At 64.0% G+C, this 55,209-nt stretch carries 56 protein-coding genes and 1 pseudogene (1 of these 57 cut by a window edge); 34 read left to right on the top strand and 23 right to left on the bottom strand.

Annotated features, from left to right (window positions below; translation table 11 throughout):
* Window positions 1-169: 169 nt before the first annotated feature.
* Together NCR37_RS04400 and NCR37_RS04395 are read left to right on the top strand one after the other, a co-directional pair.
* Complete coding sequence (locus NCR37_RS04400) at window positions 170-2,038, top strand: glycoside hydrolase family 15 protein (RefSeq protein WP_250471937.1); 1,869 nt, start codon at window positions 170-172, stop codon at window positions 2,036-2,038.
* Between the two features lie 360 nt (window positions 2,039-2,398).
* Window positions 2,399-3,670 (top strand): polyhydroxyalkanoate depolymerase, encoded by a 1,272-nt coding sequence (locus NCR37_RS04395; protein ID WP_250471936.1) that lies wholly within the window; start codon window positions 2,399-2,401, stop codon window positions 3,668-3,670.
* A 128-nt stretch (window positions 3,671-3,798) separates the two neighbouring features.
* On the opposite strand, the gene NCR37_RS04390 is transcribed toward NCR37_RS04395, so the two are convergent.
* Window positions 3,799-4,431 (bottom strand): TetR/AcrR family transcriptional regulator, encoded by a 633-nt coding sequence (locus NCR37_RS04390; RefSeq protein ID WP_250471935.1) that lies wholly within the window; start codon window positions 4,429-4,431, stop codon window positions 3,799-3,801.
* Between the two features lie 391 nt (window positions 4,432-4,822).
* On the opposite strand from NCR37_RS04390, the gene rsxB reads away from it, so the two are divergent.
* The 3 genes from rsxB (at window position 4,823) to NCR37_RS04375 (ending at window position 6,826) form a co-directional block, all read left to right on the top strand.
* On the top strand, window positions 4,823-5,677 hold the full coding sequence (gene rsxB, locus NCR37_RS04385) for an electron transport complex subunit RsxB (protein ID WP_250471934.1): 855 nt from the start codon (window positions 4,823-4,825) through the stop codon (window positions 5,675-5,677).
* Window positions 5,674-6,318, top strand: coding sequence for an endonuclease III (gene nth, locus NCR37_RS04380; protein ID WP_250471933.1), 645 nt, complete (start codon window positions 5,674-5,676; stop codon window positions 6,316-6,318). The genes rsxB and nth overlap by 4 nt, the downstream gene beginning before the upstream one ends.
* Before the next feature lie 76 nt (window positions 6,319-6,394).
* Window positions 6,395-6,826 carry a DUF1841 family protein gene (locus NCR37_RS04375; protein WP_250471932.1) on the top strand — a complete coding sequence of 144 codons (432 nt, stop codon included), beginning with the start codon at window positions 6,395-6,397 and terminating at the stop codon, window positions 6,824-6,826.
* A gap of 91 nt (window positions 6,827-6,917) precedes the next feature.
* On the opposite strand, the gene NCR37_RS04370 is transcribed toward NCR37_RS04375, so the two are convergent.
* Window positions 6,918-7,310, bottom strand: coding sequence for a c-type cytochrome (locus NCR37_RS04370; protein WP_250471931.1), 393 nt, complete (start codon window positions 7,308-7,310; stop codon window positions 6,918-6,920).
* 134 nt (window positions 7,311-7,444) lie between these two features.
* Window positions 7,445-7,810, bottom strand: a complete 366-nt coding sequence (locus NCR37_RS04365; RefSeq protein WP_175939883.1) for a c-type cytochrome — start codon at window positions 7,808-7,810, stop codon at window positions 7,445-7,447.
* 457 nt (window positions 7,811-8,267) lie between these two features.
* On the opposite strand from NCR37_RS04365, the gene NCR37_RS04360 reads away from it, so the two are divergent.
* From NCR37_RS04360 to NCR37_RS04330, 7 genes are all read left to right on the top strand, one after another.
* A complete protein-coding gene (locus NCR37_RS04360) occupies window positions 8,268-9,110 on the top strand; it encodes an AAA family ATPase (RefSeq protein WP_244848275.1) in 843 nt (280 codons plus the stop codon).
* 35 nt (window positions 9,111-9,145) lie between these two features.
* Window positions 9,146-9,736: a GNAT family N-acetyltransferase gene (locus NCR37_RS04355; protein WP_250471930.1), complete on the top strand. Its 591-nt coding sequence runs from the start codon at window positions 9,146-9,148 to the stop codon at window positions 9,734-9,736.
* Between the two features lie 25 nt (window positions 9,737-9,761).
* Window positions 9,762-10,937, top strand: a complete 1,176-nt coding sequence (locus tag NCR37_RS04350) for a vWA domain-containing protein (protein WP_250471929.1) — start codon at window positions 9,762-9,764, stop codon at window positions 10,935-10,937.
* A 25-nt stretch (window positions 10,938-10,962) separates the two neighbouring features.
* Window positions 10,963-12,162, top strand: coding sequence for a benzoate/H(+) symporter BenE family transporter (locus NCR37_RS04345; protein WP_250471928.1), 1,200 nt, complete (start codon window positions 10,963-10,965; stop codon window positions 12,160-12,162).
* 75 nt (window positions 12,163-12,237) lie between these two features.
* Complete coding sequence (locus tag NCR37_RS04340) at window positions 12,238-12,483, top strand: energy transducer TonB family protein (RefSeq protein WP_250471927.1); 246 nt, start codon at window positions 12,238-12,240, stop codon at window positions 12,481-12,483.
* 217 nt (window positions 12,484-12,700) lie between these two features.
* Window positions 12,701-13,654, top strand: coding sequence for a transaldolase (gene tal / locus NCR37_RS04335; protein ID WP_250471926.1), 954 nt, complete (start codon window positions 12,701-12,703; stop codon window positions 13,652-13,654).
* Between the two features lie 178 nt (window positions 13,655-13,832).
* Entirely contained in the window at window positions 13,833-14,294 is a 462-nt protein-coding gene (locus NCR37_RS04330; protein WP_250471925.1) for a VOC family protein, read from the top strand.
* A 12-nt stretch (window positions 14,295-14,306) separates the two neighbouring features.
* Here the strand turns inward: NCR37_RS04330 and NCR37_RS04325 are convergent, their stop codons facing one another.
* From NCR37_RS04325 to NCR37_RS04300, 6 genes are all read right to left on the bottom strand, one after another.
* Window positions 14,307-15,407: an FUSC family protein gene (locus NCR37_RS04325; protein WP_250471924.1), complete on the bottom strand. Its 1,101-nt coding sequence runs from the start codon at window positions 15,405-15,407 to the stop codon at window positions 14,307-14,309.
* 130 nt (window positions 15,408-15,537) lie between these two features.
* A complete protein-coding gene (mctP, locus tag NCR37_RS04320; protein WP_248322268.1) occupies window positions 15,538-17,088 on the bottom strand; it encodes a monocarboxylate uptake permease MctP in 1,551 nt (516 codons plus the stop codon).
* Window positions 17,088-17,342: a DUF3311 domain-containing protein gene (locus NCR37_RS04315; protein WP_175939874.1), complete on the bottom strand. Its 255-nt coding sequence runs from the start codon at window positions 17,340-17,342 to the stop codon at window positions 17,088-17,090. Before NCR37_RS04315 ends, mctP begins: the two co-directional genes overlap by 1 nt.
* Before the next feature lie 218 nt (window positions 17,343-17,560).
* Window positions 17,561-18,445, bottom strand: a complete 885-nt coding sequence (locus NCR37_RS04310; RefSeq protein ID WP_250471923.1) for a class I SAM-dependent methyltransferase — start codon at window positions 18,443-18,445, stop codon at window positions 17,561-17,563.
* Window positions 18,442-18,924: a DNA-deoxyinosine glycosylase gene (locus NCR37_RS04305; RefSeq protein ID WP_250471922.1), complete on the bottom strand. Its 483-nt coding sequence runs from the start codon at window positions 18,922-18,924 to the stop codon at window positions 18,442-18,444. Before NCR37_RS04305 ends, NCR37_RS04310 begins: the two co-directional genes overlap by 4 nt.
* Window positions 18,921-19,565: a chorismate--pyruvate lyase family protein gene (locus NCR37_RS04300; RefSeq protein ID WP_250471943.1), complete on the bottom strand. Its 645-nt coding sequence runs from the start codon at window positions 19,563-19,565 to the stop codon at window positions 18,921-18,923. Before NCR37_RS04300 ends, NCR37_RS04305 begins: the two co-directional genes overlap by 4 nt.
* A 126-nt stretch (window positions 19,566-19,691) precedes the next feature.
* Between NCR37_RS04300 and NCR37_RS04295 the strand changes: the two genes are divergently transcribed.
* On the top strand, window positions 19,692-19,949 hold the full coding sequence (locus NCR37_RS04295; protein WP_250471921.1) for a hypothetical protein: 258 nt from the start codon (window positions 19,692-19,694) through the stop codon (window positions 19,947-19,949).
* A gap of 59 nt (window positions 19,950-20,008) precedes the next feature.
* On the opposite strand, the gene htpG is transcribed toward NCR37_RS04295, so the two are convergent.
* Window positions 20,009-21,913: a molecular chaperone HtpG gene (htpG, locus tag NCR37_RS04290; RefSeq protein ID WP_250471920.1), complete on the bottom strand. Its 1,905-nt coding sequence runs from the start codon at window positions 21,911-21,913 to the stop codon at window positions 20,009-20,011.
* A gap of 177 nt (window positions 21,914-22,090) precedes the next feature.
* Between htpG and NCR37_RS04285 the strand changes: the two genes are divergently transcribed.
* Entirely contained in the window at window positions 22,091-22,642 is a 552-nt protein-coding gene (locus NCR37_RS04285) for a Rhs element Vgr protein (RefSeq protein ID WP_250471919.1), read from the top strand.
* Here NCR37_RS04285 and NCR37_RS04280 read toward each other — a convergent pair.
* Window positions 22,639-24,087 carry an aminotransferase-like domain-containing protein gene (locus NCR37_RS04280; protein ID WP_250471918.1) on the bottom strand — a complete coding sequence of 483 codons (1,449 nt, stop codon included), beginning with the start codon at window positions 24,085-24,087 and terminating at the stop codon, window positions 22,639-22,641. The two genes, NCR37_RS04285 and NCR37_RS04280, sit on opposite strands and share 4 nt — an antisense overlap.
* Window positions 24,088-24,272: 185 nt before the next feature.
* Here NCR37_RS04280 and NCR37_RS04275 point away from each other — a divergent pair.
* The 6 genes and pseudogenes from NCR37_RS04275 to NCR37_RS04250 form a co-directional block, all read left to right on the top strand.
* Window positions 24,273-24,935: pseudogene (locus tag NCR37_RS04275) on the top strand (VOC family protein); the annotation flags it as partial.
* 199 nt (window positions 24,936-25,134) lie between these two features.
* Window positions 25,135-26,100, top strand: a complete 966-nt coding sequence (locus NCR37_RS04270; RefSeq protein ID WP_250471917.1) for a DMT family transporter — start codon at window positions 25,135-25,137, stop codon at window positions 26,098-26,100.
* A 104-nt stretch (window positions 26,101-26,204) separates the two neighbouring features.
* Window positions 26,205-27,401: an aminotransferase-like domain-containing protein gene (locus NCR37_RS04265; RefSeq protein ID WP_250471916.1), complete on the top strand. Its 1,197-nt coding sequence runs from the start codon at window positions 26,205-26,207 to the stop codon at window positions 27,399-27,401.
* 48 nt (window positions 27,402-27,449) lie between these two features.
* Entirely contained in the window at window positions 27,450-27,911 is a 462-nt protein-coding gene (locus tag NCR37_RS04260; RefSeq protein ID WP_250471915.1) for a RidA family protein, read from the top strand.
* 78 nt (window positions 27,912-27,989) lie between these two features.
* Complete coding sequence (locus NCR37_RS04255) at window positions 27,990-28,880, top strand: PhzF family phenazine biosynthesis protein (RefSeq protein WP_250471914.1); 891 nt, start codon at window positions 27,990-27,992, stop codon at window positions 28,878-28,880.
* A 331-nt stretch (window positions 28,881-29,211) separates the two neighbouring features.
* Window positions 29,212-31,650, top strand: a complete 2,439-nt coding sequence (locus NCR37_RS04250; RefSeq protein WP_250471913.1) for a bifunctional diguanylate cyclase/phosphodiesterase — start codon at window positions 29,212-29,214, stop codon at window positions 31,648-31,650.
* A gap of 39 nt (window positions 31,651-31,689) precedes the next feature.
* Here NCR37_RS04250 and NCR37_RS04245 read toward each other — a convergent pair whose 3' ends face one another.
* From NCR37_RS04245 to NCR37_RS04225, 5 genes are all read right to left on the bottom strand, one after another.
* Entirely contained in the window at window positions 31,690-32,148 is a 459-nt protein-coding gene (locus NCR37_RS04245) for a CopD family protein (RefSeq protein ID WP_250471912.1), read from the bottom strand.
* A gap of 155 nt (window positions 32,149-32,303) precedes the next feature.
* Window positions 32,304-34,625, bottom strand: coding sequence for a DNA topoisomerase IV subunit A (gene parC, locus NCR37_RS04240; RefSeq protein ID WP_250471911.1), 2,322 nt, complete (start codon window positions 34,623-34,625; stop codon window positions 32,304-32,306).
* Window positions 34,626-34,658: 33 nt separating this feature from the next.
* Complete coding sequence (locus tag NCR37_RS04235) at window positions 34,659-36,638, bottom strand: DNA topoisomerase IV subunit B (protein WP_250471910.1); 1,980 nt, start codon at window positions 36,636-36,638, stop codon at window positions 34,659-34,661.
* A gap of 276 nt (window positions 36,639-36,914) precedes the next feature.
* On the bottom strand, window positions 36,915-38,849 hold the full coding sequence (locus NCR37_RS04230) for an ATP-binding cassette domain-containing protein (protein WP_250471941.1): 1,935 nt from the start codon (window positions 38,847-38,849) through the stop codon (window positions 36,915-36,917).
* A gap of 130 nt (window positions 38,850-38,979) precedes the next feature.
* Window positions 38,980-39,381, bottom strand: coding sequence for a DUF4399 domain-containing protein (locus NCR37_RS04225; protein ID WP_250471909.1), 402 nt, complete (start codon window positions 39,379-39,381; stop codon window positions 38,980-38,982).
* A 191-nt stretch (window positions 39,382-39,572) separates the two neighbouring features.
* On the opposite strand from NCR37_RS04225, the gene NCR37_RS04220 reads away from it, so the two are divergent.
* The gene (locus NCR37_RS04220) at window positions 39,573-39,755 is read left to right on the top strand and encodes a rubredoxin (protein ID WP_159835653.1); all 183 of its coding nucleotides are present in this window, start codon (window positions 39,573-39,575) and stop codon (window positions 39,753-39,755) included.
* A gap of 31 nt (window positions 39,756-39,786) precedes the next feature.
* Here NCR37_RS04220 and NCR37_RS04215 read toward each other — a convergent pair whose 3' ends face one another.
* The 3 genes from NCR37_RS04215 to NCR37_RS04205 all read right to left on the bottom strand — a co-directional run bounded on the left by NCR37_RS04215 (window position 39,787) and on the right by NCR37_RS04205 (window position 42,355).
* Window positions 39,787-40,530 carry a class I SAM-dependent methyltransferase gene (locus NCR37_RS04215; RefSeq protein WP_250471908.1) on the bottom strand — a complete coding sequence of 248 codons (744 nt, stop codon included), beginning with the start codon at window positions 40,528-40,530 and terminating at the stop codon, window positions 39,787-39,789.
* Window positions 40,530-41,333 carry a bestrophin-like domain gene (locus tag NCR37_RS04210; protein ID WP_250471907.1) on the bottom strand — a complete coding sequence of 268 codons (804 nt, stop codon included), beginning with the start codon at window positions 41,331-41,333 and terminating at the stop codon, window positions 40,530-40,532. Before NCR37_RS04210 ends, NCR37_RS04215 begins: the two co-directional genes overlap by 1 nt.
* Window positions 41,334-41,413: 80 nt before the next feature.
* Window positions 41,414-42,355: a LysR family transcriptional regulator gene (locus tag NCR37_RS04205; protein WP_250471906.1), complete on the bottom strand. Its 942-nt coding sequence runs from the start codon at window positions 42,353-42,355 to the stop codon at window positions 41,414-41,416.
* Window positions 42,356-42,466: 111 nt separating this feature from the next.
* Here NCR37_RS04205 and NCR37_RS04200 point away from each other — a divergent pair, with 111 nt between their 5' ends.
* From NCR37_RS04200 to NCR37_RS04190, 3 genes are all read left to right on the top strand, one after another.
* Complete coding sequence (locus tag NCR37_RS04200; RefSeq protein ID WP_250471905.1) at window positions 42,467-43,630, top strand: alpha/beta fold hydrolase; 1,164 nt, start codon at window positions 42,467-42,469, stop codon at window positions 43,628-43,630.
* Between the two features lie 103 nt (window positions 43,631-43,733).
* Window positions 43,734-44,570 carry a helix-turn-helix domain-containing protein gene (locus tag NCR37_RS04195; protein WP_250471904.1) on the top strand — a complete coding sequence of 279 codons (837 nt, stop codon included), beginning with the start codon at window positions 43,734-43,736 and terminating at the stop codon, window positions 44,568-44,570.
* 107 nt (window positions 44,571-44,677) lie between these two features.
* Complete coding sequence (locus NCR37_RS04190) at window positions 44,678-45,226, top strand: carboxymuconolactone decarboxylase family protein (protein ID WP_250471903.1); 549 nt, start codon at window positions 44,678-44,680, stop codon at window positions 45,224-45,226.
* Window positions 45,227-45,270: 44 nt separating this feature from the next.
* Here NCR37_RS04190 and NCR37_RS04185 read toward each other — a convergent pair whose 3' ends face one another.
* A complete protein-coding gene (locus NCR37_RS04185) occupies window positions 45,271-46,773 on the bottom strand; it encodes a histidine kinase famiy protein (protein ID WP_284506783.1) in 1,503 nt (500 codons plus the stop codon).
* Between NCR37_RS04185 and NCR37_RS28360 the strand changes: the two genes are divergently transcribed.
* Entirely contained in the window at window positions 46,772-46,951 is a 180-nt protein-coding gene (locus tag NCR37_RS28360) for a hypothetical protein (RefSeq protein WP_284506782.1), read from the top strand. The genes NCR37_RS04185 and NCR37_RS28360 overlap by 2 nt on opposite strands.
* 40 nt (window positions 46,952-46,991) lie before the next feature.
* On the opposite strand, the gene NCR37_RS04180 is transcribed toward NCR37_RS28360, so the two are convergent.
* Window positions 46,992-47,396, bottom strand: coding sequence for a cupin domain-containing protein (locus NCR37_RS04180; protein ID WP_250471901.1), 405 nt, complete (start codon window positions 47,394-47,396; stop codon window positions 46,992-46,994).
* A 76-nt stretch (window positions 47,397-47,472) separates the two neighbouring features.
* Window positions 47,473-48,363 carry a LysR family transcriptional regulator gene (locus NCR37_RS04175; protein WP_250471900.1) on the bottom strand — a complete coding sequence of 297 codons (891 nt, stop codon included), beginning with the start codon at window positions 48,361-48,363 and terminating at the stop codon, window positions 47,473-47,475.
* A gap of 115 nt (window positions 48,364-48,478) precedes the next feature.
* Here NCR37_RS04175 and NCR37_RS04170 point away from each other — a divergent pair, with 115 nt between their 5' ends.
* The 3 genes from NCR37_RS04170 to NCR37_RS04160 all read left to right on the top strand — a co-directional run bounded on the left by NCR37_RS04170 (window position 48,479) and on the right by NCR37_RS04160 (window position 51,388).
* Window positions 48,479-49,342: an SDR family oxidoreductase gene (locus tag NCR37_RS04170; RefSeq protein WP_250471899.1), complete on the top strand. Its 864-nt coding sequence runs from the start codon at window positions 48,479-48,481 to the stop codon at window positions 49,340-49,342.
* Window positions 49,343-49,739: 397 nt separating this feature from the next.
* Window positions 49,740-50,660: an abortive infection family protein gene (locus NCR37_RS04165; protein ID WP_250471898.1), complete on the top strand. Its 921-nt coding sequence runs from the start codon at window positions 49,740-49,742 to the stop codon at window positions 50,658-50,660.
* Window positions 50,661-50,974: 314 nt separating this feature from the next.
* Complete coding sequence (locus tag NCR37_RS04160) at window positions 50,975-51,388, top strand: hypothetical protein (RefSeq protein WP_250471897.1); 414 nt, start codon at window positions 50,975-50,977, stop codon at window positions 51,386-51,388.
* Here NCR37_RS04160 and NCR37_RS04155 read toward each other — a convergent pair.
* Window positions 51,385-51,969 (bottom strand): hypothetical protein, encoded by a 585-nt coding sequence (locus tag NCR37_RS04155; protein WP_250471896.1) that lies wholly within the window; start codon window positions 51,967-51,969, stop codon window positions 51,385-51,387. The genes NCR37_RS04160 and NCR37_RS04155 overlap by 4 nt on opposite strands.
* A gap of 186 nt (window positions 51,970-52,155) precedes the next feature.
* Between NCR37_RS04155 and NCR37_RS04150 the strand changes: the two genes are divergently transcribed.
* The 6 genes from NCR37_RS04150 to NCR37_RS04130 form a co-directional block, all read left to right on the top strand.
* Complete coding sequence (locus tag NCR37_RS04150) at window positions 52,156-52,743, top strand: recombinase family protein (RefSeq protein ID WP_250471895.1); 588 nt, start codon at window positions 52,156-52,158, stop codon at window positions 52,741-52,743.
* A gap of 116 nt (window positions 52,744-52,859) precedes the next feature.
* Window positions 52,860-53,261, top strand: a complete 402-nt coding sequence (locus NCR37_RS04145; protein ID WP_250471894.1) for a hypothetical protein — start codon at window positions 52,860-52,862, stop codon at window positions 53,259-53,261.
* A 665-nt stretch (window positions 53,262-53,926) separates the two neighbouring features.
* Window positions 53,927-54,178 carry a hypothetical protein gene (locus NCR37_RS04140; protein WP_250471893.1) on the top strand — a complete coding sequence of 84 codons (252 nt, stop codon included), beginning with the start codon at window positions 53,927-53,929 and terminating at the stop codon, window positions 54,176-54,178.
* Window positions 54,178-54,885 carry a hypothetical protein gene (locus tag NCR37_RS04135; RefSeq protein ID WP_250471892.1) on the top strand — a complete coding sequence of 236 codons (708 nt, stop codon included), beginning with the start codon at window positions 54,178-54,180 and terminating at the stop codon, window positions 54,883-54,885. Before NCR37_RS04140 ends, NCR37_RS04135 begins: the two co-directional genes overlap by 1 nt.
* Window positions 54,886-54,907: 22 nt before the next feature.
* On the top strand, window positions 54,908-55,039 hold the full coding sequence (locus tag NCR37_RS28355; RefSeq protein ID WP_284506781.1) for a hypothetical protein: 132 nt from the start codon (window positions 54,908-54,910) through the stop codon (window positions 55,037-55,039).
* Window positions 55,040-55,154: 115 nt separating this feature from the next.
* Window positions 55,155-55,209 carry the 5' end (the start) of a ParB N-terminal domain-containing protein gene (locus NCR37_RS04130; RefSeq protein WP_250471891.1) on the top strand. 893 nt of this gene lie beyond the right edge of the window, so the window shows 55 of its 948 coding nt (coding positions 1-55); its start codon is at window positions 55,155-55,157; its stop codon lies beyond the right edge, outside the window.

The raw sequence follows: 55,209 nt of genomic DNA, 5'->3' as shown, positions 1-55,209 counted from the left end.
GGCGTGCGGTCGCAGGATGGCTCGCGAGCCACGCATACGCCCGGTTTTCTGCTTGCGCCAGGCGAATGCGGCAGAATGCGACCACATGAACGGCCGATCGCTCTGCGTCGCCGCAGGAGCCTGGCCACGTCGACCGCGGCGCGTCGCCGCCAGCACAACCACGCTCACTATGCCCGCTCTGATTGAAGACTACGCCATGATCGGCGATGGCCATACCGCCGCCCTGGTCTCCCGCGACGGCTCCGTCGACTGGCTCTGCTGGCCGCGCTTCGATTCGGGCGCGTGCTTCGCCGCGCTGCTCGGCACGCCCGAGCATGGCCGATGGCTGCTCGCGCCCTCGATGCCCGACGGCGAGGCGCCGGTCGTGCGCCGCCGGTATCGCGACGACACGCTCATTCTCGAAACAGACTTCGAAACGCCGCAGGGCGCCGTGACGGTGGTCGATTTCATGCCGTCGCGCAACGGCCATTCGGAACTCGTGCGCATCGTGATCGGACGGCGCGGCGTCGTGCGCATGAAGATGGAACTCGTCCTGCGCTTCGATTATGGGTCGGTGGTGCCGTGGGTCAGCCGCCTGCCGAACGACAGCGGCATCCGCGCGATCGCCGGCCCCGACCTCGCGGTGCTGCGCACGCCGGTGGAACTCGTCGGCGAGAACATGCGCACGACAGCCTGCTTCGACGTGACCGAAGGCGAGCGCGTGCCCTTTTCGCTCTGCTATTCGCAGTCGCATCTGCGCTTGCCGCCCGCGCACGATCCGCACACGCAACTCGCGCGCACCGAGAATCACTGGCGCGAGTGGTCCGGCAAGAGCCAGGTTTCGGGCCGCTGGGCGGGCGCCATCCGGCGCTCGCTCATCACGCTGAAGGCGCTGGCTTACGAGCCGACAGGCGGCATCGTGGCCGCGCCGACGACGTCGCTGCCCGAACAGCTCGGCGGCGCGCGAAATTGGGACTACCGCTACTGCTGGCTGCGCGACGCCACCATCACGCTGCTCGCGCTGATGCGCGGCGGCTACTACGACGAAGCCCGCGCCTGGCGCGCGTGGCTCGGCCGCGCAATGGCCGGCGCGCCGTCGCAGGTGCAGATCATGTACGGCATCGCGGGCGAGCGCCGGCTCGCCGAGTGGGAGATTCCGTGGCTTCCGGGCTATGAAGGATCGCAGCCGGTGCGCGTGGGCAACGGCGCGGTCGATCAATTGCAGCTCGACGTGTACGGGGAAGTGATGAACGCGCTGCATCTCGCGCGCGTCGGCGGTCTGCAAAGCGACGAAACCGCGTGGTCCATCCAGTGCACGATGCTCCAGCATCTCGATACGGTCTGGGACCAGCCGGACGAGGGCATCTGGGAAGTGCGCGGCGGCCGTCAGCACTTCACGTTCTCGAAGGTCATGACGTGGGTCGCGTATGACAGGGCCATCCGTTCGGCGGAACAGTTCGCGCTGGCCGGACCGGTCGACCATTGGCGGGACATGCGCGCGCGCATCCACGCGGACGTCTGCGAGAAAGGCTGGAATTCGACACTGAACGCGTTCACGCAGGTCTATCACGGCGACGCACTCGACGCGAGCCTCCTCCTCATACCGCTGCTCGGTTTTTTGCCGCCGGACGATGCCCGTGTGACCGCCACCGTACAGGCGATTGAGACGAACTTGACGCACGATGGTCTCGTGAAGCGCTATCACACGACGGAAACAGCGGACGGGCTGCCGCCGGGAGAAGGCACGTTTCTGGCTTGTAGCTTCTGGCTGGTGGACAACCTGGCGTTGCAGGGCCGGATCGACGAAGCGCACGCGATGTTCGAGCGTCTCGTCGGTCTCGCGAACGACGTCGGGCTGCTCGCCGAGGAATACGACACGGTGGCGAAGCGCATGGTCGGCAATTTTCCGCAGGCGTTTACGCATGTCGCGCTGGTGCACACGGGAATGAACCTGATGAAGCACGAGCAGGCGATGGCGCATGCGACCGGCCAGCCCTCCGCCGCGAACGGACACGCCGATAGAAAAGAACCTGCGGTCGGCGTCAGCGAGGAAGGTTAAGACGGCGGTGCGTCGGTTTCGTTTGGCGGGAACGTCAGTCGCCGCTAGAATGGTGCAATGCACAACGACGAGGGTGTTGCAGGAAAGCCGGCAACTTTGACCGTTCGATTGTGTTATGCAAACGTTCAGCGGAAACTGTTGCCTGGCATCAAAGTTTTGCGCCGCTGGTCGTTAATGTAGAGAACCAAGGTTACAGCCAAGCGACGGGGCGCCAAGACGCGCTTCGAGCAAGATACAGCAGCCCCGCGGCGCGGTTCAGCCGCACGGCGGGGATTTTCGATTGCCGTTGGGTCAGATTGCCGGCCGAATCGCCGGGACCAACGGGCATTACCGGTTCGTACCGAAGTCATTGGGGCCACCATGCTCTATCAAATCCACGAATTTCAGCGGGCCATGTTGTCTCCTCTCACGGCATGGGCCCAGGCCGCCTCGAAGTCGTTCGTGAATCCGGCCAGCCCCCTCGCCTACGTTCCCGGCTCCACGCGTCTCGCGGCCGGCTACGAGCTGCTGTACCGGCTCGGGAAGGACTACGAGAAACCGGAGTTCAACATTCACCAGATCGTCAAGGACGGCCACAACATCCCGATCGTCGAGCAAACGGTGGTCGAGAAGCCGTTCTGCCGGCTTTTGCGCTTCAAACGATTCGCCGATGACAGCGCGACCGTGACGAAGCTCAAGGACGAGCCGATCGTGCTGGTCTGCGCGCCGCTCTCCGGACATCACTCGACGCTTCTGCGCGATACGGTCGGCACGCTGTTGCAGGACCACAAGGTCTACATCACCGACTGGCTCGATGCGCGCATGGTGCCGGTGGAAAACGGCGCGTTCCATCTGGACGATTACGTCGAATATATTCAGGAGTTCATCCGTCACATCGGCGCGAAAGATCTGCATGTGATCTCGGTGTGTCAACCGACCGTGCCCGTGCTTGCCGCCATTTCGCTGATGGCGAGCCGCGGCGAAGACACGCCGCGCACGATGACCATGATGGGCGGCCCGATCGACGCGCGACGCAGCCCGACATCGGTGAACTCGCTCGCGAGCGAGCACTCGTACGAATGGTTCGAGAACAATGTCATCTACACGGTCCCGGCGAATTATCCGGGCGTGGGTCGCAAGGTGTATCCGGGCTTCCTGCAACATGCCGGCTTCGTCGCGATGAATCCCGAGCGGCATCTCACGGCCCATTGGGACTTCTATCAAAACCTGCTGCGCGGCGACGACGACGATGCCGAACAGCATCGCCGTTTTTATGACGAGTACAACGCCGTGCTCGACATGGCCGCCGAGTATTACCTCGAAACCATCCGCATCGTGTTCCAGGAGTTTCGCCTGGCCGAGGGCACGTGGGACGTGAACGGCGAGCGCGTGCGCCCGCAAGACATCACGCAGACGGCGCTCTTCACCATCGAAGGCGAGCTCGACGATATCTCCGGCGACGGCCAGACGCGCGCCGCGCATGACCTGTGCACGGGCCTCTCGCAGAAGGACAAGCGCCATTTCACTGCGGAAAAGGCCGGCCACTACGGCATATTCTCGGGCCGGCGCTGGCGCACGATGGTGTATCCGCAATTGCGCGAGTTCATTCTCGAACACGACAAGTCGCCGAAGAAAGAAGCGGTACCCGCGTAAGTCGAGTCATCGCGGCGCAGTGCTTCAACCTGCGCTTCGGTACCGATTCCATTCGCAAAAGAAAAACGTCGCGCCCTTTGCAAGGCGCGACGTTTTTTTCTTCAGACGGCGACCTTTTTTTGGCGGCGTCAGCGACGTGTCAAGTATGCAAGCAGCAATTCCGTGTTCATCTTCACCATTTGTTCGCGCTGCATAGGTTCGCTGAAATCGAGGCCGAAGCTCACCTGAAGCGTAAAACGGTTCGATACGATGTAATAACCGAGGCCCGACAGCGTGATATAGAACTTCAGCGGATCGACGTCGGTGCGAAACAGTCCGGCCTTCTGTCCGCGCTCGAGAATGGTCGCGAGCGTCTCGACCACCGGCGAGATCACCTCTCGCATGCGATTCGATCCCTTGATATATCTCGCCTCGTGCAGATTCTCGTTGTTGATCAGACGCAGCAATTCGGGATGGTCACGGTAGTAATCCCAAACGAAATGCGCAAGCCGCGTCATGGCTTCGATGGGGGCGAGGCCCTCGAGATCGAGCGACCGCTCGGCCTCGACGAGTGCGGACAGTGCATGTTCGAGCACGGCTGTGAACAACTGCTCCTTGCTGCCGAAGTAGTAGTACAGCATGCGCTCATTGGTCTCTGCCCGCCGGGCGATTTGATCCACACGTGCGCCAAACAGGCCGCCGGCTGCGAACTCTTCCGCGGCGGCAAGCAGGATACGGCGGCGTGTCCCTTCGGGATCTCTTTTGATTTTCGGCTGATTCATGATGGCATGAGTCGGGAGCCGCGTTGTCCGGATATGCGTCACGCGGCCCGCAGTGGGGTACATGACGTGAACGGGCGCTGCCCATGGTTATGGGGGAACACCGTCCTGCGGTCAAACGATAAAGCGCTTCGATTATGCGCACATCATGGAGGCATTGGCAATTAGGATAAGGATCATCTGCGGCGGGCAACGCGCACTTGCGCGATAATCACGTCTGCTGCAATGGATGGCGCCACTGCCACCGTGTTCTGCGTCATTAGGTTTCTAAGGCCGCGCTGTCTTGTCTTCTGCTGTTTTTTGCCGCCGTTTTTTTGCCGCCGTTTTTTGTCGCTGTTGTTGCTGCCGTTTCAACTGCTTTTTGCCCGCCTTATTTGCCACCGCGCAATCTCACGTGACCGCAACTGTTTCAAAGACGCTCGCCGAGCGCATCGAAGACCTTCTGCCGCAGACGCAATGCACCAAGTGCGGCTATCCGGCCTGCCGTCCTTACGCCGACGCCATCGCTGCGGGCGAGGCGAGCTACAACCAGTGCCCGCCGGGCGGGCAGGAAGGCGTCGCGCGTCTTGCGGCGTTGCTCGGGAAGCCGGAGATCGCGCTCGATACCACGCATGGCGTCGAGCGCGCGCGACCGCTTGCGGTCATCGACGAGAACCTGTGCATCGGCTGCACGCTGTGCATGCAGGCATGTCCGGTCGATGCCATTGCGGGCGCTGCCAAGCAGATGCATACGGTCATCGACGCGCTGTGCACCGGCTGCGACCTGTGCGTGCCGCCCTGCCCGGTCGATTGCATCGCGATGATTCCCGTCACGGGCGAGGCCACCGGCTGGGACGCATGGAGCCAGGAACAGGCGGATGCGGCGCGCGCGCGGCATGACCGACGCCTCGCGCGCCTGGAACGCGAGCGCACGCAGGCCGAAGCGAAGGCGTCAGCGCGGCAGGCCTCGCGCGCCGCGCAGACAGCGGCCGCTGCGGCATCGGCTGTGCCGTCCGCATCGACGGAAGATCCTGAAGCAAAGAAACGAGCCATCATTCAGGCCGCGCTCGAACGCGCCCGCAAGAAGAAAGAAGAAATGGCCAAGCTCGGCGCAGGTCCGAAGAATACGGAGCAGGTCAGCGTTGCCGTTCAGGCGCAGATCGACGCCGCCAAAGCGCGCCGCAAACGCCTCGGCCTCGCGGAACACGCGAGCGGAGCGAGCGATGCGGGCGGAGATCCAAACGAGACGGATTCAGACACGACGCAATGAACGCTAAGAAGCGCCGCGCCATCTTCGAGACGCTGCAAAGCATCGATCCGCATCCGAAGACCGAGCTCGAATACACGACACCGTTCGAACTGCTGATTGCCGTGATGCTCTCGGCGCAAGCCACCGATGTCTCCGTCAACAAGGCCATGCGCAAGATGTTTCCGGTGGCGAATACGCCGGAGAAAGTGCTCGCGCTCGGCGAAGAAGGCGTGACGGAATACATCCGCACGATCGGGCTTTATCGAACGAAAGCGAAGAACGTGATCGCGACGTGCCGCATGCTCGTCGAGCAATACGGCGGCGAGGTGCCGGACAATCGCGAGGCGCTCGAAGGGCTGCCGGGCGTCGGACGCAAGACAGCGAATGTCGTCCTGAACATTGCGTTCGGGCAACCGACGATCGCGGTGGATACGCACATCTTTCGCGTCGCGAATCGCACCGGCATCGCGCCCGGCAAGGACGTGCGCGCGGTGGAAGCGGCGCTCGAAAAGCACGTGCCGAAGGAGTTCATCCAGGACGCGCATCACTGGCTTATCCTGCACGGCCGATACGTCTGCAAGGCGCGCGTGCCGGAGTGCTGGCATTGCGCGATCGAACCGCTGTGCGAGTATCGGCCGAAGACACCGCCGCCTGCCGAGTGACACGTCGCCTGCGCGTCGAGCACCGACACGCCGCCGCGATCTACAATATTGAATTCCCGAGTCGAAGCCCACTCTCATGTTCAACCCTAGCCGCGACGAAGTCCGCCAGTTCTTCACCGAGACGTGGCGCAAGGAGCGCGCGGGCGAAATCCTGACGCCGCTCGAAAGCATGGCCGCCGACTGGATCGGCGAGCACCCCGAGTATCAGGCCGAACTCGCCGACCCCGACGCGCGGCAGGCGGATTACTCGCCCGACGCAGGCCGCACCAATCCGTTCCTGCACCTGTCGATGCATCTCGCCATCAGCGAGCAGTTGTCGATCGACCAGCCGCCGGGCATTCGCCGCGCGCACGACAAGCTCGTCGCGCGGCTCGGCTCGCCGCACGACGCGCAGCACGCGATCATGGAATGCCTCGGGCAAGTCATCTGGGAAGCCCAGCGCAGCAACACGCCGCCCGATACGGACGCGTATCTCGCGCTCATCGAGCGGCGGGCGTCGCGCGACTGACGCGCGACTGAGCCCCGACGCACCACGCGCACAAACGAAAACACCCCGCGCCAGGCGGGGTGTTTTCGTTTCCTACGATGCGGCGACGCGCTTACTTCTTCAGCACGAGACTGCCATCGAGCGATTCGATGTACGCGGCGATGTCCTTCAGGTCGCTCTGCGACAGGTTCTGCACCTGCGCGGCCATGATCGCGTTGTTGCGACCGAAGTTCGGGTTGCCGTTGCCCATCTGATACTGGCGCAGCGCCCAGTAAATATAGGTCGCATGCTGGCCGGCCAGCTTCGGATATTCGCCGCTCACCGGCTTGTTGAGGCCGGGGCCGTGGCAGGCCGCGCAGTTGTGGCTTTCGGACAGCACCTTGCCGTTGCCCGCATCCGCTGCGTGAGCCGTGCTGAACGCCGCCGAGCCGATAATCGCGGCGGCGGCGCATGCTGCCTTGAAGCTGAACCGAAGTGCCTGAGACTGTGCCTGAGAGGGCTTCATGAATTCTCCTGTCGACCGGTTTTCGAGGCGCGGCGCCTGAACCCGGTCCCATGCAAGATGATGGCTGCCTGCGTTGTCGGATGCCGTATGAACGGCGGCGGGCGCTTCGACCCGTTGAATCGCGACAACGTGAGTTACTTGTCGGGGTTGTTCTTGGACTGCGGCGTCTGCGCGGCGTAGTAGGCGGCGATGTCCGCGATATCCTGATCCGAGAGCGTCACCGCGATGGCGCGCATGGTGTCGAAGTGACGGTCGCCCTTCTTGTAGGCGTGCAGCGCGTTGGAAATGTACTGAGCGTTCTGACCGCCCAGCATCGGCACCTCGTAGACCTCAGGGTAAGCCGTGCGATAGCCGGGAATGCCGTGGCAGCCGATGCACATCGCGACCTTGCCCTCTGCGGCCTTTGCATTGCCCACGACGTCAGCCGACGCCTGGGTCGCGAAGCCGGCAAGACCGGACAGCACTGCAATCACGGCAAGTTTGCCGACGAAATAGTTCATAGCTTGTAACCTAGCATGAGGGGAAAACCGGCGCTCGAAAGCCGCGGCCCGCGCCGAGCGCATCACAACCTTCTCGGGACTGTTGCTGCCTTTCACTGCTTCGCAAGCGGCGCATGCGCACCGGAAATGCGGCCGCCTGGCCGCGCAGGCCAAAAAAATCGGGCTAATTGTACCGCGCGACCACCCTAGCGTCCATTCTCCGAGATAGCGCGGAGCCGCCTCTGGCAATGGGAACCGGCTGAAAGACGCCTTCGCGGCCTGCGACAATTCGCCTCTGTACGGCGGCCTCGTCGATCGTCACCGCGTGTTCTCAGCAAGCCGCATGCAGCGCTTTTGGCGTGCGTTCCGAGGCCGTCGCAGGCGCGGTTGCGGGCGGCTGCAACGATACCGGCGAGGCGTCCATCGCAACAGGGCTTCTGACTTATACTGGGTTTTTTTCCTCACCGGAATCTCCGTCATGCGCTTCGAAGGCTCATCGCAATACGTCGCAACGGACGACCTCAAGCTCGCGGTGAACGCCGCGATGACGCTAGAGCGGCCCTTGCTCATCAAGGGCGAACCCGGCACCGGCAAGACCATGCTCGCCGAGGAAGTCGCGGGCGCGCTCGGCATGCCGCTTTTGCAATGGCATATCAAGTCCACGACGAAGGCGCAGCAGGGTCTCTACGAATACGACGCCGTCTCGCGCCTGCGCGATTCGCAGCTGGGCGACGAGCGCGTGAAAGACATTCGCAATTACATCGTGAAGGGCGTGCTGTGGCAGGCGTTCGAGTCGGACCGGCAATCGGTGCTCCTGATCGACGAGATCGACAAGGCCGACATCGAGTTTCCGAACGACCTGCTGCGCGAACTCGACCGCATGGAGTTCTATGTCTACGAGACGCGCGAGCTCGTGAAGGCGAAGCATCGGCCGCTCGTCATCATCACGTCGAACAACGAGAAGGAACTGCCGGACGCGTTCCTGCGCCGCTGCTTCTTTCACTACATCAAGTTCCCCGATGCCTCGACGATGAAGGATATCGTCGAAGTGCACTTTCCCGGCATCAAGCAGGATCTGCTCGCCGCCGCCATGCAGAGCTTCTTCGAACTGCGCAACGTGTCGGGGCTCAAGAAGAAGCCATCGACATCCGAACTGCTCGACTGGCTGAAGCTCCTGCTCGCCGAGGACATTCCGCCCGAGGCGCTGCAGTCGTCGGATCAGAAGCAGATCGTGCCGCCGCTGCACGGCGCGCTCCTCAAGAACGAACAGGACGTCGCCCTCTTCGAGCGGCTGCTGTACATGAACCGCCATAACCGCTAATCCGCCGACCGGCACGCCACCAAAGGAAAACACGCATGAGCCGCTGGATCGAACCCGTCACGCTCGAAGGCGAGCACGTGAGGCTGGTGCCGCTGACCGTCGAGCACGAGCAGGCGCTCGCGGTTGCCGCTGCCGATGGCGAGCTCTGGAAGCTCTGGTACACGAGCGTGCCTTCGCCCGATACGGCGCGCGCCTATATCGACGCGGCCCTCGACATGCGCGACCGGCTCGGCGCGCATCCGTTCGCGGTCATCGATGCGAAGACGGGCGACGTCGTCGGCTCCACGCGCTATTTCAACGTCGAAGCGGCGCACCGGCGGCTCGAAATCGGCCATACGTGGTACGCGAAGCGCGTGCAGCGCACCGCGCTCAACACCGAAGCGAAGCGCCTGCTGCTCGGTCATGCTTTCGAGCAGCTGAAGGCCATCGCCGTCGAGTTCCGGACGCATTTCATGAACCACCCGTCGCGCGCGGCCATCGCGCGCCTCGGCGCCAAGCAGGACGGCATTCTGCGCAATCACCAGATCGGCCGGGACGGCGCGTATCGCGATACCGTCGTGTTTTCGATCATCGAATCGGAATGGCCGGCAGTGCGCGCGCATCTCACGCACCGGCTCGACCGCTGATTCACGTCATGAAGGAAATCGCGCCATGCTGATCGACTTCTTCTACTCGCTGCGCGACGCGAAGCTGCCCGTGTCGGTGAAGGAATATCTGACGCTGCTCGAAGCGTTGAAGGCGCAGGTCATCTCGCCGTCGCTCGACGAGTTCTACTTCCTCGCGCGCATGACGCTCGTGAAGGACGAGAAGTACTTCGACAAGTTCGACCGCGCGTTCGGCGCGTACTTTCATGGCGTCACGCAGTTGCCCGACGAAGCGTTCGACATTCCGCTCGACTGGCTCAAGAAGCGGCTCGACCGCGAGTTCACGCCGGAGGAGAAGAAGCGCATCGAGGCGCTGGGCGGGCTCGACAAGCTCATGGAGCGCCTCAAAGAACTGATGGACGAGCAGAAGGAACGGCACGAAGGCGGCAACAAGTGGATCGGCACCGGCGGCACGTCGCCGTTCGGGCATGGCGGCTACAACCCGGAAGGCATGCGCATCGGCGGCGAATCGGCGGGCAATCGCACGGCGGTCAAAGTGTGGGACGAGCGCGCGTTTTGCGATTACGACGATCAGGTGGAAATCGGCACGCGCAACATCAAGGTCGCGCTGCGGCGCTTGCGGCGCTTCGCGCGCGAAGGCGCGGCCGAGGAACTGGATTTGCCCGATACCATCCGCAGCACCGCCGCGAACGCCGGCTGGCTCGACATCAAGATGGTGCCCGAGCGGCACAACAACGTGAAAGTGCTGATGCTGCTCGATGTCGGCGGCTCCATGGACGACCACATCAAGCGCGTGGAAGAACTGTTCTCGGCCGCGAAGGCCGAGTTCAAGCATCTGGAGTTCTACTACTTCCACAACTGCGTCTACGACTATTTGTGGAAGAACAATCGCCGCCGGCACACGGAGCGCACGCCGACGTTCGACGTGCTGCACAAGTTCACGCCGGACTACAAGCTGATCTTCGTCGGCGACGCGACGATGAGTCCCTACGAAGTGCTTCAGCCGGGCGGCTCGGTCGAATACAACAACGCCGAAGCCGGCGCCGTGTGGCTGCGGCGGCTCGCGGATCAGTTTCCGCATCATGCGTGGCTCAATCCAGAACCCGAGCGGCTATGGGAATACCGCCAGTCCATTTCCGCAATCCGCCATGTCCTCGGCAACCGCATGTACGCGCTGACCTTGTCCGGCCTCGAAAGCGCCATGCGCGCGCTGTCCAAATAACACGTTAGAAAAAAGCAGAGCCCGCATGAAAGCCACGCCGTCTGTCGCGCGCGCCCCGCTGCGCCCTTTCTTTGATACATCGTTGTCCGCGGTCGTCGCCGGATTCGTCGCGATGATGACCGGCTACACCAGCTCGCTCGTACTGATGTTCCAGGCGGGACAGGCCGCGCATCTGTCCGATGCGCAGATTTCGTCGTGGATCTGGGCGCTTTCCATCGGCATGGCGCTGTGCACGATCGGCCTCTCGCTGCGTTTTCGCGCGCCGATCGTCGTCGCGTGGTCGACGCCCGGCGCGGCGCTGCTCGTCACGTCGCTGCCGAACGTGCCGTATGCCGAGGCCATCGGCGCGTTCGTCGTCTGCGCGGTATTGCTGACGGCGGTCGGCGTCACCGGCTGGTTCGACGCGCTGATGAAGCGCATTCCGTCGGGCATCGCGGCGGCGCTGCTCGCAGGCATCCTGTTCGAAATCGGCATCGAGATTTTTCGGGCGGCCGAGCATCAGACGGCGCTCGTGCTCGCGATGTTCTTCACGTACCTCGTGGTCAAGCGCGCGACGCCGCGCTACGCCATTCCGGCGACGCTGGTAGCCGGCGCGGCCGTCGCGGACGCGCTCGGCCTGCTCGACTTCTCGCGCTTTCACGTGGCGCTCGCGCATCCGGTCTTCACGATGCCCGCGTTTTCGCTCTCCGCCATTGTGAGCATCGGCGTGCCGCTTTTCATCGTCGCGATGGCCTCGCAGAACGTGCCGGGCATCGCCGTGCTGCGCGCGGACCGCTACACGACGCCCTCCGCGCCGCTCATCGCGACGACCGGCATCGCGTCGCTCCTGCTCGCGCCGTTCGGCTCGCACGGCGTGAACCTCGCGGCGATCACGGCCGCCATCTGCACCGGCCCCGAAGCGCACGAGCGCCACGACCGGCGCTATACGGCGGCGGTGTGGTGCGGCATTTTTTATCTGATCGCGGGCATTTTCGGCGCGACCATCGCGGCGCTTTTCGCGGCGTTTCCCAAGGCGCTCGTCGTCTCGGTCGCGGCGCTCGCGCTGTTCGGCTCCATCATGAGCGGGCTCGCCAACGCGATGCACGACGCCCGCCAGCGTGAACCCGCGCTCGTCACGTTCATGGTGACGGCCTCCGGCCTCACGCTGCTGTCCATCGGGCCGGCGTTCTGGGGCTTGGTCGCGGGCGTCGTGACGCATGTCGTCCTGAACGCCCGGCGCGGCTGACGCGGCCTACAATGCGGGAATCGGCCGGACGTCCTCCGCGCCGATGCACCACGACCGAATTTCAGAATCACGAAGATGGCTTTGCTCGACAAACTGCTGGCGCGTACCGCGCCGCTCGGCCCCGCGAAACGTAAGACGATCGTCCGCGTGCTGCTCGACGACGCTGGCCACGTTCAGGACGTCGTCCTGAAAATGAGCTGCGGCGATCCCGCAAAAGACGCGCACGCGCTCGAAGAAGTGCGCAAGATGCGCTTCGCCCGTGGGCAGCTCGGCTCCGGCACCGTGCGGCGCTGGCACGAGCTCGCCTACGCCGTCGACTGACGGATGCGACGCGCGCCCCGCGACGGAACGCTCCGGCGCGCGCCCGGTCGAACCAGCGACGCGCACGCCCCGAGCGCGAACGGCACGCGCGGGTCTAGAATGAGACATTGGCAATAGGGGCGAGCCCGGCGCTTCAGAGGCGCACGCCGGCATCGCGATCCTGGACACCCCGCGGGTTACCGCAATTTGACAAGGCGCCTGGCGCCGACGACTCGACATGACATCCGCTCTCGACCAGCTCAAGCAATACACCACCGTCGTCGCCGATACGGGCGACTTCCAGCAATTCGTTCAGTTCAAGCCGCAGGACGCGACCACGAATCCGTCGCTGATCCTGAAGGCCGTCCAGAAGGACGACTACAAGCCGCTGCTCGAAAAGACCGTCAAGGAGCACGCCGGCAAGCCGATGGGCCAGATCATCGACCATCTGCTGATCGCGTTTGGCACGGAAATCCTGAAGATCGTGCCGGGCCGCGTGTCCACCGAAGTCGACGCGCGCCTTTCGTTCGACACGAAGGGTTCCATCGACAAGGGCCTCGAAATCATCAAGCTGTACGAAGCCGCGGGCATCAACCGCGAGCGCGTGCTGATCAAGCTCGCGTCGACGTGGGAAGGCATCCGCGCGGCCGAAGTGCTGCAGAAGGAAGGCATTCGCTGCAACATGACGCTGCTCTTCTCGCTCGCGCAGGCCGCGGCGTGCGCCGAAGCGGGCGCGCAGCTCATTTCGCCGTTCGTCGGCCGCATTTACGACTGGTACAAGAAGTCGGCCGGCGCGGAATGGGACGAAGTGAAGAACGGCGGCGCGAACGATCCCGGCGTGCAGTCGGTGCGCCGCATCTACTCGTACTACAAGAAGTTCGGCTACAAGACGGAAGTCATGGGCGCGAGCTTCCGCACCGTGAGCCAGATTACCGAACTGGCCGGCTGCGATCTGCTCACCATCAGCCCTGATCTGCTGAAGAAGCTGGCCGACAGCGACGAGAAGGTCGAGCGCAAGCTGTCGCCGGACGCGGCCGACAACACGGATCTGGAGAAGATCAGCGTCGACGAGCCGACGTTCCGCTTCGCCGTGAACGAAGACGCCATGGCGACCGAAAAGCTCGCGGAAGGCATCCGCGCGTTCGCGGCGGACGCCATCAAGCTCGAAAAGCTGATCACGGCGCTGCAATAAGCGATGCGCGAGGCGCGCGCTGCGCGCCTCCGGCGTGATCTGCCGCGACCCGGTTCGGACGAATACGGTTTTGCGCGTTTTTGACGTAAATTGACTTTCTCCGAGTCGGCGCGGCATCCGGTTGCAATAGACTTTCGTGCTTTGGCGGGAGCGCCGCCTAGGCTCGGAGAAGCATTCAATGCAACTGGATACGTATCTTCTCTTCAACGGAGATTGCGCGGACGCCCTCGCGCTTTATCAAGCCGCGTTTGGCGCGCAGATCGAGACGCTCATTCGCTTCCGCGACACGCCGGACGCCGCGAACGTGCCCGCCGAGTGGCACGACAAGGTCATGCACGCGCTCTTTAGCGTCGGCGGCACGGCAATCATGGTGTCGGACGGCCAGTTCGGTCAGCCGCAGCGGGATTACCACGGTTTTACGCTGTCGATCGGCGCGGACAGCTCCGAGTCGGGCGAGCGCGCGTTCAACGCATTGAGCGAAGGCGGCACAGTGCTGACGCCGTGGCAGTCCACGTTCTTCACGGCGGGCTTCGGCATGCTGAAAGACCGCTTCGGCGTACCGTGGCTCATCAATGTCGTCAACGCCGTCGACATGGCCGGCGCGCCGCAACCGTCGCAGGAAGCGGCAGCGCAGTCCTGAGCGCCCGGCGCGTCAGCCGGGAAGCGGCCGCGCGCCTTCGATATTCCACTGACGCTCTATTTCAGTCAGACGCAGCCGCAAGCGATCCACCTGCTCCGCGAAACGCATCGCGAGCCAGTGCATGCCCTGCGTCGATCCATCGCCCTCCTCCGCTTCGACGCTCGCATCCGCGTTAGCGTCGGCACGCATGTAAAGCAAACCGACGCGGCCGAAACGCAGCGCGCGCGCCATCTTCAGCAGCTTCTGCCGCACCTGCTGCTCGTGCGGCGAGCAATCGAGCGCAAAACCGCACGGCGCGCGCGGCGTGTCCGGCATCGACGTGACGAGCATCTCGAGCGCGGCGAGAATCGAGCGATGCAGCCGCTGGATCTCTTCGAGCCGCGCGACCGGCACGCGCGTTTCCTTCGCGACGGATTTTATGAGCGCGCGGGACTGCACGAGACGCTGACTCATCGCGAAGAAGCGGCGCGCCGTTTCTTCCGCCAGCAACGGCGTGCCGTCGAGCAACGCGCCGTAGAGACGCGCGCTTTCGCGCAGATTGTCGGCGAGGCGATAACGCCACGAGTACGTTGCGTATTGCGGCAGCACGAACGAGAACGCCAGCGCAATGGCAATGCCGATCAGCACGTTCGCCGTTCGCCACAAGCCGACATCGAACGGCGAATCGCCGTGGCCCGCGACAATGACCATGGTAATCGCCGTAAGCAGCGCGACGTAGCCCGCCTTGCCGATGGCGTAATACGCGCAGGCCCCGGCGATGGCGGACATCAGAACGAAGAACAGCGTGAGCGAGCCGAAGAGCGTCTCGACCAGAATCAGCGCGAGTCCGATGGCCGCGCCGAGCGCCGTGCCGAGCGCGCGCTCGGCCGCCTTCTTGCGGATATTGCCGTAGTGCTGCAGCCCGCCGACCACAACGAGAAGCGATACCGAGGCCCAACTGCCGTGCGGAATATTGATGCCCGTCGTAACGAGAAACGACGTCGCCATGCCGAGCGCGACGCGCACCGCGTGGATCATCTTCGCGTGGCGATAGCGGAAGAATGGCGACGCCAGGCCGTGCATGAGCCGCATCGCGCGGCTTCTGCGCGCTGACGCCGATGTCGATGAAAACATGAGTCGCTCGCGTCGGTAAGCGGTTTGTCGATCAGCGGGCGTCAAAGAAAAACGCCCGCAACGGCCAGAGGCCATTACGGGCGTTAGCGTATCAGAGCCGCCGCCGCGTCATGAAACGCGGCACGCGTTTTCAGCTTTCCACGACGTCCAGATAGTCCTCGGGCCGCGTGCGGTCATCCGAGCGCTTCAGGCCGATGGCGCGCACCAGCACGCTCACACCCACCGACACGATCAGGTTGACGATCAGCGCCCACACGGCCGCATAGCCCGGCACGGCGTAGCCGAACATGTGCACGGTGAAGATCGAGCCCTTCAACTGGAGCGAGACGGCCATCCATGTACCGACGGCGATGCCCACCGCCCAGCCGATCAGGAGACCGCGATGATCGAGCACGCGCGTATAAAGACCCAGCACAAGCGCGGGCAGCGTCTGGATGATCCAGATCCCGCCGAGCAACTGAAGCTGAATCGCGTAGGTGAGCGGCAGCGCCAGAATGAACACGACCGCGCCGACCTTCACGATCAGCGACACCAGCTTGGCGACGTTGGTTTCCTGCTCCGGCGTCATCGAGCGATTGAGGAATTCGCGATGCACGTTGCGCGTGTAGAGATTGGCCGCTGCGATCGACATGATCGCGGCCGGCACCAGCGCGCCGATGCCGATGGCCGCGAACGCCACGCCTACGAACCACGACGGGAAGTAGTGCAGGAAGAGCGCCGGCACCGCGAAGTTCGCGCCGTAAGCCTTGAAGTACGACGCGTACTCCGGCATGTCCTTCACGCCCGAGGCGAGCGCCATGTAACCGAGCAGCGCGAGCAGCCCCAGCACCAGCGAATACGCGGGCAAGAGCGCCATGTTGCGGCGGATGGTGTTGCCCGAGTTCGACGAGAGAATCGCCGTCACCGAATGCGGATACAGGAAGAGCGCGAGCGCCGAGCCAACCGCGAGCGTCGCGTAGGCGCTGTAGCCGTTCAGACTCGCGGCGTCGGGCGCTTTCAGCAGCAGCTTCGCGGGCGGCACGGTACCGAAGATATGCCCGAAGCCACCGAGTTGCGCGGGAATCACGATCATCGCGGCGATGATGGTGATGTAGATCAGCACGTCCTTGACGACGGCGATCATCGCAGGCGCGCGCAGGCCGGACGTGTACGTATAGGCCGCGAGAATCGCGAACGCGATGATGAGCGGCAGATCGCCCACGAAGCCCTGCGTGCTGAAGCCGAGCGCGCCGATCACCACTTCGATGCCGACGAGTTGCAGCGCGATATACGGCATGGTCGCGACAATGCCCGTCAGCGCGATGGCGAGCGCGAGCATGCGGCTGTTGTAGCGCGCGTGCACGAAGTCGGCGGCGGTCACATAGCCGTGGCGCTTCGCGATGCTCCAGAGTTTCGGGAACACGACGAACGCGAACGGATAGATCAGGATGGTGTACGGCAGCGCGAAGAAGCCCGTCGCGCCCGCGCCGAACACGAGCGCCGGCACCGCGACGAAGGTATACGCCGTGTAGAGATCGCCGCCGAGCAGGAACCACGTCACGATGGTGCCGAAGCGCCGGCCGCCGAGACCCCATTCGTCGAGCTGGCCGAGGTCCGCCTTGCGCCAGTGCGCCGCGATGAACCCGAGAATCGTCACCCCGACGAAGAACAGAACGAATACGAAAGTTGCGGTGACGTTCATCATCGCGCGCCTCCTTGGCCTTGCCCCGCGCGGCCGGACGACAGCGCCTTGGTTTTCTTATAGACGACGGCCGTGATGACCGCGCTCACCAGCACCCAGAGAAGCTGATACCAGTAGAAGAACGGAAAGCCCCACAGCACGGGCTCGATCTTGTTGTAAAACGGCACCCATACCACGCCGATCCACGGAAGGATCAGAAGCCAGAGCCAATGCTTGTTGCGCGGTTGTCCAGTGCGGCCCGGATCTTGAGCCATGATGGTCTCCAGTTTGTTTTTGAGCATTCGCTTCGAGCCGTGGCTCGCGGAGCCGTTCGGAGCGGCCCTCGCGCAGACGACACGCCGCAGAAAGCGCCCCGAAATAACAGGAGGAGTATAGGGACCGCCAAAACACGGTCAAGCAGGGAGAATCCCGAGCATTCCCCAGATGTGAAAGGCGCTGTGCCGCGTCAGCGCCCTGCAGGATTCGCTTTGTTCTAGATAACGAACGAGCCGCTCAACGGCAACGCTGCGCTTTCGGCAAGCCCCTTCACCCACTTGCGCGCGGGCAAGCCCAGTTGCGCTTCGATCAGCTTCGCGCGCTCGCCGAGCGCGGCGAATGGCACGTCGAGCGCGGGACCGGCGAATGCAATCGCCACGCGATTGCCGTCGTGCACTTCCGGCAGCGCGATCACGCGATGATCGAATGCTTCGTTCAGATGGCGCATGTTGCGCACGAAGCTCGGGTGATCGCCGAAAAGGTTGATCGTCACGACGCCCGCTTGCGGCGTGAGACACGCGCGGCACGCTCGGTAGAACGACACGCTGTCGAGCACCGGACCGCGCGCGGTCGCGTCGTAAAGGTCGATCTGCAACGCGCCGACAGTGCCGTGATTCGCGCGGTCGTTGACGAACTCCCATGCGTCGCGCTCGGTCACGGCGAGGCGCGCGTCGTCGTAGGGCAGTTCGAACATGGCCCGCGCGGCGATGACGACCGCCGGATTCAGCTCGACCGCTTCGACCTTCGCGCGCTTCAGGTACCGATGACAGAACTTCGTGAGCGCCGCCGCGCCGAGCCCCAGTTGCACGATGCGCTCGGGCGTTTCGATGAAAAGCAGCCACGCCATCATCTGCTGCGCGTATTCGAGTTCGATGTGATCGGGCTTTCGGAGGCGCATCGCGCCTTGCACCCATTCGGTGCCGAAATGGAGATAGCGCACGCCGCCCTCTTCGGAGAACGTCACGGGCGCGAAACGCGGCTTGCGCGGCGCGTCGATGCGCGGCGCGTTGGCGAGTTCGTCTTCGTCGTGTCGATGCTTGTTGTTTTTCTTGCGGCTGAACGCACGCGCTTCGGCCGATGCGCGCTTGATGAGAGTCGTCATTGTGTGCTGAGAATGTCGCGCCAGATGCGCAATTTTTGATCGAACGAGAGGATAGCATTGGCGGGACTGGACGACGGCAGCACGAGCGTGGCGTAGCCCGCCGCAGCAATGACGGGCGCGAACTTGCCCGATGTCTTGCCGTTGAAACACACCTTGCGCAGCGTCGGAAACCGCTCGCGGAACACGGCGAAATCGTTCGGCGTTGCTTTGCGGATCGCGCTGTCGAGGCTGCCTTCGCGCTCGCATGCGGCGAGCACGTCCCACAAGCCGATGCCGTGCTTCGTCACGCGCGCGAGCCGTTCTTCGTAAGCGAGTTCGTGCAATGGTTCGCGGATGACCGCGCCGACCAGTCGCCAGAACTGGTTGCGCGGATGCGCGTAGTACTGCGTCGCCGCTAGAGAAGCGACGCCCGGAAAGCTGCCGAGAATAAGCGTATGGGTATGCGCGTCGCCGACCGGTTGAAAACCCGCGAGTGTCATCGCGCTTCGCCGCGCGCGACGCGCTTCGCGTGCGAACTCAAATGCTCGTAGGCCCGCGCATGGTCCCGATGCACAACATGTGGCGCATGGCGCGATGCGAGCGCGCGCCAGAGCGCATCGAGAAAGCATTCGGTGACCATCAGCGGCGCGCCGTGGCGCAGGAACACCGACCGCCTCGCCACGAGCGCATGACTCCGATCCGCCTGCTTCGCAGCCAGCCGATGCAGCGGATGCCGCGCCGTGAGCACGCGGCTCGCGAGCATCGAACGCGACACGCTGCTGTCGCTATAGAGAAGCTCGGCGAGCGGCCGCGTGCGCAGGCGTCGCATGGACTGCCACACGCCCGTGCTGTGCGACAGCGCGACGATGCTATGCGCCGCGACGAACGGCACGCCATCGACCTTCAGCACGACTTCGCGCGTCCAGACAGGCGTGCGCGGCGTCGCGCCGAGCGCGCGCCATTCGTCGCGCCACGGCTTATCGACGGCTTCGCGCGTGACATCGACCGTGACCGCGCCGAGCGTGCGCAGATGGGCGGTCAACGAGCCGCCACGCGTGAGCCAGTCTTTCTGACCGTCAGTGCAAACCGGATGCGGCGCGATGCGCCAGTGGGCATCGACGGGATCGTTCGGAATCGGCATGGCGGCCATTATAAAACCCGCCTCGGGTTCGGACGAATCGTATGGCGCGCGTGGCGCGGGCGGGCAAGACTATCGAAGCCGCGCGCCATCGAACGCCGGAATCCGGAAAACCTTGAGGACATCAAAATGACCAACAACACGAAGCAAACCTCGCCGAAGGTCGCGCATCTCGCGGCCGGAACGCTGCACGATCCGAAGGCTTCGGCAATCGCAAAGAAGCTGACCGGATCGGCGCTCGCGCAATCGCATTCGTCGAAGCAGACGAGCGCCGAGATGGAGCACAAAGCCGGCGAAGTTCTCCATAGCACGAAGTATTCGCAAGACACGAAGACGCTCGCCGCATCCGTGCTCGCGCAGTCCACCAAAGATCGCAAGCGCAAATGAAAAAAACGCGCTGCCGGCTTACCCGGCAGCGCGTTTCTCCATGCGCGGTTCAGTGCGGCTTAACGCGCGAGCAACAACGCGTTCGTCCGCTTCACGAAGCTCGCCGGATCCTCCAGCATGCCGCCTTCGGCCAGAAGCGCCTGATCGAAAAGCAGATGGCACCAGTCCGCGAAATTCGCGTTCTCGGCATTCAGCGCCTTTACGAGCGGATGGTCCGGATTCACTTCGAGAATCGGCTCCGCTTGCGGCGCCTTCTGCCCCGCTGCCTTCAGCATGCGCTGGAGATAGCCGCTCATGTCGCCTTCGTCCGCGACAAGGCAGCTCGGCGAATCGGTCAGGCGGAACGTGAGACGCACGTCCTTCGCCTTGCCTTCGAGCGCCTCTTTCATCTTCTCGACGAGCGGCTTCATTTCCTCGCCGACTTTTTCCTGCTGCTGCTTTTCTTCGTCGTTCAGCGCGCCGAGATCGAGGTCGCCGCGCGCCACGCTCGCAAGCGGCTTGCCGTCGAACTCGTTCAGGAACGAAAGCATCCATTCGTCGACGCGATCCGTCAGCAGCAACACCTCGACGCCCTTCTTGCGGAACACTTCGAGGTGCGGGCTGTTCTTCGCAGCCTGCCAGTTGTCGGCGGTCACGTAATAGATCTTCGTCTGCTCGGGCTTCATGCGCGCGACGTAATCGGCGAGCGACACGTTCTGCACGTCGCTGTCGTTCTGCGTCGATGCAAAGCGCACCAGCTTCGCGATGCGCTCGCGATTGCCGAAGTCCTCGCCGATGCCTTCCTTCAGCACCTGGCCGAACTCACGCCAGAACGTCGCGTACTTTCCCTTATCGGCGTCTTCCGTTGCTTCGGCCGAAGACGTCGCTATCTCTTCGAGCATCGAAAGCACGCGCTTGGTCACGCCTTCGCGGATCGCCTTCACGTCGCGGCTTTCCTGCAGGATTTCACGCGAGACGTTGAGCGGCAGATCGGCCGAATCGACCACGCCCTTCACGAAGCGCAGATACGCGGGCAGCAGTTGCTCGGCGTCGTCCATGATGAACACGCGCTTCACATAGAGCTTCAGGCCGCCGCGATGCTCGCGGTTCCAGAGATCGAACGGCGCGTGCTTGGGCACATACAGCAGTTGCGTGTACTCGCTGCGGCCTTCGACGCGGTTGTGGGTCCACGCGAGCGGATCGTCGTGATCGTGCGAAATGTGCTGAAAGAACTGTTTGTACTGCTCGTCGGTGATCTCGCTCTTCGGGCGCGTCCAGAGCGCGCTTGCCTGATTGACGGTCTCGTCCTCGTCCTTCACGACCATCTCGCTCTTCTCGGCGTCCCATTCTTCCTTCTTCATCAGAATGGGCAGCGCAACGTGATCCGAGTACTTCTGGATGATCGACTTCAGGCGATGCGACGACAGCAAATCATCCTCGTCGGCACGCAGATGCAGCGTGATGGTGGTGCCGCGTTGCGCGCGCTCGATGTCCTCGACTTCGAAGTCGCCCTCGCCCGCGCTCGTCCAGCGCACGCCCTGGCTCGCCGGCAGCCCGGCGCGGCGCGTTTCGACCGTGATCTTGTCCGCGACGATGAAGCCAGAATAGAAGCCCACGCCGAACTGGCCGATGAGCGCGGCGTCCTTTTGCTGGTCGCCGGAGAGCTTCGAGAAAAATTCCTTGGTGCCGGACCGCGCAATGGTGCCCAGATGCGAAATGGCTTCGTCGCGGCTCATGCCGATGCCGTTGTCGTCGATGGTGACGGTGCGCGCGGCTTTATCGAACGAAACGCGGATGCGCAGATCAGGATCGTTCTCGTACAGCGCGCTGTTTTCGATAGCTTCGAAGCGCAGCTTGTCCGCCGCGTCCGATGCGTTCGAGATGAGCTCGCGCAGGAAAATTTCCTTGTTGCTGTACAGCGAATGGATCATCAGGTGCAGAAGCTGCTTCACTTCCGCCTGAAAGCTCATGGTTTCTTGCGCCATGGTCGGGTCCTCTGGTTGATGTCGTCAGATGCTGTCGGGCCGCCGGGCAATGCGGCCGGCTTTCGGCGCGCCGCCCGGCGAATTCGTCCGATATGAGGGCGGCCAGCGCGGTTTCAAGAGCCTGAGCGTGGCTTTCGATATGATGCGCGTCCGCCATTTCCACAATCGCCGAACGACATGCGCTCGCCGTTCACGCCCGACCGCCGCCCCCGCCCGCTCACGCCCGGCGAGATCGCAATGGCGCGCCTCGTTTTCCGCGATGCGATCGACTATTCGACGGTCCGCGTGCACGCGCGGGCGTATCTGCCCTTCGGCTTGCAGCCGCCGCATACCGCAATGGCGCCGAACGGCAGCCTCTATTTCCCGCGCGCGTGCCATCGCGACGACTTCTCGGCGTGCGGCATCGGCGATCAGATGTGGTTCATCCACGAGATGACGCACGTGTGGCAGTTCCAGCTCGGGTATTGGGTGCGCCTGCGCGGCGCGATTCGCATCGGGCTCGGCTACGGGTATGCGCTCGGAGCGGAGAAGCGCCTGTCCGACTACAACATGGAAGCGCAAGGCAATCTGCTCGCCGACTACTTTGCGCTGAAGTTCTGCGACGCGTCCGGCGCGCTCTACGAACACCGCTACCGGCGCGCACCCGATGCGCTCGCGCGTTACGAAACGGTGCTCGCAGATTTCATCGACGCGCCGTCCTTACGACGCCATTTGCCAGGCCGCCGCTAGGCCGAGCGCCGCGCGACTTTCTCCAGATGGCCCGCGATCAGCGCAGGCAGCGCCGGGTCGCCGCAATTGGCGACGTTGAAGCGCATCCATGTGGTCGGCGACTGCTGCGGCGAAAAGAGGCTGCCGGGCGTCATCAGAAAGCCGGCTTCGTGACCCGCCGCCGCCAGGCCATCCGAATCGACGCCCGCGTCCGCCCACAGGAACATGCCCGCCTCGGGCGTCGTGAAGAGCCGCAGGCCGGTGCTTTCCAGCATGCGCGCGGTCTTGTCGCGAACGGTATCGAGCCGTGTCCGCAGCCGCTCGACGTGGCGCCGGTAGTGGCCCTCGGTCAGAATCTTGTAGACGACGCGTTCGTTCAGCTCCGGACTCGTCATGCCGACGAGCATCTTCTGGTCGGCGAGCGCGTTGGCCACGTCCACCGACGCCGCGACGTAGCCGACGCGCAGATTCGCGGCGAGCGTCTTCGAGAAGCTGCCGAGAAAGATCACGTGCTTCAGTTGATCGAGCGATGCGAGACGCGTGGCGGCGAAGCCCGTCGGGCAGAGGTCGCCGTAGACATCGTCCTCGACGACGATGAAGTCGTATTCCTGCGCCAGCTGAAGGATGCGAAACGCCTGCGCCGCCGTCAGCGACGTGCCGGTCGGATTGTGCAGTACCGAATTGACGATGAGCATCTTCGGCCGCCACGTCGCGACGAGCGTCTCCAGCGCGTTCAGATCCGGACCGTCGGGCGTGTAGGGCATGCCGACGAGCCGCGCGCCCTGCGACGCGAAGCGGCCGAACATCTGGAACCACGCGGGATCGCCGACGATCACCGCATCGCCCGGCTTCACGTAGATGCGCGCGATCAGGTCGATGGCCTGCGTGATGCCCGATGTCAGCACGATCTGCTGCTCGGACGCGCCGATCTCCAGTTCCGCGAGCCGCGTCTGCAACTGCTGGCGCAGCGGGAGAAAGCCCTGCGGCGTGCCGAGGCCGAGCATTTGCGCGCCGGCGAGACGGCTCATGGAGCGCAGCGCGTTGGTGATGAGTTCGCCGTCGAGCCAGCGCGACGGCAGATAGCCCAGGCCCGGCCCCTTTTCGGGACTCGCGGTGTGCAGCATGTTGCGCAGAAGCCAGACGACGTCGATGGTGCTCTGCACCGGCTCTCGCTGCGACGTAGCCAGCGCCCCCGGCGCAGACGGCGTGATGCGATCGCGCACGTAGAAGCCCGAGCCGCGCCGCGAATCCAGATAGCCGTGCGCGACGAGCCGCTCGTACGCTTCGACCACCGTGAAACGCGACACGCCCTTGTCGATCGCGAGCTTGCGGATCGACGGCATGCGCATGCCGGGCCGGAACACGCGCTCGTCGATGCGGCGTCGGCCCCACTGCACGAGCTGATCGACGAGCGTCAGCTGCTGGGCGTCGTGCGGCGCGGGAATCTGGTCGAGCGGAACGGACATGCGGACCTCGGCGGACGGGGGCGGACGATTGAGCGAAAACTGTACCGAATGGGATCAGGCCGATTGTACCGTTACTGTTCTGGTGATTACCGCTACATTTTCCTTTCCGGCGACCGGTACGGACGCCCGACAGGCCAGCATCAGCGGTTATGCTATCCGCCCCCGATTACCGCCTCACGCAAGTCATGACCGCTCATCCGCTGAAACTCGACCATCTCGTGATCGCCGCGCGCACGCTCGAAGAAGGCGCGCGGTTCGTCGCCGCGAAGTTCGGCGTGGAGACGGCGCCGGGCGGCGCGCACGCGCAGATGCGCACGCACAACCGGCTTCTTAATTTGTGGGGCGGCGCGTATCTCGAAGTGATCGCCGTCGATCCGGCCGCGCCGGCACGCGAGGCGCCGCGCGCACGCCTTTTCGCGCTCGACGATCCGGCGATGCAGGCGCGCCTCGCCAGCGGCCCGCAGCTCGTGCACTGGGTCGCGCGCGTCGAGCGTCCGAAGTCGCTCGCGCGCTGGCGCGAGCAGTATCCGCAACGCATCCCGCCGGTCATCGCGATGTCGCGCGGCGGCAATACGTGGGGCCTAACCGTCCCCGACGACGGCGCGTTCCCCGCGTGGCAAGGCGCCGGAGACGGCGTGCTGCCCTCGCTGATCCAGTGGGACACGCCGCGCCATCCGAGCGGCGCGCTGCCGGAAACCGGCATCCTGCTGCGCTCGCTGACGGGCTATCACCCGAACGCGGAGGCGGTCGCGGAGCAGCTCGCGTGGCTCGGCGCGGCGCATCTGATGCGCGTCGAGGCGACGGCGGGCGCGCCCGCGCTCGTCGCCGAATTCGAGTTGCCGGACGGCTCCGTCGTGACGCTGGGCGAAACCGCCGAATCGTCAAATGCGGCCCGGCGCGCGCAGGAAGAAGCGCAGCAGGCGTCGAACAAGCGCCGCCGCGTGAAAAATCGCAAAGCGGACGAAGCTGCGCCGCAGCCCGAACTTCCGCTTTCACCCGAAACACTCGATACACCCGACTGACGCATAAGAAAGGAGACGCCCCACGATGAGAACCCGCGAAACCGAAGGCATGCTGCTCGGCCTGATCGGCGTCGTCATCTTCAGCCTGACGCTGCCGATGACGCGCATTGTCGTGCAGGAAGTGCATCCGCTCCTGAACGGCCTCGGGCGCGCGCTCGTCGCGGCGATTCCGGCGGCGCTCCTGCTCGCGTGGCGGCGCGAGAAACGCCCGACCTGGCCGCAAATCAAGAGCCTCGCGGTTGTTTCGCTGGGCGTCATCATCGCGTTCCCCGTGTTCTCCGCCTGGGCGATGAAGACCGTGCCCGCGTCGCACGGCGCGGTGGTCAACGGCTTGCAGCCGCTCTGCGTCGCCATTTACGCGGCGTGGTTGTCGCACGAACGGCCGTCGAAGGCGTTCTGGGCGAGCGCCGTGGCCGGCAGCGCGATCGTCGTCGCGTTTGCGCTCCAGGCGGGCGGCGGCGGCTTGCAGGCGGGCGATCTCCTGATGCTCGTCGCGGTCGGCATCGGCGCGCTCGGCTACGCGGAAGGCGCGCGGCTCGCGCGTCAGATGGGCGGCTGGCAGGTCATCTGCTGGGCGCTCGTGCTGTCCGCGCCGTTCCTGCTGCTGCCGGTGGGCTGGCTCGCGTGGGCGCATCATGCCGCGCACCCGGAGCCGCTCGCGCTGCGCACGTGGCTCGCGTTCGGCTACGTCACGCTCTTTTCGCAGTTCATCGGCTTTTTCGCGTGGTACGCCGGACTCGCGATGGGCGGCATCGCGCGCGTCGGACAGGTGCAACTGCTGCAGATCTTCTTCACGATGGCGTTCTCCGCGCTCTTCTTCCGCGAGCACGTGAGCGCATCGACGTGGCTCTACGCGGCCGCGGTGATCGTCACCGTGGTGATCGGCCGCAAGACCGCCGTGCGCGCCGCGCCGCTCGCGGCGAAGAGCGCGGCAACGGGCGCGGCACAAGGCACGACGGCCGTGGCCGCGCATCCCGGCCACGCAAAATAACCCACGCGGGCGATAATCGCGGTTTGCGCGTCTTTCTCGTCCACGCCAGCACCGCCAACACGACAGCCGACACGACAATCAAACCCGAGACAACCGAGACATTCATGAATCAAGCCGACCTCCGCGCCACGCCGTGGCAACTCTCCGAACGCGCCCGCAAGCTCACCAGTTCGGCGATTCGCGAAATCCTCAAGGTGACGGAGCGGCCCGAAGTCATTTCCTTCGCGGGCGGACTGCCCTCGCCGGCCACGTTTCCCGTCGAAGAGATGCGCGAAGCATCGGAGCGCATCCTGCGCGATCAGCCGTCGGCGGCGTTGCAGTACAGCGCGACTGAAGGCTTCATGCCGCTGCGCGAATGGGTGGCCGCACGCTATTCGGTGAACGGCGTGATTATCCGCCCGACGCAGGTGCTCATCACGACCGGCTCGCAGCAGGCGCTCGACCTGCTCGGCAAGGTGCTGATCGATCCGGGCAGCCGCGTGCTCGTCGAAACGCCGACGTATCTGGGCGCGCTGCAATCCTTCTCGCTATTCGAGCCGAACTACGTGCAGGTGCCGACCGACGAGTCCGGCCTGATTCCCGAAGGTCTCGATGCCGCGCTCGTCGCGAATGCGCGCCTTTTGTACGCGCAGCCGAATTTCCAGAACCCGACCGGCCGCCGCCTGCCGCTCGCACGCCGCCGCGCGCTCGCGGCGTTCGCGCAGAAAGCCGCGTTCCCCGTGATCGAAGACGATCCGTACGGCGCGCTCGACTACGCCGGCGCGCCGCTGCCGACACTGCTCTCGATGGCGCCCGACCACATCGTTCATCTCGGCTCGTTCTCGAAGGTGCTCGCGCCGGGCCTGCGCGTGGGCTACATCATCGCGCCCGAGGAATTGCACTTCAAGCTCGTGCAGTCGAAGCAGGCCACCGACCTGCACACGCCGAGCCTCACGCAGCGCATCGTGTACGAAGTCGTCAAGAACGGCTTTCTCGATACCCACGTGCCGACCATCCGCGCGCTGTATCGCGATCAATGCGCCGCGATGCTCGCCGCGCTGGAACGCCACATGCCGGCGGGAGTCGAATGGAACCGGCCGGAAGGCGGCATGTTCGTGTGGGTGAAACTGCCGAAGCACATCGATTCGATGAAGCTGCTGGAACAGTCCATCGCGCAGAACGTGGCCTTCGTGCCGGGCGGTCCGTTCTTCGCGAATCAGGCGGAACACAATACGATGCGCCTCTCGTTCGTCACGGTCCCGCCCGCGACGATCGACGAAGGCGTCGCGAAGCTGGGCGCGTTGATTCGCGCGAGCATCTGACGGGATTCACGGGCGCCGGGCGCCCTTCACTCTTGAACAGGAGCAACGATGGCATCCAACGTGTACGACAAGCTGAAGGAACTCGGCATCGACCTGCCTAGCGCGGGCGCGCCGGCCGCCGCTTACGTGATGAGCGCGCAAAGCGGCAACACCGTCTATCTGTCGGGCCATATCGCGAAGAAGGACGGCAAGCCGTACGTCGGCAAGCTCGGCGACACGCTCACCACCGAAGAAGGCAAGGCGGCCGCGCGCAATGTCGCCATCGACCTGATCGCGACGCTGCACGCGCACACGGGCGATCTTTCCCGCGTGAAGCGCATCGTCAAGGTGATGAGCCTCGTGAACTCGACTTTCGAGTTTACCGAGCAGCACATCGTGACGAACGGCGCGTCGGAACTCATCGCGGACGTGTTCGGCGAGGCTGGCAAGCACGCGCGCTCGGCCTTCGGCGTCGCGCAGATTCCGCTCGGCGCGTGCGTCGAGATCGAGCTGATCGCCGAAGTCGGCTGATCGCAACGGCTTTGCCGCTACTGCAAACCCGACCGCGCGAGCGCGTCGGGTTTTTTATCACCCTTTGCCTTTCAAATCATGTCCGCCCGCACCGTGCGCTTCAGTCAGGTCGATGTCTTCACATCCGTCGCGTTCAAAGGCAACCCGCTCGCGGTGGTCTTCGACGCTGACGATCTTTCCACCGAGCGCATGCAGGCCATCGCGCGCTGGACCAATCTCTCGGAAACCGCGTTTCTCCTGCGGCCGACCGATCCGCGCGCCGACTACCGCGTGCGCATCTTCACGACGGCGACCGAGCTTCCGTTCGCCGGCCATCCGACGCTCGGCACCGCGCACGCGCTGCGTTCGAGCGGCTACGCGCCGAAAAAACCGGGGACGCTCGTGCAGGAATGCGGCGTCGGGCTGGTGACGTTGCGCGAGCGCGATGACGGATGCTGGGCGTTCGCCGCGCCGCCCGCGCGCATGGCCGAGCTCGATGAAGCGCAGCGCCAACGTCTCGCCGCCGCGCTCGCGCCCGTCGAGATCGACTTCAGCGCGCCGCCGTGCGCTGTCGACAACGGCGCGCCGTGGCTCATCGTGCGTCTGCGCGACGCGGCGCAAAGCCTCGCGATGTCGCTTCGCGGCGAGGCAAGGCAGGCACTGACGGCGCTCGTCGCGGAAGTCGGCACGCATGGGCTCGTGGTCTATGGCCCGCATGAGAACGGCGTGCCGGCGACCTTCGAGTTGCGCGCGCTGCTGCTCGGCGCGGAGAACGTCGAAGATCCGGTGACGGGCAGCGCGAACGCAGCGCTCGCCATGTTGCTGACGCGCCAAGGCAGGCGGCCGGGCGACGCCTATACCGTGCGCCAGGGCACGGCGCTCGATCGTGACGGCCGCGTGACCGTCATCTACGACGACGGCCCGGACGGCTCGCAGGTGTGGATCGGTGGCGACTCCGTGACAGTCATCGAAGGGACAATCCGCTTTTGAAACAATGACCTGCGCGCGGCTAGCCGTAAACCCCGAGCGGCCACGCTTTTGCTTTCTTAATCGCTGCGGCTTCAGTACTATCTGACCATTCGGGGCCGGAAGAAAGGCGCGCAATCCGGTCCCGCGTCGCGCGGCGAGGCGGTAAGCGCAGCGCGGACGCCCGCTTCGTCATCACGCAAACGGTTAAACGGTCGCCTTCAGGCGGCCAAAGCTCGTCTAGCGGTATATTGAACGGCTTTGGCCGAACGTCTCGAGACATGCATCGCCACTTCCACCACGCGCGCTTTGTCGCATGGCGCGCGCTTCGCGGCAGGGCCGCGCCGGGCACTCCATGAAGCGTACGCGCTCCCACGCGGCGAGCGATTCGCGCGTCAACGCCCCGTCGGCACGCCGGCGTCGCGCGCTGCTGGCGATCCCGGTGCTCGGCAGCCTGCTGCTGGTGCTGCTGTGGGCGGTGATCTTCGCCCGGCTTTCGGTGGAACGCGACGCCACCACGCACGAATCGATGGCCTCCGCCGCGATCCTCTCGTCCGCGCTCGAACAACACACGATCAAGGCGATTCATCAGGTCGATCAGATCACGCGCTTCGTCAAATACGAGTACGAGAAAGCGCCCGACCACTTCAACCTGATCGCGACGGTCGAAAAAGGCGTCGTGCAAAGCGACACGCTCGTGCAGGTTTCGCTGATCGACGAGACCGGCATTCTGGTCGCGAATACGTCGGACCCGCATCCGAAGCCGATCGACCTGTCCGACCGCGAGCACTTCAAGGTCCATCTGCACGCAAACGACGATCTGCTCTACATCAGCCGCCCGGTGCGCGGGCGCGTCTCGAACCTGTGGACGCTCCAGATCACGCGACGGCTCAATCATCCCGATGGCTCGTTCGCGGGCGTGGTCGTCGTTTCCGAAGACCCGACCTACTTCACGAGCGACTTCTATAACGTCGCGTCCATCGGCCGCGAAGGCGTGATCGCCGTGGTGTCGGACAACGGCTCCGTGCTTGCGCGCAGCACGAGCGGCACGCTGGCGGAGAATCCGGCCCGCGACGGGGCGTCGGCAGGCGGCTCGCGCAACGCGGGCGGTGCGTCAGGCTCCGCGCGCGCCGCGTTCAGCGCAAGCGGCGTCTATCCGACTTCCGACCACGCATCGGGCATCTATGTCGATCCGATCGACCATGTGAAGCGCATCGTCTCGTACCGGCATATCGACGGCTATCCGCTCGGCGTGCTCGTCGGTCTCTCGAAGCGAGAGGAGTTCGCGGACTACAACCACACGCGCAACGTCTATCTGCTGATGGCGAGCTTTATTTCGTTCGCGATGCTCGGATTTTTCGCCGTCGCGACAGGCTTGATCGGCAAGCTGCTCGGACGCGAGCGCGAGATGACGCATCTCGTCGAATACGACCTGTTGACCGGGCTGCGCAACCGTTATTCGACGCTGCGCGCGTTGCGGGCCGACGTCGCGCAGACGGACAACATCGGCCGGCTCGCGCTGCTCTTCATCGATCTCGACAACTTCAAGACGGTCAACGACACGCTCGGCCACAACGCGGGCGATATCGTGCTGCAAATGACCGCGTCGCGGCTCGCGGAAACGGTGGGCCACGGCGGGACGCTCGCGCGCATCGGCGGCGACGAGTTCGTCGTGATCGTCAAGGGCGACGACGTCGAGAAGCGCGCGGTCGGACTCGCCAACGACATCGTGACCATGTTCGCGACGCCCTTCGATGTGCGCGGCAGCGCGTTCGTGTTGCACGCGAGCATCGGCATCGCGCTGTATTCGGTGTCGAACGAAAGCGAAATCGACTTGCTGAAGAAGGCGGACCTCGCGATGTACAGCGCGAAGGACGCGGGCAAGAACTGCTATCAGTTCTATTCGCCGCAGCTCTCGCATCGCGCGGACCATCTGATGAGGTGGGAGCAGCAGTTGCGCGTGGCGCTCGCCGAGCGCCAGTTGTTCCTCGTCTATCAGCCGAAGATTGATCTGGCCCGCCGCTGCATAACCGGATTCGAGGCGCTCGTGCGATGGAACCATCCGCAGCACGGGCTCATTCCGGCAAACGAATTCATTCCGGTGGCGGAATCGACCGGGCTTATCGTCGCGGTCGGCGATTTCGTGATTCACACGGCCTGCGCGCAACTCGCGCAGTGGCAGCGGGCCGGCTACACGGGCCTGTCGCTCGCCGTCAACATCTCGGCGGTGCAATTCTGGCGCGGCGACTTGCTCGAAACCGTCGCCCGCGCGATCGAGGCGTCCGGCATTCCGCCGGGCAAGCTCGAACTCGAAATCACCGAGACCGTGATGGTCGAGTACCCGGAACTGGTGCAGGAGAAGATCGTTGCGCTCAAGCGTCTGGGCGTGCGCATTGCGCTCGACGACTTCGGCACCGGCTATTCGTCGCTGTCGTATCTGAACCGCTTTTCGGTCGATACGCTCAAGGTGGACCGCTCGTTCATCCAGGCCATTCCCGAAGACCGCAGCGTCTGCGTGATGGTGTCCGCGATCATCAATCTCGCCCGCTCGCTCGGGCTGACCGTGGTGGTCGAAGGCACCGAGCGCGAGGAACAGATCACCTGGCTCGCGGCGCTCGGACCGGTCGAAGCGCAAGGCTTCCTGTTCTCTCGGCCCGTTCCCGCCGACGGCGTGCAGGCGCTTCTGGACCGCTTCGGCGTGTGCGGCTGGGCGCTCGCAAGCGGCGCGCTCGGGCTCGGCACGCTCGGCCAGGAGCCGTCGAACACCGCGTTGAGCGACGAACGCGGCAGTTGATCGGTCGGTGCGCTTAGATGCCGCGCTTAGATGCCGCGCTCAGATGCCGCGCGATAGCACGGCGGTCCCGATCGTGACGACGCCGAGCACGAGATTGACGACGACGAGCCTTCGAACGGTGCCGACCGCCCGCGCGCCGTCGGGCCAGTTCTGCGCCTGCACCGCGCGGCGGATGCGCGGAAACACGCCAAAGCGGATATGCCCGAAGATCAGCATCATCACGATGCCCAAGCCGGCCATCGCGTGAAGCGGCCATGCGGCATGCGCGCCGCCGTATTGCGCGAGCAGAAAGCCGCCCGTGATCAGGATCACGAGCACGGCGCCGGCGACCCAATTGAAGAAGCGCGCGAATACGGCTTCCCAGAGCGGCAGGCGCAGTTGCGGCGCGAGGTCGCCGAGCGCGGGGCGCAGGCAGAAGTGCGCGAAGACCATGCCGCCTATCCATACGGCCACGCCGAGCAAGTGAAGAAAGAGCGCGGCTTCGATGGCATGAGTCATGAGTGTCGAGGGCAGAAGGTAAGTGAAGTTTGGCCGTTCGACTCAAGCGCGGCGCGTCAGTTCCGGAACGTCGGGCGCGAAGCCCAAAGAAAACGCCTCGCTGCGATGTTCCCAGCGAGGCGCCTGTTAAAGCTTGCTCACGCTTCGGCGCAAGCTCAGCCTTCGAACACCGGCCGCATTTCCGTCACCTTCAGCGACGTATCCGGCGTGCGGCCCTTTCTCGCCCGCTTGCCGAGATGCTGTTGCAGTTGCGCGCCCGAGAGCTTCTCGTCGCGGATCTTGCCGCCGCGTCCCGCGCCGATCAGCACGACGCCACGCGCGTCGATGGCGAGCGCCTGACGCAACGTTTCGTTGGGCTCGAGCGTCATCAGCGTGACGCCGCGTCCGCCGCCCGAGAGCGTCTTCATCTCGTCCATGCCGAAGACGAGCAGCCGGCCCGCATTCGACAGACACGCGACGTAGAGCGCGCCCTGACCCACCGGCATCGGCGCGAGCGGCGTCGCGCCTTCGTCGATGGTCATGAACGACTTGCCCGCCTTATTGCGGCTCACCATGTCGCCGAGCTTCGCGATGAAGCCGAAGCCGTTGCTCGACGCCAGCAACAACGGCTGCTCCGCCGACGCTGCGAAGTAATGCAGCAGATGCGTGCCCGATTCGAGTTCGATCAGCGACGTGACCGGCACGCCGTCGCCGCGACCGCCCGGCAGCGCCGCCACCGGGACGGAGTACACGCGGCCGTTGCTGCCCCACGCGATGAGCGTGTCCGGCGTGCGCGCCTGGAACACGGCGTACAGCGAGTCGCCGGCCTTGAACGTGAAGCCCGCCGGATCGAGCCCGTGGCCCTTCAGCGCGCGCACCCAGCCCTTCTGGGAGACGACGACCGTCACCGGCTCATCGACGACGCGCACTTCGAACGTCGCGCGCTTTTCCTGCTGGATCAGCGTGCGGCGGTCGTCGCCATACTGCTTGGCGTCGGCTTCGATTTCCTTGATGAGCAGGCGCTTCATCGCGGCGTCGCTGTTCAGCAGTTCTTCGAGCTTCTTCTTCTCGTCCCGCAAGTCGGAGAGCTCCTGCTCGATCTTGATCGCTTCGAGCCGCGCGAGTTGCCGCAGCCGGATTTCGAGAATGTCCTCGGCCTGACGATCGGAGAGATTGAAGCGCGCGATCAGCGCCTGCTTCGGCTCCTCGGCCTCGCGAATGATGCGAATGACTTCGTCGATATTCAGGAAGACGATCATCCGCCCTTCGAGAATATGGATGCGGTCGTTCACCTTGCCGAGGCGATGCTGTGTTCGGCGCGTGACGGTAACGAACCGGAACCCGACCCACTCATGCAGAATTTCGACGATGCCCTTCTGCCTCGGCCGGCCGTCCGCGCCGATCATCACGAGATTGATCGCGGCGTTCGATTCGAGGCTCGTATGCGCGAGCAGCGTGTTGACGAACTCCGTCTGGTCGATGCGGCTCGACTTCGGCTCGAACACGAGGCGCACGGGCGCGTCCTTGCCGGACTCGTCGCGCACGGTGTCGAGCAGCGCCAGCAGCGTTTGCTTGGTTTGCAGTTGATCCGGCGTCAGCGTCTTCTTGCCGAGCTTGATCTTCGGGTTCGTCAGTTCCTCGATTTCCTCGAGCACCTTCTGCCCCGACGTATTGGGCGGCAATTCATTGATGACGAGCTGCCACTGTCCGCGCGCAAGGTCTTCGATCTTCCAGCGCGCGCGCACCTTGAGACTGCCGCGCCCGGTTTCGTAGGCCGCCGAGATTTCGGCTTGCGAAGAGATGATCTGCCCGCCGCCGGGAAAGTCCGGACCGTTGAGCTTTTCCATCACGGCCGCGTGATCGAGCTTCGGATCGCGAATCATCGCGACGGCGGCTTGCGCGACTTCGCGCAGATTGTGCGACGGCACTTCCGTCGCGAGACCGACCGCGATGCCCGACGCGCCGTTGAGCAACAAGAACGGCAGCCGCGCGGGCAGGAGCTTCGGCTCCTCGAACGAGCCGTCGTAGTTCGGCATGAAATCGACCGTGCCCTGATCGATTTCATCGAGCAGCAAGCGCGCGATCGGCGTCAGGCGCGCTTCGGTGTATCGCATGGCCGCGGCGCCGTCGCCGTCGCGCGAGCCGAAGTTGCCCTGACCGTCGATGAGCGGATAGCGCATCGAAAAGTCCTGCGCGAGGCGCACGAGCGCGTCGTACGCGGACTGGTCGCCGTGCGGGTGATACTTGCCGAGCACGTCGCCCACGACGCGCGCCGACTTCACGGGCTTCGCGGTGCTCGCGAGTCCCATCTCGTTCATCGCGTAGAGAATGCGGCGCTGCACGGGCTTCTGCCCGTCCGAGACGTCGGGCAGCGCGCGGCCCTTGACCACGCTCACCGCGTAGTCCAGATACGCGCGTTCGGCGTAGTCGCCGAGCGTCAGGTGTTCTCCGTCGGGCGCCGCTTGCTGTTCGGCGAAAAGATCGTCAGTGATTCCCATCGAATATCCGTTATGCGTGTTCCGAAGCCGGCATCAGATGTCCGCTTCCACTTCGTTGCCCTTCTCTTCGAGCCAGCTACGGCGCGACGCCGCTTCGCCCTTGCCCATCAGCATGGTCATGCGCGAGACGGTGAGATCGAAGCCGAGATCGCCCAGGCGGACCGGCAAGAGACGCCGTGTGTCGGGGTTCATCGTCGTGTCCCAAAGCTGCTCGGCGCTCATTTCGCCGAGACCTTTGAAGCGGCTGATGCTCCACGCCGTTTCGCGCACGCCGTCCTTGCGCAGCTTGTCGAGAATCGCCTCGAGTTCGCCTTCGTCGAGCGCGTAGAGCTTCTGCGCGGGCTTCTTGCCACGCGCGGGGGCATCGACGCGAAAAAGCGGCGGACGCGCGACGCACACGTGACCGCGCTCGATCAGTTGCGGGAAGTGTTTGAAGAAGAGCGTGAGCAGCAGCACTTGGATGTGCGCGCCGTCCACGTCCGCGTCCGACAGAATGCAGATCTTGCCGTAGCGCAGGTTCGAGAGGTCGATCTGATCGTCGGGACCGTGCGGATCGACGCCGATGGCCACTGCGATGTCATGCACTTCGTTGTTGGCGAAGAGCCGGTCGCGCTCGGTTTCCCACGTGTTCAGCACCTTGCCGCGCAACGGCAGAATGGCTTGGAACTCCTTGTCGCGGCCCATTTTCGCGGAGCCGCCCGCCGAGTCGCCCTCGACGAGGAAAAGCTCGTTGCGCGTGATATCGGTCGATTCGCAGTCCGTGAGCTTGCCCGGCAGCACGGCCACGCCCGAGCTCTTGCGCTTCTCGACCTTCTGACCGGCGCGGGTGCGCGCCTGCGCCTGGCGAATGACGAGTTCGGCGAGCTTCCTGCCGTATTCGACGTGCTGATTGAGCCACAACTCCAGCGCCGGCCGCGAGAACGACGACACGAGCTTCACGGCGTCGCGGCTATTGAGACGCTCCTTGATTTGCCCCTGAAACTGCGGGTCGAGCACCTTCGCCGACAGCACGAACGAGACGCGCGCGAACACGTCTTCGGCGAGCAGCTTCACGCCCTTCGGCTGGAGGTTGTGGATCTCGACGAAGTTCTTGACCGCCTGGAAGAGCCCGTCGCGCAAGCCGGATTCGTGCGTGCCGCCGGCGGGCGTCGGAATCAGGTTCACGTACGATTCGCGCAGCAACGGCCCTTCCTCGCTCCATGCGACGACCCACGACGCGCCTTCGCCTTCCGCGAACGTCTCTTCCGTCGTGCGCGAGTTGTCTGCGTAACGCTCGCCTTCGAAAAGCGGAATCAGCAGTTCGCTGCCGCCCATGCCTTCGAGGAGATAGCCGCGCAGGCCGTCTTCGTACTTCCACGTCTGACGCTCGCCGGTCTTCTCGATGACGAGCACTACTTCCACGCCCGGCAACAGCACGGCCTTGGAGCGCAACAGGCGCTGCAACTCGCCGAGCGGGAGATTGGGCGAATCGAAATACTTGGCGTTCGGCCAGGCGCGCACGCGCGTGCCGCTCTTCTTCTCGCCGCGTTCGGGCGAACGGGTCGTGAGCGGCTCGATGACATCGCCATTGGCGAACGCAAGCTGCGCGACCTTGTTGTCGCGCCAGACGGTCACTTCGAGGCGCGTGGCGAGCGCGTTCGTCACCGACACGCCGACGCCGTGCAGTCCGCCCGAGAACGTGTACGCGCCGCCCGCGGCCTTGTCGAACTTGCCGCCCGCATGCAGCCGCGTGAACACGATCTCGACGACCGGCACGCCTTCTTCGGGATGCAGGCCGAACGGAATGCCGCGGCCGTCGTCTTCCACCGAAACGGAGTTGTCCGCATGGACCGTCACCGTGATCTGCTTGCCGTAGCCGCCGAGCGCTTCGTCCGACGCGTTGTCGATGACTTCCTGAACGATATGCAGCGGATTTTCGGTGCGCGTATACATGCCGGGCCGCTGCTTGACCGGCTCCAGGCCCTTCAGGACCTTGATCGATGCTTCGCTGTAGCCCGCCGCCTTCGCGCTCATGGCGCGCGGCCTGGCGCCCTCGGCGCGATTCTGGGTGGCTGCTTGGGCCACACTGGATTTTTTCGTGGACATAGTTGAACGTTGATCCGGCTTGCGACCCCGCGCGGGAATGGTCACCGCACGACGCCGCGATGCCGGCAAATGCTTTATCGAATGCTCAAGATTGCCTCACCGGATGGGCATCACGAAGGCCTTTGCCCCGTGCGCCTGTCCGGCCGCGCTAGGAGAATAGCGGTTTTCGCCCGCCGCGCCCACCTCGACCGCGCTAAACGGGGCCTATCCGCGCTTCGCTTCGAGCTCTTCCCAGCGCTCCAGCGCGACGAGCAATTCTTCTTCGATGGCCGCGTGTCGCTCAGAAAGGCGCGCGCCTTCTTTCGCGTCCGTGGCGAAAATGGAGCCGTCTTCGAGTTGCGCGCCGATGCGCTTCTGCTCCTCTTCCAGTTCCGCGATGCGCGCGGGCAGCGCTTCCAGTTCGCGCTGTTCCTTGAACGAGAGCTTGACCGTGCGCTGCGCGTTGCGGCCCGCCGCGCTTTCCTTCGGCGCGTCTTCCTTGGGCGCTTCCTTCGCGCTTTGCCGCGCGGCTTCCTCGGCGATGCGGTCCGAACGTTCGCGCTGAACCTGCCAGTCCGAGAAGCCGCCGACATACTCGCGCCACTTGCCGCCGCCTTCCGCCGCGAACACGGACGTCGCCACGTTGTCGAGAAACGCGCGGTCGTGGCTCACGAGCAGCACGGTGCCGTCGTAGTCCGCGAGCAGTTCTTCGAGCAGTTCGAGCGTGGGAATATCGAGGTCGTTGGTCGGCTCGTCGAGCACCAGCACGTTCGCCGGACGCGCGAAAAGGCGCGCCAGCAAGAGGCGATTGCGCTCGCCGCCCGAGAGCGACCGCACCGGCGAGCGCGCCCGCTCGGGCGCGAACAGGAAGTCGCCGAGATAGCTCATGACGTGCTTTTTCACGCCGTTCACTTCGACCCATTCGCTGCCGGGACTGATGGTGTCGGCTAGCGATTTGTCGAGGTCGAGCTGCGCGCGCATCTGATCGAAATACGCGGTTTGAATGTTGGTGCCGGTGCGCACGCGGCCTGCGTCCGGCTGCAACTCGCCGAGAATCAGCTTGAGCAGCGTGGTCTTGCCGGCGCCGTTCGGCCCGACGAGACCGATCTTGTCGCCGCGCATGACCGTGGCCGTGAAGCTGTCGACGATGGTGCGCGCGCCATAACGTTTCGTCACGTCCGTCAGTTCCGCGACGATCTTGCCGGACTTCTCGCCCTGCCCGACGTCGAGCCTCACATTGCCCTGCACGTTGCGCCGTTCGGCGCGTTCCTGGCGCATTTCGACGAGCCGCGCAATGCGCCCGACGCTGCGCGTGCGCCGCGCCTCCACGCCCTTGCGAATCCACACTTCTTCCTGCGCAAGCAGCTTGTCGAACTTGGCCTGCTCCACTTGCTCGACTTCGAGCTGCTGCGCCTTGCGAATCTGATACGCGCTGAAGTTGCCCGGATACGACAGCAGGCGCCCGCGATCCAGTTCCACGATGCGCGTGGCCACGCGATCCAGAAACGCGCGGTCGTGCGTGATGAAAAGCAGGCCCGTGCGCAGCGTGACGAGCAGTTCTTCGAGCCAGCGAATGCCTTCGAAGTCCAGATGGTTGGTCGGCTCGTCCAGCAGCAACACGTCCGGCTGCACCACGAGCGCCCGCGCCAGCGCGACGCGCTTTCGCATGCCGCCGGAAAGCGAACCCGCGCGGGCCTCGCCGTCGAGGCCGATCTGCGCGAGCGTGGTTGCGACGCGCGTGCGCCAGTTCCAGGCATCGCGCGTATCGAGCGCCGATTGCAGCGTGTTCATGCGCGCGAGCAACGCGTCGTGCTCCGCGCCTTCAGGCGTGTCCGCGAGCCGGTGCGCGACGGCATCGTATTCGTCGAGCAGCGTGCGCGCATCGACGAGGCCGGAGGCGACGACATCGAACACGGATGCGTCCAGATCGAATTCCGGCTCCTGCGGCACATAGACGGTCGTGAGTTCGCTCTGGCGCGTGACGAGCCCGTCGTCGGGCGCGGCGAGTCCCGCGACGATCTTGAGCAGTGACGACTTGCCCGCGCCGTTGCGGCCGATCAGCCCGACACGTTCGCCCGCTTCGAGCGAGAAGTCGGCGTGATCCAGCAACGCGACGTGGCCGAACGCGAGTTGTGCGTCCGTGATGGAATAAAGCGACATGGGGATGAATGCGAACGAAGGCGATACCGAGGAAGCGGTCATTGTACCGATGTTCCCTCGCCCCGAAGGTCGCATCGGCCGAAGGGACAAGGGCGCGCGGGCCGTGGCGCGCGCCCGTCTGCCGTCGGGCCTACTTGACGTGGACCTTGATCGTCTGCGCCATCTCCGGCCCGTACGAGCGATGCGCGCCGTCGCCGAGCTGCATCGTCAGCGTGTGGTCGCCGGGCGGCAGCTTCACGTCGGCTTCGGTCTGCGCCTTGCCGTAATGCAGCGACGTCTCGCTCGCCGGGATCACGGTTCCTTTGGGCAGCGGGCCGCTGTCGATCAGCAGATGATGATGCCCCGTGCCTTCCGTCATCGTGCCGGCCGGCGCGAGCGTCATGCCCTCGACGCCGAACTTCACATGGACAGGGCTCGTGACGGTGGCGCCGTCTTTCGGCTCGATGAAGTACACGCGCGACTGCGCGTGCGCGTGGCCCGCGAAGGCCGCCGCAACGACGATGGCGCCGGCTAATACGGTCTTGTTCAGCATGGTCTTCTCCTTATTGGTGGAGCGAGCGTCGCTTCAGGCAGCAACGGCGACTCAGCATACACCTGCCTTTCGGCCAACCGCATCGACGCGCGTTTTTGCGACGGCGCTTCGGGTAAGATGCCGGCTCGCCGTTTCCCGAGCCCTATTCTCGGGCTTGCACGGCCCTTTTCCATTTGAATCAAGAGTCTGTCGTGAGCGAAGTCATCGAATACAAAAGCTGGGTATGCCTGATTTGCGGCTGGGTCTACAACGAGCAGGACGGCCTGCCGGGTCAAGGCATCGCGCCGGGCACGCGTTTCGCCGATATTCCCGCTAGCTGGCGCTGCCCGGAATGCGACGTCGGCAAGGAAGATTTCGTCGTCGTCGAGTTCTGAAGCAACACGGCGCCGCGCTTGCGGCGCTCTTTCAGCGCGCCACCGCGATCAACTCGCGGCTCGTTTCGTCCACCGGCGCGCGGTTCCAGTCCCCATACCAGTCGATCTGCGCGAAGCCCGCGCGGGTGAGCAGTTGCGCGAGTTCGTCGCGGCTGCGAAAGCGCAGTTCGCTTTCGGCGCGCAGCGTGTCCGTCTCGCCATCGAAGCGCGCGTAAGTCGTAAACGCAACGCGCCCGGTCGCGAGCGGATCGGGGCTCGCGTGCCGCTCCTGCCAGACATCGACGGCGCGTCCGTCCGCACTCTGGATGCGCCTTAGCGAGCGTTCCGCCGTCCAGTCGTCCCACGCCCGCGCCGCCGGATTGCGGCTCTCGAACGCGATGCGCCCGCCGAAACGCAACGCGCGTCGCGCGGCGGCAAGCGTCGCGAAGAATGATGCATCGTCGAGAAATACTTGCGCGACGTGACCGGTCATCACGAGCAGGTCGGCCGCGCCGACGAACGGCAGCGCAGACGCATCGCCCTCGATCCATGTCACGCGCTCGCCTGACGGACGGCCGCGCGCAATCTCGAGCATCTGCGGCGACGGATCGATGCCCGTCACGCGATAGCCGCGCCCGGCAAGCTCGCAGGCAAGCAGACCGGTGCCGCATCCGAGGTCGATCACATGCGCCGCCGACTCGGCGAGCGCCACGTAGAACGCCGTGTCGGCAGCGGCGGAATTGAGCGCGTCGTAGAGCGCGACGAGGCGCGGGTCGGCATAGAGATTCGTCGGCATCAGCGGCTTTGGTAGGCGAGCGCTTCGCGCATCGGCTGGCTGTGGACCATGATCGGGCCGGTGAACGGCGTATCGAGATCGAGAATGACGAGCACGGCCGACGCGATGGAAAGCGCGCCCAGCATGATCGTCACGAGAGACAGCGCGTTGCGCGGGGCGATCAGCCCGAAGCACAGAAAGATGATGAGCAGCCAGCCGACGAGAATGCGGTCGAACGGATAGGAAATGGTGCCGTGCGCTTCCTCGATCAGCTTCCAGCGCAGCGCGATGAGCTGATCGAAGCGCGTGGCGGTGCTGTCGGCGAGCTTGCGGTGATAGGCGTCGGCGGGCTGAAGCAACCGGACCTGACGCTGCCCGCGATCGAGCAGTTCGCCCAGCGCGCGGCTTTCGAGTTTGCCGCTCGCGTGCGGCGACGGTTCCACTTGCGGATAGTAGTCGCCCGGCGGATGCGGCTCGGCCGGCCATGTGCTCGCAATCGCCGCCGCCGTGTAGCTGCGCAGCACGGTGCGCGTTTCGTCGAGGTCCGCGCCGTAGTCGCGCATCGCCCGGTCGAGTTCGATGATCGCGGCGGCGTAGGCGCGCACGTCGTTATCGGTGGTATCGAACACGGTTTTGGCCGATGCCGTCAGCAAGCCCAGCACGAGCGCGGCGAACGTCACCAGCATGCCGACGACGAGTTGCACGAGCTGCACCGTTTCCTGCGCCTTGTGCTCCTCCGGCAGGAGCGGCCGAATGATCGCGCCGATGCCGGTGCTTGCGAGCAGCAGAAAGAACACCAGCAGCGCGGATTCGATTTCGGTCATGAGCGCATGAGCCGCGAGCGAGAAATGGGTGTGCCCGCATTATCCGGTGGAAACGGCTCGCGGTCCAATGCGGGCGGCGACTAAGGCTGACGATTGGCGGCTTGCCATGGCCGCGTTCCCGTGTCCCACGGCGGTTCGTCGCCGAACGCCTCCGCGAGGTAATCCACGAATCGGCGCACCTTGAGCGGGATGCCCCGCGCGCCCGGTAAGACCGCCTGAATCAACAGTTCGGTCGCGCGGTAGTCGGGCAGCAGCGCGACGAGTTCGCCGCGGCGCACATGCTCTCCGAAGACGAAGCTCGGGCCGTACGCGATTCCGGCTCCGGCGAGCGCGGCGGACAGCAACATCTGCGTGTTGTTCGCCGAAATGCGCGCAGGTCCGTCGATGACATAGGTGCGGTTGTCCGCATCGAACAAGGTCCAGTCGCCCGCAGACACGGCTTCGCTGAACACGAGCCTTGGCGCGCCCAGCAGATGGTCGGGCGTGCGCGGCGCACCGTGCCGCTCGATGTACCCGGGCGACGCGCACACGATCATGCGGCATGGCGCGATGCGGCGCGTCACCAGCGCCGGATCGTCCAGACGACCGATGCGGATCGCGACGTCTATGCCGGCGTCGAGCAGGTCCACATACCGGTCGCCGAGGTCCACTTCCACATTCACTTGCGGATGGTCGCGGACATATCGCGCGATGACATCGCCGAGATGCATCGCGCCGAACGTCACGGGCGCCGCGACCCGCAGCACGCCGCGCACCGAAGCCTGCGAATCGCTTACTGCGCGATTGGCTTCAGCGAAGGCCTCCAGAATCTGCTTGCTGCGTTCGTAATAGGTCTGGCCCGCATCGGTCAGGCTGAGACGCCGGGTCGTGCGCTGAAGCAGGCGCGCATTCAGCCTCGCCTCGATCTCGGTGACATGTTTGCCCGCCATCGCAGGCGACAATCCGAAACGACGCGCCGCCGCAGCCAGGCTTCCTTCCTCCACCGCCGCGACGAACACGCCAAGACTGGTCAGTCGGTCCATGGCCCTCCCCGATTCGATCACCGCATTATCGACTGCCGCCACTGATCGGGCAATTATCAGAGCGCACGCGCACGCCTACGATGCACGCATGTCACGAACCGAGGCGAAGAGATGAAGATCGAAACGAACGGCACGCGGATTCACGTCACGCAGCGCGGTAGCGGGGACATCGCGCTCGTATTTCTGCACTACTACGGCGGCTCGTCGCGGACCTGGGACGGCGTTGCGGACGAACTGGGCGACCGTTATCGCATCGTTGCCACCGATCATCGCGGATGGGGCCATTCCGACGCCCCCGCGAATGGCTACGGCATCGCCGATCTGGCCGCGGATGCCGAAGGCGTGATCGGCGCGCTCGGCTTGCGGCGCTACATGCTCGTCGGTCATTCCATGGGCGGCAAGGTCGCGCAACTGATCGCTTCCCGGCGGCCGAAGGGACTGCAAGGGCTCGTGCTCGTCGCGCCGTCGCCGCCCTCGCCCATGCGCCTCTCGGAGCAGGAACGCGCGACCTTGTCGGGCGCTTACGTATCGCGCGAATCGGTCGAATTCGTTATCGACCACGTGCTGACCGGAAGACCGCTCGACGCGGCCCGTCGCGAACGAGTCATCGAAGACAGCCTGAAGGGCGCGCCGCAAGCGAAAGCCGCGTGGCCTGAAATCGGCATGAGCGAGGACCTGACGGCCGCGGTGGCGTCGATCGACGTGCCCACCGTCGTCATCTCGGGAGAACTGGACCGGGTCGATCGCATGGACACGTTGCAGAACGAGCTTCTGCCGCGCATCCCGCATGCGGCGATGGTCGTGCTGCCCGGCGTCGGACATCTGTCGCCGCTCGAAACGCCGACGGACATCGCACGCGTCATCGCGCGCTTCGTCGGCGAGATCGAGAACGGATCGGCGGGTTGTCGTGCGCCGGAGGACGTGCCGCTTGCCTTCGATGCGGCGATTAACGCGGGCGACCTCGACGGACTTCTTCGCCTCTTTCGCAACGATGCCACGATGCGTCTGACGAACGGCGTCGAAATTCGCGCGCGCCCGGATGAAGCGCGCCGCGCGATGGCGCAACTGCTGGCCGCGAAGCCGCGCATTCGCAATACGGTGCGTCGCGTGCTGTCGAGCGGAAACATCGCGCTGGTTCTGGCGGATTGGACGCTGGCTGTTACGCTACCCAACGGGCTGCCGCATGTCGAATCGGGCCGCGCGACTCAGGTCATGCAGAAAGGACCGGACAATGCCTGGCGGCTGAGAATCTCGAATCCCCTGGGCCTGAACTGAGTTGCGCGGCTTTGCGTTCAAGCCGCGATTACATGCGATGTCATTGCGCGAGGCGGCCGCGAGTCGCTAAAGTCGATACGCCTTGCCACTTACGAAGGAGACCATGAGCGCATCGAACCTCCGCTATCGGGAATCGAACGATTTGCGCGCCTTGCTGCGTCACTGGCGCGAGGCGCGCGGCTTCAGCCAGCTCGACCTGTCGCTCGTTGCCGGGATTTCGCAGCGCCAGATCAGCTTCATCGAAAGCGGGCGCAGCGTGCCGGGCCGGCAAACGCTCATGAATATCGCGCAGTCGCTCGATGTGCCGCTGCGGGAACGCAACGCGCTGCTGCTGTCGGCCGGTTATGCCCCGATGTATTCCGAGGCCGAGTGGAGCGACAAGGAAATGTCCGTCGTCATGGGCGCTGCGACGCGGATGCTGCAGCAGCACGAGCCCTTCCCCGCCATCGTGATGGACCGCTATTGGAACGTAGTCCTGAGCAATCGCGCGGCGCCGGCTTTCTTCGATTGCTTCATCGACATGGCGGCGCGCACGGGACCGCGCAACATCCTGCATCTGATGTTCGATCCGCAAGGCATGCGGCCGCATATCGCGGACTGGGAAAGCGTCGCGCTCAGTCTCTTGCAGCGCGTGCATCGCGAAGCGGTCGGACATGTCGTCGATGCCCGGACGCAGCAACTTCTCGATGCGCTGTTGGCTTATCCCGGCGTGCGTCCGGAGTGGCGCTCGCAAGCCATGACGGCGTCCTCGTCCACGCTGCCTGTCGTGCCATTGAGTTTCATGAAAGACGGCGCGGTGCTCAATTACTTCTCCATGATCACGACGGTCGGCACCCCGTCGACGGTCGCTGCGCAGGAACTGCGGATCGAGTGCATGTTTCCGGCCGATAGCGAAATCGAAGCGCGGCACATCGCGTTGCTGCAAGCCGCACGCGAGTAGCGTCGAACCGATGACATGCCATGTAATTGGCCGGATGCTTCCGCGCGACTAAGCTGTGTGTGTCGTTCGGTTGTTCATCTCGTATCGCCACTTCATAAGGACTCCCCATGACTCAGTTTACCGTCTATACGCTCGACTCCGCTCCCGCTGATTCGAAGCCCGCGCTCAACGCCCTCGCTCAGGCGTTCGGCATGGTGCCGAACATCGCAGGCGCCCTCGCCGGTTCGCCCCGATTAATCAACGGGCTCGTAGGCGTATTTCAGCAAGTACATGGCGGCAACTTCACCGAAGCGCAGATTCAGGCGCTACTGCTTACAAACGCCGTGACGAACGGCGCTGCATGGCCCATTGCTTTCCACTCGTATCTTGCGTTGCAGGCAGGCCTGAGCCAAGCGGATGTTCAGGCGATCCGCGAACGCCGCCTGCCGCATGACGATCGGCTCGCGGCATTGTCGGCCCTGGCGCGCGCCCTCATCGAAGGTCGTGGCCGCGTGGACGAACAGGTGATCGCGTCGTTCATCGGCGCGGGCTTCGATCAGGAACGGGTGCTCGAAGTCATTCTCGTCGTGGCGGCATCGACAATGACGAACTACACCGCGAGCGTCACGCAGCCGCCGCTCGAGGCGCTGTTCGAGGCGCACGCGTGGGCGGACTAGCGCGACGCGCGGCGAAGCCTGCGCTTGTCGCGCAGGCTTTGCGGTCAACTGTCGGTGCCGGGATTGTGCAGCGCCTGCGAGATCGCCGCGCGCAACTCGATTGCCTGATACGGCTTGTGCAGCACCGGAAACTCAGTGCCGTCGATGTCGTTTCTCGCGATGGACGTGTCGGCGTAGCCGGTCGTCAGCAAGACGCGCAGCAGTGGCTTGCGGCGCTTCGCTTCCTGCGCGAGCATTACGCCGTTCATGCCTCCCGGCATGATGAGGTCGGTGAAGAGCAGTTCGATGTCCGCGTCTCCGCCCAGCATTTCGAGAGCGTCATGCGCCCCATGTGCCACGCGCGTCTTGTACCCGCCTTGCTGCAGGATCATCGCGGCGACTTCGGCCACGTCGGGCCGGTCGTCGACAACGAGGATCGTCTCGTTGTGCGCGGACTCGGCGACACGTCTGTGCCGCTGCTCGATGGATGGTTCCGCCGCCACCGCCGGAAAGTAGAGCCGCACCGTTGTGCCGTGGCCCGGCTCGGAGTAGATATCGACCGCGCCGCCCGATTGTCTCGCGAAGCCGTAGACCATCGATAAACCCAGGCCCGTTCCCTTTCCTTCTTCCTTCGTGGTGAAGAACGGGTCCATCACATGCGCAAGAATATGGGCAGGAATGCCGGTGCCGTTGTCACTCACCGACATCCACACATACTCGCCGGGCGTGAGTTGCGCGAATCCGATGGGCCTTCTATCGGTCAGCGACAGATTGCCGGTGCGCACCGTGACTTGAGGCTTGTCCTTACCGTGAAGCGCGTCGCGCGCATTCAGAAGCAGGTTGAGCACCGCCACTTCCAGTTGCGAAGCGTCGAGCTGACAATTGCGCAGCGCCGGGTCCGGAACGAAGGTGAGCGCTCCGCTGTCGCCGAACGTGTTTTCCGCGAGTTCCCGAATGTCGGCGAGCCGCGCGTTGAGGTTGATGATCCGGCCGCGCAGTTCCTGCTTCCGCGCGAACGCGAGCAATTGCTGCGTGAGCGTAGACGCTCGCGTGATCGCATCGCGCATCCGCTCCACCGGCATCACGAACCGGCTCAGGTCGAACCGCTCTTCGATGCCGAGCTTCATCACATCCACATAGCCGCTCATGACCTGCAACAGGTTGTTGAAGTCGTGCGCGATGCCCCCTGTCAATTGCCCGAGTGCTTCCATCTTCTGCGATTGCCGCAGCGCCTCTTCCGCGTCGCGGCGGCGGCTGATATCGAGTTGAGACGCGAAGAAATACACGATTTCGCCGGCTTCGTTTCTGACCGGCGAGATAAAGAGCGCGTTCCAGAAGGTCGATCCGTCCTTGCGATAGTTCAGCACCTCGATATTGATTTCGCGGCCCTGTCGGACGGCATCGCGAATCTCGGACACGGTAGCCTGGCTCGTCTCCGGCCCTTGCAAGAGCCGGCAGTTCTGCCCGATCAACTCCTCGACGCTGAAGCCCGTCAGATTGAGGAATGCCGAGTTCACGAAGACGATCGGGTTGTCGGGCTGGTTCGGGTCGGTGACGAGCATGGGCATGCGCGTCGTCGAAACAGCCGCGAAGAAGATATCGTTCGAATGGTCGCTGAAGGATGGCCGTACGTTGCTTACGGTGGGGCGCTCGATGTTCAATTTTTGTCCTCGTTCTGGCCGCATCCGCCGTCTGGCGGTGCTCGAGGACCGCCGAAACCCGGCGATGTGTCGGCGAGGATTCTAACTTGCGGCGCCGAACGTTGTCGCTTTTGCGTGGACGTAAATCACGCTCTCGGCGCGCCGCTCAGCTGCTCTTCTATCGTCCTCGTCAGCGGCGACTGCACGTCGCCCGTATGCTTCGTCTCTACGGGCTCGATCAGCACGATCCAGCATTCCTCGTCGGCGACCGGGTTATGCAGCGTGCCGCGCGGCACGACGTGCATGGAGCCCGCGGGCAAGTGCACGGCTCGGCCGCCTCCGTATTCGATGGTGAGATTGCCGCGCACGACGAAGAACAACTCGTCTTCGTTCGCGTGGTCGTGCCACGCGAGTTGACCGCGCACCTTGGCGACCTTCACATACTGATCGTTGACCTGCGCGACGACTTTCGGCGACCAATATTCGCTGACATCGCTGAACGCGGTTTCGAGGTCGAATGAATCGGCAAACTGAAAAAGAGGCATGGTCATCTCCACGTGAACAAGACGTTGGGTCCAGCGTGACGCGGACTCTAACGCATAAGCCGACGATGTGCCCGATTCACCGTCATTCGATCAGTGCCGCGAGTTCGTCCGCCGTGCCCAACGGAAACGATGCCTTGAGGTGCGCGAGAAAAGCCGACACGCGCGTGCTCAACAAGCGCCTCGACGGATACAGCGCCCACAACGCGATCTCCGGCCCGTCGACATCGCCCCAATGCGCGAGCGTGCCGGCGGCGATATCCCGGCTCACCAGCGACAGCGGCAGACAGGCGGCGCCCACGCCGAGGCGAACGGTGTCGCGCACCATGACGAGAGACGACAGGTGCGCAACCGGCTCGATAAGGATGCGCGCTTTTCCCCGCGCGCCGATCACGTCCCAGTACGCAGTGTCTTCGGGCGCGCCGCGAACGACTGCGCGAACGCTGGATTCCGCGGCCGGTCGCTTTAGTCCCGGCTTCGCCACGACGACGAGCCGGTCGCGCAAGAAGATGCGCCCGACCAGCGTTTCGTTCGGTTCAGGATTGACGCGGATCACGAGGTCATACCCTTCTTCGATCATGTTGACCGGGCGATCTTCTGTCGTCACTTCGATGCGGACCTGCGGGTGCTTCATGACGAACGACGCGACCAGCTTCCCCATGGCTATCTGCGAGAAGAGCGCGGGCGCGCTGATGCGCAAGCGGCCGCGCGGCTCATCGCTACCGGATGCAATGGCGACGGCGCTTTCGTTGAGTTCGGCAAGGAGCGCACCCGTGCGCTCGTAAAGCGCGCGGCCTTCCTGAGTGAGGACGACGCCGCGCGGCCCGCGTTCGAAAAGCCGTATGCGAAGGTCGTTTTCGAGTTCGGCGACGCGGCGCGAAAGCGTCGCCTTCGGCCGCTCGGACGCGCGAGCGGCCTCTCCGAAGCTGCCGTAACGCGCGACGAGATTGAAGTCAGCGAGAGCGAGAAGATCCATGCGGGTCCTAGTCAGCGTTCCATCGGTGAGACGCTACGTCTCTATATCACATCTTCCGGACATTCAGTGGATCACCTACCTTAGGTGCATGCCAACCACTTGAAGGAGTTCCACCATGACTATTCTCGTTACCGGCGCCACCGGCCGCGTCGGCCGTCAGGTCGTCGAACAACTCGTCAGCCGCCATGCGGATGTGCGCGTGCTCGTGCGCGATCCATCGAAAGCGCACTTCCCGGCCGAAGTGACGGTCGCACAGGGCGATATGCTCGATATCGATTCACTTCGCCGGGCCTTCGCCGGCGCGCGCACGCTGTTCCTGCTCAACGCGGTCGCGGGCGACGAGTTCACGCAGGCGCTGATCTCGCTGAACATCGCGCGTGAGTCGGGCGTCGAGCGCGTGGTCTATCTGTCGGTCATGCACGCGGACCGGTTCGTCAACGTGCCGCACTTCGCGGTGAAGTCCGGCGCCGAGCGAATGATCGAGCAAATGGGTTTCAGCGCGACGATCCTGCGCCCTGCGTACTTCATCGACAACGAACTGATGATTCGGGACATCGTCGTCGATCACGGCGTCTATCCGATGCCGATCGGGAGCAAGGGCGTCGCCATGGTCGACACGCGGGATATCGCGGAGGTCGCGGCCATCGAACTGTTGCGTCGCAACGAGGCCGCCGCGGATCTTCCCGTCGAGGTCATCGATCTTGTCGGACCCGATACATTGACGGGCACCGCTCTGGCGTCCATCTGGTCCGACGTGCTCGGCCGGCCGGTGTCCTACGGCGGCGACGATCCGAGCGGGTTCGAGCAGAACCTTGCGGGCTTCATGCCGAAGTGGATGGCCTACGAGATGCGTCTGATGGCCGAGCGCTATGTCAGCGACGGCATGGTGCCGGAAGACGGCGACGTTGAACGCCTGGTGCGCTTGCTGGGCCGTCCGCTGCACACGTACCGCGACTTCGTCACGCAACTGGCGGGTTGAGCGGCGCGGTTGCTGATTGACGAGGGACGAATCGGTATTCGCGGGTGCCGACGAAGGGAGGCGTCGGCGGCGCATAGGGAAGCTATCGTGGTCCCCCCGGCAGGTTTCGATTGTCGAAATCACTGGGGGAATGCCGAGGGGCGCATGGGCAGCAAACCCAATCCTATTAAGGATCTCGGTTGGTTGGCAACTGTCGGCACGCAAGTTCATTCTGTTCATGTAGTACCTGACATACCCTTCGTGTAGTACCAGTTCGGGGCGGGCCGCCAGCTTCGCGAGGAAGACTTCGCAGCTTATTAGACAGACTGACGCGGTTCAGCGAGAATGCCAGCGGCACGGCGTCTACCACTTAGGCGGTATCGAAGCCGATTATCACAACCGCACCGCCCGACCTACAATGGTTTCTTTCAATTTGTTTTCAAAGCGCCAGAAGCGAGCGCGGGGCGAGATGCCCGATGTCTATGTGTACGACTCGCTGCCCCGTGAACTGAGGGTCCAAATCGTTCAGATCATCGAGGACGCCTTCGGACAGGACACCTTCCACTCATCGCACGCTACAGACGCTTATGAGTTTGTAAAGCGCACGCTGTGCCGGGAATACGGGGTCTTCGAACTCACCAAAAACGCAGCTTCTGATGCTGAGTCCGTGTTTAATTTCTTCCTATGGGAGGAGAACATTGAGCAAGCGCTCGACGTTATCGAATTGAGCTTCAAGGTCGTCACGCATATCTCGACCGACCAGGACTATAAACAGATGACCCGACGCCGGGTGTCACCCGAAGACGCGATCGTTGAACTGAACGAGCGATTTAAGGAACACGGCGTCGGTTACACATTCGAGTCAAACGAAATTCTTCGAATCGACTCACAGTATCTCCACGCTGAAGCGGTTAAACCAGCCCTGTCTGTGCTGCGCGGGAGCGCATTCCAGGGAGCGAATGAAGAGTTTCTGCTGGCTCATGAGCACTACCGTCACGGTCGGCACAAGGAATGCCTAGTCGACGCTCTGAAAGCACTCGAGAGCACTATGAAGTCAATCGCCAAGCAGCGACGGTGGGCTACTAAGCCAGGCGACACTGCAAAAGCTCTAATCGCCGCTTGCTTTTCGAATGGGCTTTTACCCCCTTATCTAGAGTCCCAGTTTGCTGCACTGCGCACCTTACTCGAAAGTGGATTGCCGACTGTACGGAATAAGCTCGGCGGTCACGGGCAAGGCACAGACCCGCTCACCGTTCCGGCATACTTTGCCAGGTATGCGTTAAATCTAACGGCAACGTCGATCCTGTTCCTTGTTGAGGCCAACGCCGCGTTGAATTAGCGGGCGGATTCGCCCCCACCGGGGGGCGTCTTTCCTGTCAAACACGCCCCCTGTTTCTGCGAGACCCCCAGGGGGGTGTAGGGGGGTCTTTCTTTTCGGACTTTCCAAATTTCTGGCGGGCGACTCTCCTGCACGATCTGCAACAACAATAACAACGCGAGAGCCTTTACCGGCTTTTTTAAGCGCTCGAAACTGAGGCATAGGGGGTACCTTGAAAAACCCGAACCGAGATAAACTCCGACGAAACGAGCGCGAGTGACAACGCGCCGCCGAGACCAGACCTCAGAAACAAAACGAGAACGAAGGGGAAAGCAATGGGAGCAGCACGCGGGGGCAGTATCGAACGGCGTGAACCGACCTTGGACCGTGGGGACCTCGCCGCCTTCGCACGGCGTAGCGACGAGAGCGCTACCCGGTCTGACGCAGTCTATCAGTGGCGGCAGGACTTCGAAGAGCGGCGGCTGCTTGAGACCCGCGCAGCGTATGTCAAGCTCGGACTTTGGCTCCTGGCGTGGTTCGGCATGGTCTGCGTCTGCCAGCAAGCGGCCCAGTCGCTCCAGCCGCGCAGCCCTGACGGTCTCATGTACCTCCTCGCGGCGATAGGATCCGCTGCGCTGCTGCTCGTCGCTTTCTGGCGCACCGTATGGCGGCTAATGTGGTGGCTCATCGGGCTTGTGATCGTCCTCGCGATTATTAAAGGCGCGTTCTTGATCATCTTCGCACTCTAGTTCGTCAACAGAGTGGCGGCGCTATCGGGGGAGGCAACACGCACGCCGAACAGCGAACTTAACCGCTCGGCCCTCGATGGAGCATGGAAATTCCTATCGGAGGTCACGAACACGTCGCGGGCCGCGTGCACATGACTCCACAGCGCTTGAACATCGCATCGTGCGTTGCGCCACTTCTTGCTTTGCTCGACCAGCTTGGTCGGGTCTAGCCCGCTTAATTTGCAGAAGTCCTCCCACTCGTAAGGGATTCCAGGGAAGAGCACTTCGTGGATCTGCTTGTCTTTCTCCATCATTCCATCGTCCGACCAGACGGAGAAATCCCAAAAGGTCACGTCGAAAATTAGCATAGGTGGCAACAGGTCTAGGTGGCCGAGACCGAGTGACTCCACCCGTTTCTGGAAGTCCGTGAAGGATTCGAGGTGCGCTCCGGCGCGTTGTCGCTCAGACGCCGAAATAGCCACTAAGGCGACGGAGGCCTTGCCCTCAGCGTGTGCAGCGGAAAGCGCCATCACCGCGCCTGCTTCAGGTCTGCCCTCATCGACCGCCAGGAGGCAATTGGTGTCTAAAGTGAATGTGATCATTCGCGCCGCGCCTCTCAAGTGACTGCGGACATCGTATCAAACGGTAGCCCGCCCCTCGCAAAACTAGTAAGTAACGACAGCCCCTTCCGACACGATGCGACGCCCTGTCAAAAGTCCTGTTGACGGATTGTGATGGTACCATCATAATTTGACCCAACTTATGACAATACCTGACAGGGGAACAGCATGGCACGCATCGCTTATTTTCGGGTATCGACCCGAGACCAGTCCATCGAGTCGCAACGCGCCGCCATGGGCGGAAACTTCGACAAAGAGTTCAGCGACCAGGGCGTTAGCGGGACAGTAGAGGCTATGGACCGACCAGGGTTCAAGGCATGCGCCGACTACCTCCGCGAAGGCGACACCCTCCAGGTCTACGCAGTCGACCGCCTGGGCCGCGACTCTATCGACGTCCAGACCACCGTGCGCGACCTCCGCGCTAAGGGCGTGATTGTCGACGTTCACGGCCTGGGTCCGATTGTCGGGGACGCTGGCGAGCTAATCCTTGCCCTCCTCGCACAAGTTGCCCAGATGGAGCGCAACCGGATCGCGTCCCGCACCGATGCCGGTCGAGAGCTTGCCAAGCAAGCCCTTGCGGCCACCGGCAAGACGCACCGAGGCAAGGCCAGCCTGGGCCGTCCGGTTCAGCACGATGCAGCCGCAATCGCCGCCTGGTCTTGGGAGAACCGCAGCATCACCAAGGCTGCGGAGCATTTCGGCGTGAGCGAAGCGACCGTCAGCAGAGCACGTAGAGCCTTTCCCAAGGCCGCGTGAGAGAAGCAAGGGACCGCAACGACGAGGCGGTCTCACATCACAGGGCCACTCAAGCCCACATCCCACAAATACGCCCACCCGAAGCGGCCCCGCGCCGCCCTTACACACAACACCCAATGGACGAAGATACCAACCGAGCGAAGCCCCGGATGCGGGGACCCGACAAGAAGCCCCGGAAGCGTCGCACGGACAATCCCGCGCGGTTCCTGCCGAACACCGAGGACGCGCACCGGATTGCCAAGGAGCGTGGCAACCACGTGGGACGGCCCTGGGGAAGCCGAACAGGCTGGACCCGGAAGGAGCGCCGCATCTCGCTTGCGATGGCCCAAGCCCAGGCCAAGCTGATGGTCGATTACTGGTACAAGACCGGTGAATGGCCCGGGAGGGAGACCCGTGCAACCCTCTATGAAGCAATCCCGCGCCAGATACTGCAGCAATGGACGGCAATGCTTGAGAGGCGCAAGGAGCGAGCGGAGACATTCAAAGCGGTCGAGACAGCCGCGTGGCAATACCGATAAGCAGTAGACGCACTTCCAGCCGCGCTCTTTTCGACAGGCGCACCAACCCCAACCGCCCTGGGGGCCACCACGGGACCCGTCCGGTGCATTTAGGGCCTGCTTTAGAAAAGGGCTGCACACCCGTTACCCCGCACTATAGAAAGGAATACCCACCACTATAGAAAGGGATGCGGCCTCCGAACGCCGCCAGCCCGCCACAGGACCGACGATCTGCATTTGCTACTTCCGTTAGAAAGAAGCGGTGCTTTAACTAGTCCACACCTAAGAAGGAAGACCCTTCGGGCCGCAAGCCTCCCTCTATCGGACCGGTGGATTCAATTGACGTTTTATTAGTCGACGGTTTAAGAAGAATGCTCCGGCAGTGCAAGACCACCGCCCTGCAGCGGCGGGCGACGAGCCGGTATCTCGCATTTAGTCGACACCATAGTAAGAAAGGGGTCGCGCTCCCCAGAGCGGAAGTCACGTACCGATAGCGGGTCGACTATCCCGGAGCAGCCCCTGTAGCGCCCAGGAGCGCCCTGGGACCCCTCAAGCCATTCCCCCTCTATTCACCGCCGCGTCGCAGCCTGCTCTACGCGCCCATAGACGGGTCGCGCGGCCCATTCACGCCCTTAGTCGTCCTACAGGCACGCAATCTCAGTTTTTTTTTCCTAACAAATACGATCATGACCACACCCAAGACCGACGCCACCTATCTCAAGCGCCGCGCCAAACGAGGCACCAAGGCCGCAGCCCTCACAGCAGCCCGCAAGGCCGGACTCAAGACCTTTATCTGGAAATGTCCGCACCACGGCGAGACCCTCCATGGGACCGCAGGGTCCGGACAGTGCCGACTGTGTGTCGCCCGGTTCAAGAAGGACCACGGTGAACGGGTGAAGGCCCTGATGACCGAGCAGCCCGAGAGGGAGGCCGCGTAATGACCGCCAACATGAAACCGACGAAGAAGGCAGCCGCATCTGCAGCACGCGAGCGCGGCGAAGACCGCTTCCTGTGGCCCTGTAAGACCCACGGAGAACACCCTCACTACGCGAGCAGTAGCTCGTGCGTTGCGTGTCAGCGCGAGCGAGCCGGAAAGAGGTGGAACCGCACCCGTTCGGATCCGGAGGCACGGGCGAGCCATAACGAACGACAACGCGCCGCCATGGCGAGGCTGAGAGAGCAACCGGGCCAGCGAGCCAAGGACATCAACAGTGCCGCCCTCGGACGTTTGCGGGGCCTTGGCCGCCCCAAGACAGCCATGCCGACCACCGCGACCTTGAAGCAGTGCCTGCAGATCATTGAGGCCGCACCCGAGGGGGCGGATCTCGACCACGCAATTCCGCTGAAGGGCGTTCATCCGATCTCGGGGGAGTGGGTTGTCAGCGGACTTCACACGCCTTACAACCTCGAGCCGATGCTACCACGCTCGAACAAGCGGAAGAGCCACTACTTCGACCCTGAGAACCCCCTCGAATTTCAGAAGCCGTACAACTCGTTCCCCGGCGGTCAGTTCTATGGCGGGATCGGAGAGATCGAGTTCATGCGGTACACGACCCCGACGACGCTGGAACTGATGACCGTCGACGAGTATGAGGCGCTGTTCATCCAAACCGCTAACGAAGAATGCGACAAGGCGTGCGCCTAATCACAGCAACCGACCAACGAAGATGACGACCGAAGACATCGAAAGAACTCTCTGGGCAATTCTCTCGGCCATGCAAGAGCGGAAACGTGAGACCGGCGCAGGGTCGCTGGCAGACGACCTGATTGAAGAGGTTGCCACTCAAGGCAACGCATGAGAGCACCGAGCAGGAGCCATCTGGCCCTCGCCCCTTTATCTCGACCAGCCCGATAGGAAATCCCTACCGCAGGAAATTTCCTGTCCGAGGGGCCCTCAATACGAACGAACACAACATGTTGAAACCCTTACCAGATAAGGCTCGCAAGTCCCATGAGTGGACCGAGACCG

The organism is Caballeronia sp. GAFFF1, assembly GCF_023630705.1.
In the GTDB taxonomy this organism is placed as follows: domain Bacteria; phylum Pseudomonadota; class Gammaproteobacteria; order Burkholderiales; family Burkholderiaceae; genus Caballeronia.
The sequence above is the reverse complement of the archived record's forward strand: the minus strand, read 5'-3'. Positions and strand labels throughout refer to the sequence as shown.

Bases quoted from the DNA above. Each gene is read 5' to 3' on its own strand.
- NCR37_RS04305 (WP_250471922.1), bottom strand. From the start codon at position 18,924: ATGACACTCGCGGGTTTTCAACCGGTCGGCGACGCGCATACCCATACG.
- NCR37_RS04270 (WP_250471917.1), top strand. From the start codon at position 25,135: ATGAGAACCCGCGAAACCGAAGGCATGCTGCTCGGCCTGATCGGCGTC.
- NCR37_RS04210 (WP_250471907.1), bottom strand. From the start codon at position 41,333: ATGACCGAAATCGAATCCGCGCTGCTGGTGTTCTTTCTGCTGCTCGCA.
- NCR37_RS04325 (WP_250471924.1), bottom strand. From the start codon at position 15,407: ATGTTTTCATCGACATCGGCGTCAGCGCGCAGAAGCCGCGCGATGCGG.
- NCR37_RS04260 (WP_250471915.1), top strand. From the start codon at position 27,450: ATGGCATCCAACGTGTACGACAAGCTGAAGGAACTCGGCATCGACCTG.
- NCR37_RS04350 (WP_250471929.1), top strand. From the start codon at position 9,762: ATGCTGATCGACTTCTTCTACTCGCTGCGCGACGCGAAGCTGCCCGTG.
- NCR37_RS04155 (WP_250471896.1), bottom strand. From the start codon at position 51,969: ATGATCACATTCACTTTAGACACCAATTGCCTCCTGGCGGTCGATGAG.
- NCR37_RS04135 (WP_250471892.1), top strand. From the start codon at position 54,178: ATGACCGCCAACATGAAACCGACGAAGAAGGCAGCCGCATCTGCAGCA.
- NCR37_RS04265 (WP_250471916.1), top strand. From the start codon at position 26,205: ATGAATCAAGCCGACCTCCGCGCCACGCCGTGGCAACTCTCCGAACGC.
- nth (WP_250471933.1), top strand. From the start codon at position 5,674: ATGAACGCTAAGAAGCGCCGCGCCATCTTCGAGACGCTGCAAAGCATC.
- NCR37_RS04150 (WP_250471895.1), top strand. From the start codon at position 52,156: ATGGCACGCATCGCTTATTTTCGGGTATCGACCCGAGACCAGTCCATC.
- NCR37_RS04300 (WP_250471943.1), bottom strand. From the start codon at position 19,565: ATGCCGATTCCGAACGATCCCGTCGATGCCCACTGGCGCATCGCGCCG.
- NCR37_RS04295 (WP_250471921.1), top strand. From the start codon at position 19,692: ATGACCAACAACACGAAGCAAACCTCGCCGAAGGTCGCGCATCTCGCG.
- mctP (WP_248322268.1), bottom strand. From the start codon at position 17,088: ATGAACGTCACCGCAACTTTCGTATTCGTTCTGTTCTTCGTCGGGGTG.
- NCR37_RS04285 (WP_250471919.1), top strand. From the start codon at position 22,091: ATGCGCTCGCCGTTCACGCCCGACCGCCGCCCCCGCCCGCTCACGCCC.
- NCR37_RS04315 (WP_175939874.1), bottom strand. From the start codon at position 17,342: ATGGCTCAAGATCCGGGCCGCACTGGACAACCGCGCAACAAGCATTGG.
- NCR37_RS04310 (WP_250471923.1), bottom strand. From the start codon at position 18,445: ATGACGACTCTCATCAAGCGCGCATCGGCCGAAGCGCGTGCGTTCAGC.
- NCR37_RS04355 (WP_250471930.1), top strand. From the start codon at position 9,146: ATGAGCCGCTGGATCGAACCCGTCACGCTCGAAGGCGAGCACGTGAGG.
- NCR37_RS04245 (WP_250471912.1), bottom strand. From the start codon at position 32,148: ATGACTCATGCCATCGAAGCCGCGCTCTTTCTTCACTTGCTCGGCGTG.
- NCR37_RS04235 (WP_250471910.1), bottom strand. From the start codon at position 36,638: ATGAGCGCGAAGGCGGCGGGCTACAGCGAAGCATCGATCAAGGTCCTG.
- NCR37_RS04165 (WP_250471898.1), top strand. From the start codon at position 49,740: ATGGTTTCTTTCAATTTGTTTTCAAAGCGCCAGAAGCGAGCGCGGGGC.
- NCR37_RS04395 (WP_250471936.1), top strand. From the start codon at position 2,399: ATGCTCTATCAAATCCACGAATTTCAGCGGGCCATGTTGTCTCCTCTC.
- NCR37_RS04280 (WP_250471918.1), bottom strand. From the start codon at position 24,087: ATGTCCGTTCCGCTCGACCAGATTCCCGCGCCGCACGACGCCCAGCAG.
- NCR37_RS28355 (WP_284506781.1), top strand. From the start codon at position 54,908: ATGACGACCGAAGACATCGAAAGAACTCTCTGGGCAATTCTCTCGGCC.
- NCR37_RS04140 (WP_250471893.1), top strand. From the start codon at position 53,927: ATGACCACACCCAAGACCGACGCCACCTATCTCAAGCGCCGCGCCAAA.
- NCR37_RS04360 (WP_244848275.1), top strand. From the start codon at position 8,268: ATGCGCTTCGAAGGCTCATCGCAATACGTCGCAACGGACGACCTCAAG.
- NCR37_RS04185 (WP_284506783.1), bottom strand. From the start codon at position 46,773: ATGCCCATGCTCGTCACCGACCCGAACCAGCCCGACAACCCGATCGTC.
- NCR37_RS04345 (WP_250471928.1), top strand. From the start codon at position 10,963: ATGAAAGCCACGCCGTCTGTCGCGCGCGCCCCGCTGCGCCCTTTCTTT.
- NCR37_RS04195 (WP_250471904.1), top strand. From the start codon at position 43,734: ATGAGCGCATCGAACCTCCGCTATCGGGAATCGAACGATTTGCGCGCC.
- NCR37_RS28360 (WP_284506782.1), top strand. From the start codon at position 46,772: ATGCGCGTCGTCGAAACAGCCGCGAAGAAGATATCGTTCGAATGGTCG.
- NCR37_RS04225 (WP_250471909.1), bottom strand. From the start codon at position 39,381: ATGCTGAACAAGACCGTATTAGCCGGCGCCATCGTCGTTGCGGCGGCC.
- NCR37_RS04390 (WP_250471935.1), bottom strand. From the start codon at position 4,431: ATGAATCAGCCGAAAATCAAAAGAGATCCCGAAGGGACACGCCGCCGT.
- NCR37_RS04330 (WP_250471925.1), top strand. From the start codon at position 13,833: ATGCAACTGGATACGTATCTTCTCTTCAACGGAGATTGCGCGGACGCC.
- NCR37_RS04230 (WP_250471941.1), bottom strand. From the start codon at position 38,849: ATGTCGCTTTATTCCATCACGGACGCACAACTCGCGTTCGGCCACGTC.
- NCR37_RS04175 (WP_250471900.1), bottom strand. From the start codon at position 48,363: ATGGATCTTCTCGCTCTCGCTGACTTCAATCTCGTCGCGCGTTACGGC.
- parC (WP_250471911.1), bottom strand. From the start codon at position 34,625: ATGGGAATCACTGACGATCTTTTCGCCGAACAGCAAGCGGCGCCCGAC.
- htpG (WP_250471920.1), bottom strand. From the start codon at position 21,913: ATGGCGCAAGAAACCATGAGCTTTCAGGCGGAAGTGAAGCAGCTTCTG.
- NCR37_RS04250 (WP_250471913.1), top strand. From the start codon at position 29,212: ATGAAGCGTACGCGCTCCCACGCGGCGAGCGATTCGCGCGTCAACGCC.
- NCR37_RS04160 (WP_250471897.1), top strand. From the start codon at position 50,975: ATGGGAGCAGCACGCGGGGGCAGTATCGAACGGCGTGAACCGACCTTG.
- NCR37_RS04205 (WP_250471906.1), bottom strand. From the start codon at position 42,355: ATGGACCGACTGACCAGTCTTGGCGTGTTCGTCGCGGCGGTGGAGGAA.
- NCR37_RS04215 (WP_250471908.1), bottom strand. From the start codon at position 40,530: ATGCCGACGAATCTCTATGCCGACCCGCGCCTCGTCGCGCTCTACGAC.
- NCR37_RS04200 (WP_250471905.1), top strand. From the start codon at position 42,467: ATGAAGATCGAAACGAACGGCACGCGGATTCACGTCACGCAGCGCGGT.
- NCR37_RS04170 (WP_250471899.1), top strand. From the start codon at position 48,479: ATGACTATTCTCGTTACCGGCGCCACCGGCCGCGTCGGCCGTCAGGTC.
- NCR37_RS04400 (WP_250471937.1), top strand. From the start codon at position 170: ATGCCCGCTCTGATTGAAGACTACGCCATGATCGGCGATGGCCATACC.
- NCR37_RS04375 (WP_250471932.1), top strand. From the start codon at position 6,395: ATGTTCAACCCTAGCCGCGACGAAGTCCGCCAGTTCTTCACCGAGACG.
- NCR37_RS04365 (WP_175939883.1), bottom strand. From the start codon at position 7,810: ATGAACTATTTCGTCGGCAAACTTGCCGTGATTGCAGTGCTGTCCGGT.
- tal (WP_250471926.1), top strand. From the start codon at position 12,701: ATGACATCCGCTCTCGACCAGCTCAAGCAATACACCACCGTCGTCGCC.
- NCR37_RS04180 (WP_250471901.1), bottom strand. From the start codon at position 47,396: ATGACCATGCCTCTTTTTCAGTTTGCCGATTCATTCGACCTCGAAACC.
- NCR37_RS04370 (WP_250471931.1), bottom strand. From the start codon at position 7,310: ATGAAGCCCTCTCAGGCACAGTCTCAGGCACTTCGGTTCAGCTTCAAG.
- NCR37_RS04340 (WP_250471927.1), top strand. From the start codon at position 12,238: ATGGCTTTGCTCGACAAACTGCTGGCGCGTACCGCGCCGCTCGGCCCC.
- NCR37_RS04190 (WP_250471903.1), top strand. From the start codon at position 44,678: ATGACTCAGTTTACCGTCTATACGCTCGACTCCGCTCCCGCTGATTCG.
- NCR37_RS04145 (WP_250471894.1), top strand. From the start codon at position 52,860: ATGGACGAAGATACCAACCGAGCGAAGCCCCGGATGCGGGGACCCGAC.
- NCR37_RS04255 (WP_250471914.1), top strand. From the start codon at position 27,990: ATGTCCGCCCGCACCGTGCGCTTCAGTCAGGTCGATGTCTTCACATCC.